Below are 55877 nucleotides of genomic sequence, written 5' to 3'. Positions count from 1 at the left end.
CCTATCGACACCAGCAAGCTCATCACACCTAATGAACCAGCCTTTTTGCCCATGACTGCCCAATGCTCTGGCCTCTGTGCCTGGCCGGCCTTTTGATCTTCCCATGAGTGACACCCAGTTCGACTACATCGTCATCGGCGGCGGCACAGCAGGTTCGCTGCTGTGCAACCGCCTCACCCGCAACAAGAATCACCGGGTTCTGCTGATCGAAGCAGGCGGCAAGGATGACTACCACTGGATCCATATCCCTGTGGGCTATCTCTATTGCATAGGCAACCCGCGCACCGACTGGCGCTACCAGACCGAACCCGACCCCGGGCTCAACGGCCGCAGCCTTCGCTACCCGCGCGGCAAGACACTGGGCGGCTGCTCCAGCATCAACGGAATGATCTATATGCGCGGCCAGTCCCGCGACTACGAGCAATGGGCCGAGCTGACCGGCGACGACACCTGGCGCTGGGAGCAGGTGCTGCCGGCCTTCCGGCAGCACGAGGACCATTGGCGTCTCGACGCCGGAGGCAGCGCCAGCGAGGAATTCAAGCGCCTGCATGGCAGCAAAAGCACAGGCGGCAGCGGCGAATGGCGGGTGGAGAAGCAGCGTCTGCACTGGGACATACTCGACGCCTTTGCCCAGGCCGCGCAGCAGGCCGGCATTCCGGCCACCGATGACTTCAACCGCGGCTGCAACGAGGGCGTGGGCTATTTTGAAGTCAATCAGAAGTCAGGTCTGCGCTGGAACACGGCCAAGGCATTTCTGCGTCCCACCTGCTACGGCCGCCCCAACTTCGAGATGTGGACCCGCGCCCAGGTGCGCCGGCTGCTTCTGGAAGATCTGCCGGACGGCAGCCAGCGCTGCACCGGCGCCGAAGTCTGGACCGGAGAGGAGATGGTGACCGTGCAGGCCGGGCGCGAAGTGCTGCTCTGCGCGGGTGCGGTCAACTCGCCGCATATCCTGCAGCTGTCGGGCATAGGCCCCGGCGAATTGCTGCACCGCCATGCCGTAGCCGTGCGCCGCGATCTGCCCGGCGTGGGCGCCAATCTGCAGGACCACCTGCAAATCCGCTCGGTCTACAAGGTGCAGAACGCCAAGACGCTCAACACCATGGCCGGCAGTCTCTGGGGCAAGGCGGCCATCGCCCTGGAATACGCACTCAAGCGCAGCGGCCCCATGAGCATGGCACCCTCTCAACTCGGGGCCTTTACACGCAGCAATCCGGCGTTGGCCCACCCCAACCTGGAGTATCACGTGCAACCGCTGTCGCTGGATGCCTTTGGCGAGCCGCTGCACGACTTTGCCGCCTTCACCGCCAGCGTCTGCAACCTCAACCCCAGCAGCCGCGGCACGGTGCAACTGCAAAGCGCGGATTTCCACCAGGCGCCTGCCATCGCACCCCATTACCTGTCTACGGCAGAAGACCGGCAGGTGGCGGCAGACAGCCTGCGCGTCACGCGGCGCATCGTCAGCCAGCCGGCACTTGCACGCTTCCAACCCGAAGAGTTCAAGCCCGGTGCTCAATACCAGAGCGACGAGGAGCTGGCGCGTCTGGCCGGCGATATCGCCACCACCATCTTCCACCCCGTGGGCACCACCAAGATGGGGCGAGCCGACGACCCGATGGCGGTCCTGGACAGCCGTTTCAAGGTGAGAGGCGTGCAAGGCCTGCGCGTGGTCGATGCCGGCGCCATGCCCACCATCACCAGCGGCAATACCAACAGCCCGACGCTGATGATGGCCGAGAAGGCGGCGCAGTGGATTCGTGACGCGACCTGAAAAACGGCCTCTCAAAAAGCCGAGCGATTCACTACGGCAAGCCCGTCAGCGCCTGAAATTCGCTCTGGAGCGCAAAGTCTGTACTAGCGGAAGAATCCCGAGCGGCGTCATGCCCTATGAATCAAAGCCCTCAGAGATCTTTTACTTATAAGCATATGACGCTATTGTTTTTGAAATATCGCAAAACTCATAAGGATGTCACGAAACTTTCTGATTCATTTGTCAGACGTTTTTGATATAACCCAAGGGAATTCCCCAATGCACCACACAGGTGCAGCCCTTACATTCTCGTCACTCTCGCTGCTCCACGAAGCAGCATGGAGGGCCGAGGAGACAACTCGACACAACCAGACCAATACATATAAAAGCATCAAAGATGCGTTCAAAAGCGCCCCTCAGGGGGCGCTTTTTTTATGCCTGCGCACAAGCTTGAGGCAGCAGTGCGACAATGCCGGCGCCATCTTCGGGCATGCACGCCCGCTCTCCCCTGGCTTCTTCATCCCGCCTCCGGCAGCGCCGCCCCAGCGGCAACGGGCGCTGCTCACGGCATGCACCAATTGCAGGCATTTACTCCATGGAATGGATTCTTGTTTCCCTCGCCTCGGCCCTGGCCGGGTTTGTTGACGCCATCGTGGGAGGCGGCGGACTGATTCTGGTGCCGGCCATGTTTGCCGCCTTCCCCACCACCACGCCCGCCACGCTGTTTGGCACCAACAAGAGCGCCGCCGTCTGGGGCACGGCCATTTCCGCCTGGCAGTACAGCAAGCGCGTGCATATCACCTGGGCCACGCTGGTGCCCGCCATCGGCACGACGCTGGTGGGCGCTTTTCTCGGAGCCTGGGCCGTCACGTTGATCTCGCCCGATTTTCTGCGCAAGCTGCTGCCCTTCATCCTGCTGGGCGTGCTGGGCTATACCCTGGCCAAAAAAGAGCTGGGCCGCGACCACGAGCCGCGCCTGGCGGGCCGCACCGAGATGTTGACCGCCAGCACCATCGGCCTGCTGATCGGCTTCTACGACGGCTTCTTCGGCCCGGGCACAGGCAGCTTCTTCGTGTTCCTGTTCGTGCGCCTGCTGGGCTATGACTTCCTCAACGCCTCGGCCAGCGCCAAGCTGCTGAATCTGGCCTCCAACGCCGCAGCACTGCTGCTGTTCACCCTCAAGGGCCATGTCTGGTGGCACTTTGCCATCCCGCTGGCCGTGGCCAACGTGCTGGGCAGCATGCTGGGCACCTGGATGGCCTTGCGCCACGGAACGGGCTTTGTACGCACGATTTTCATCGGCGTGGTCAGCCTGCTGATTCTGAAGACAGGTTACGACGCTTTTTTGCGTTAAGCCTTTGCGTTAAGCCCCTGCGTTAAAAGCGTCAGCCGCTATCAATTTATCAAGGTGCTGTTTCGTCGTCGGACAGCACCGAGATATCTTCCACACGGCGCGGTGTGCCGATCGGCGGGCCTGCCTTGCCCTGGCGCACGGCAGCAATATCCGCCTCACTGGGATAGTTGCCCACCAGCCAATAGTCCAGGATGCGGCGTGCGATAGGTGCGGCCGCCGCCGCACCGAAGCCGGCATTCTCCACAATCACGGCCACGGCAATCCTGGGCGCTTCGGCCGGACCGTAGGCGATATAGAGCGAATGGTCGCGCTGATACTCGGCCAGACGCGCAGCGTTGTACTTTTCCTTCTGGCCCACGCTCACGGCCTGGGCCGTGCCGGTCTTGCCACCGGACAGATAGCTGGCACTGCCAAATACGCCACGCCCAGTGCCACCGGTCACCACTCCGACCATGCCACGCTTGACGGCATCGACATTGCTCTGCTTGTAGCCCAGGTTGACGGGCGCTGGCTGAACAATGGCCGTGCGCGTGCCGGTGACGGAGTCGATCAGCTCCTTGCCCACATGGGGCGTGAAGCTCATGCCACTGTTGACCAGCGTGGCCAGCGCATGCGAGAGCTGGAGGATGGTGAAGTTGTTGTAGCCCTGGCCGATACCCAGAGAAATCGTCTCGCCTGCAAACCACTGCTGCTGGGCGGCGCGCTTGTAGGTCTTGCGCTTCCACTCCTTGCTGGGCAGCACGCCGCGCAGCTCGCCGGGCAGATCGATGCCGGTGATCTGGCCAAAGCCCAGCGGCTTCATGAAGTCGTGGATCGCATCCACGCCCATCTCGTTGGCCAGAGTGTAGAAATAGACGTTGCTGGAATGCTGGATGGCGCGCGCCAGATCCACCGGGCCCAGCGCATGGCCGGAGCGGAAGGTGTGGCCACCGAACGTCCAGGAGCCGCCATCCTGGATCACCGTGCCCGGCGTGCGCTTGCCGGTCTCCAGGCCCGCCAGGCCCATGAAGGGCTTGTAGGTCGAGCCCACCGGGTAGGTGCCGCGCATGGAGCGGTTGAGCAAAGGGCGGTCCAGCGATTCGTTGAGTGCCTTCCAGCTCTCCTGGTCGATACCGTCGACAAACAGATTCGGGTCGTAGGTCGGCTTGCTGACCATGGCCAGCACCTCGCCGTTGCGCGGGTCCATGGCGATGGCCACGCCGCGGCGATTGCCGTAGAGGTCTTCCACCATCTTCTGCAGCTTGATGTCCACCGACAACTGCAGGCTGTGTCCCGGCGTGGCAGGGCGACTGCCCAGGCGGCGCACCGCATGACCGCCTGCCGAGGTTTCCATTTCCTCCCAGCCGGTCTGGCCGTGCAGCTGCAGCTCATAGCTCTTTTCGGCCCCCAGCTTGCCCATGACCTCGGTGCCGCGGTAGTTGGCCGCATCGTCGGAGTCGTCGATCTCTTCCTTTTCCCTTTGATTGATACGACCGATGTACCCGATCAAATGGCTGCCGGTTTCCTTGAGCGGGTAGGTGCGGAACAGGCGGGCCTTGATGTCCACGCCCGGAAAGCGATAACGCTGAGCCGCGAACTTGGCCACTTCCTCATCGGTCAGACGCGAGCGGATCGGAATCGACTCAAAGCTCTTGGAGTCATCCATGAGCCGCTTGAACTTGCGGCGGTCGCGCGGCGTGATCTCTATGACCCCGGACAGCCCCTCGATGGTCTCGTCCAGATCCTCGACCTTGGAGCGTGTGATCTCCAGCGTATAGGCCGAGTAATTGGTCGCCAGCACCACGCCGTTGCGGTCCAGTATCTGGCCCCGGTTGGGCACGATGGGCACCACCGCCGTGCGATTGCTCTCAGCCCGCTCGGCAAATTCCTCATGGCGCTCGACCTGCAGCACCAGCAGACGCCAGACCAGCAGACAGAACGCCAGAAATACCACGCAGCACATGACGACTGCACGCATCCGGAAGCGCTGCAGCTCGACTTCGGTATTACGGATCTCCATCATGCGACGACACCAGCAAACAAAGCCGCCCCGCATGAGCTGCGCCACCGGCGTGCCTCACCCTTAAGACAGCGAGCCAAGGCCGCCCCGCAGCGAGGCTGCCGTCCTGCCCCGCAAAGCAAGAGGCAGGAAAGCACGAAGCGACTCAAGAGGGAATGCATCTCACAGAGGCCGGTTTTCATCGCTGTCCGGCGCGCGGCGCTGCGGCGCCAGCAGCAAAGCGCTAACCACAGGCCACAGCAAGGTCTCGATCACCGGAGCGATCAGAAACTCCAGTCCGGGGAAGATCCCCCCCGTCGCGACACGCAGCAGTACCTGAATGCCGTGCGCCGCAGCAAACACCGGCAACAGGTGCAGGGCCTGCACGGGGCTCGAGAACCAGAGCAGGCGGCGACTCATCCAGCCCGTCACGAAGACCAGCAAGGTGTAGGCGAGCGCATGCTGGCCCAGCAGCGAGGCTCGGTCCACATCCATGACCAGGCCCAGCGCAAAGGCGATGCCCAGACCCACGCGCTGCGGCTGGTTCAAACTCCAGAAGGCCAGCAGCAGCAGCAGCATGTCCGGCAGCCAGACGATGCGGCCCAGCGGAAGCATATTGACAGCCAGGCCGATCACCAGGGTGACGACGATGAACAGAGGATTGACCGGCAGCAACAGCTGCTGGCCGCGCGGCATGATCATGCGGGATCCTTTTCAGGCTTGGTCCCCGCCTTCTCGGCGGCGGCCTTCTCCTTTTCGGCAGCGGCCGCTTCCTTCTTGCCACGTGCCTTGGCAGCGCGGTCGGACTTCCCGGCATCGACCTGGGCCTGCATATTGGCAGCCTCGGGATGCTCGGTCCGGCCCTGGGGCTTGAGCACCATCACATGGCGCACGCCCTGCACGCGGCCCACGGGCTCGCAGTAGATGCGGGTGAAGGCAGAGTCGGCACGGCGGTCCACCGTCACCACCTTGGCCACAGGCAGACCCAAGGGATAAAGCCCGTCAATACCGCTGGTAGTGAGCAAATCGCCCACCTGTACATCTGCATTGCTGGGCATGAAGCGCAGCTCCAGCCCGCCGGCGCGGGTCGAGGATGCATCGCCATAGGCAACGCTGCGCGCACCGGTGCGCGGGTTGAAAACGGGAATGGCCTGATCGCGATCAATGAGCAGCGTGACCTCGGCGCGCGTCGGGTAGACACGTGTGACCTGACCGACCACGCCTTTTTCATCCAGTACGGGCGAGCCCGGCTCGACCCCGTCGGCCTGCCCCTTGTCGATCACCACGCGGCGCGTATAGGGGTCGGGACTGTCATAGACCACTTCAGCCACCTGGCCCGGCGTCAACGAGCGCTCACGCAACTCCAGCATGGAGCGCAGATGCTCGTTCTCCTTGATCAGCTCATCGGCCAGTTCGGCCCGCTGAGCCATGACGACCAGCTCCTTGCGCGCGGCATCCTCGCGGGCCACGGCCTGCTGCTGCACTTCGGCATAGCGGCTGGCGTTCTGATAGGCCAGCACCGGCTGGGCCACCACCCATTGCACGGGCGACAGCGCCACCGACAAGGCAGAGCGCACTGGCGTGGTGATCTTGAAACGCGCATCGGCCACCATCAAAAACAGCGCCAAGGCGCTGTAGAGGGCAAGCTGGGAAGTGCGCGATGCCTGTTGCTTGAACAGCGATGGGGCGCGGTGGTCCAGGGTGTCCAGGCTCATGCGTGTTCCCGCAGCATGGCAGCATGCGCACGGCCTCCTTGATCAGAAGGAATGCAAAAAGAGAGCGCGGTAAGCAGGCGTATCACGGACTCAGGCCCTGTTCATGGAAGTGGCTGCGGTACGCGCACTATGCCGCGTGCCGCAAAACACCACATTGCACAGCGATTAATCGCTGGTGAAGATGCTGCCCTGGCGATCCATGGTCTCCAGCGCCATGCCGCAGCCGCGCACCACACAGGTCAGCGGCTCTTCGGCCACCAGCACGGGCAGACCGGTTTCTTCGGCCAGCAGACGGTCCAGGTCGCGCAGCAGCGCGCCGCCACCAGTCAGCATCATGCCGCGTTCGGCAATGTCGGCACCCAGCTCGGGAGGCGTCTGCTCCAGCGCGTTCTTCACGGCGGAAACGATCTGGTTGAGCGGATCGGTCAGCGCTTCCAGCACTTCGTTGGAAGAGATGGTGAAGCTGCGCGGCACGCCCTCGGACAGGTTGCGACCCTTGACTTCCAGTTCCTTGACTTCGGAGCCGGGGAAAGCCGAGCCGATCTGCTTCTTGATCAGTTCTGCCGTGGGCTCGCCGATCAGCATGCCGTAGTTGCGGCGGATATAGCTGATGATGGACTCGTCGAACTTGTCGCCACCGACGCGCACCGAGCCCTTGTAGACCATGCCGCCCAGCGAGATCACGCCCACTTCGGTCGTGCCCCCGCCGATGTCCACCACCATGGAGCCCGAGGCTTCGGAGACGGGCAGGCCCGCGCCGATACCGGCAGCCATGGGCTCTTCAATCAGGTACACGGCCGTGGCGCCCGCAGCTTCGGCGGCGTCCTTGATGGCGCGGCGCTCGACCTGGGTGGAGCCGCAGGGCACGCAGATGATGATGCGGGGGCTGGGCGTGAGCACCGAGCGCGGATGCACCATCTTGATGAACTGCTTGATCATCTGCTCGGTGATCACAAAGTCGGCGATCACGCCATCCTTCATGGGACGGATGGCTTCGATGTTGCCGGGCACCTTGCCCAGCATGGCCTTGGCTTCGCGGCCGACAGCCTGGATAACCTTCTTGCCGTGGGGGCCGCCTTCGTGACGAATCGCAACCACCGAAGGCTCGTCCAGAACAATGCCCTTGTCTCGGGCGAAAATCAGGGTGTTAGCTGTGCCAAGGTCAATGGCAAGGTCGGTGGAGAAGTACCGACGGAAAGCTCCGAACATTCAAGGTCCTCTCAGGCACGGCGTGCGCATCGGCTGGCCGTCGCCGGGATGTAAGGTAATGGAGTCTGGGTAGTGGGCATTTTTTGCACAATGACCAGCCGAACGGAGGTATTGCGGCAAAGCCGAGATAATACCGTATCCCCTGTGAATAACTTCTACTGTCAGGGTTAGAAACACTGCTTTACACGCGGCGGCCCTGTTAAATAATTTCTATGGCATTGAACGATCAAGACATTGCGCGCATCGCCAACTTGGCCCGCCTTGAGCTGTCGCAAGACGAAAGTAAGCGCATGCTCGCGCAACTAAACAACTTTTTCGGCATCGTCGAAAAAATGCAGGCTGTGGATACTTCGGGCGTCAGCCCCCTGTCACATCCGGTGGCAGCCATTCAGGACGTCGCCTTACGGCTACGTGACGATTTGGTAAGTGAAGGCAATAACCGCGACGCCAACATGCAGAACGCCCCTGCAGCCGAGAAGGGTTACTTCCTCGTGCCCAAGGTCATCGAATAAACGCGCGGGACACACAAAAACATGAGCCAAACCGAACTCCACCAATTGAGCGTGGCCGAGCTGGCCGCGCAACTGCGCGCCAAGCAGGTCTCCGCCACCGAAGCCGCCCAGCATTTCCTGGCCCGCGCCAAGCAGCACCAGAACCTGGGCGCTTTTGTCGCCATCGATGAAGACGCCACCCTGGCCCAGGCCAAGGCGGCCGACGCCCTGATCGCCGAAGGCAAGGGCGGCAAGCTGGCCGGCGTGCCCATTGCGCACAAGGACATCTTCGTCACCAAGGACTTTCCCACCACCGCCGCCAGCAAGATGCTGGAGGGCTATCGCTCGCCGTTCGACGCCACCGTGGTGAAGAAGCTGGCCGATGCCGGCGTGGTCACCCTGGGCAAGCTCAACTGTGACGAATTCGCCATGGGCGGCGCCAACGAGAACTCGGCCGTGCCCCCTGTGGGCTTTGACGCGGCACAGCCCGTGCGCAACCCCTGGAACACCGAGCGCGTGCCCGGCGGCTCCTCGGGCGGCTCGGCCGCCGCCGTGGCCGCGCGTCTGGCCCCGGCCGTGACTGGCACCGACACCGGAGGCTCGATCCGCCAGCCCGCGTCGTTCTGCGGCATCACCGGCATCAAGCCCACCTACGGCCGCGCCAGCCGCTACGGCATGATCGCCTTTGCCTCCAGCCTGGACCAGGCCGGCCCCATGGGCCGCAGTGCCGAAGATTGCGCGCTGCTGCTGTCCGAAATGTGCGGCCCCGATCTGGACCGCGACTCCACCAGCCTGGACTACCCCGCCGAGGACTTCAGCTCCCGCCTGGGTGACTCGATCGAGGGCCTGCGCATCGGCGTGCCCGCCGAGTTCTTTGGCGAAGGCCTGTCCGACGATGTCCGCGCAGCCGTGGACGCCGCGCTCAAGGAATACGAAAAGCTGGGCGCCAAGCTGGTTCCCGTGAGCCTGCCGCGTACCGAGCTGTCCGTGCCCGTGTACTACATCCTGGCTCCGGCCGAGGCTTCGTCCAATCTGTCGCGCTTTGACGGCGTGAAGTTCGGCCATCGCGCCGCCAGGTACGAAGACCTCAACGATATGTATAAGAAGACCCGCGCCGAAGGATTCGGCGACGAGGTCAAGCGCCGCATCATGATCGGTGCCTATGTGCTGTCCGAAGGCTATTACGACGCCTACTACCTGCAGGCACAGAAGATCCGCCGCATGATTGCCGACGACTTCCAGGCCGCCTTCAAGGACTGCGACGTCATCGCCGGCGCGGCCGCGCCGACAACCGCCTGGGCGATTGGCGGCAAGGCCGACCCCGTGAGCAACTATCTGGCCGACATCTTCACCCTGCCCGCATCGCTGGCCGGCCTGCCCGGCCTCAGCCTGCCCGCAGGCTTTGGCGACGGCGGCATGCCCGTGGGCCTGCAGCTGATCGGCAACTACTTCGGCGAAGCCAAGCTGCTGAACGCGGCCCACCGCTTCCAGCAAGCGACCGACTTCCACCTGAAGAGCCCTGTTGGCATTTAAAAATTAATAGCTGCTTGCGCTTGCACTGACTGACTTTCAGCATCAAAACAACCTGAAACCCAATCAAACAAAGCGCAAGCAGCTTCTCTTTTAGCAGTTAGGACACACAGAACAATGACTGTGAAACTGATCAATGGCTACGAAGTCGTCATCGGCTTCGAGACCCACACCCAGCTGGCGACCAACAGCAAGATCTTCAGCCGTGCCAGCACCGCCTTCGGCGCCGAGCCCAACACCCAGGCCTGCGCCGTGGACCTGGCCCTGCCCGGCACGCTGCCGGTGATGAACAAAAAAGCCGTGGAATGCGCGATCAAGCTCGGCCTGTCGCTGGGCTCGACGATTGCGCCGCGCAGCATTTTTGCGCGCAAGAACTACTTCTACCCCGACCTGCCCAAGGGCTACCAGATCTCCCAGTTCGAGATCCCCGTGGTGCAAGGCGGTGAAGTCAGCTTCTATCTGGAAGAAGGCAAGAACAACGTCCTCAAGACCGTGCGCCTGGTGCGCGCCCACCTGGAGGAAGACGCCGGCAAGTCCGTGCACGACGAGTTCATCGGCCAGTCCGGCATCGATTTGAACCGCGCCGGCACGCCGCTGCTGGAAATCGTGACCGAGCCCGATATCCGCTCCACCGCCGAAGCCGTGGCCTACGCCAAGGAGCTGCACAAGATCGTCACCTGGATCGGCATCTGCGACGGCAACATGCAGGAAGGCAGCTTCCGCTGTGACGCCAACGTGTCCGTGCGCAAGCCCGGCCAGCCGCTGGGCACACGCCGCGAGATCAAGAACCTGAACTCGTTCAGGAACATGCAGATCGCCATCGACTACGAAATCCTCTGGCAGATCGAGCAGATCGAGGACGGCCACAAGATCCAGCAGGCCACCGTGCTGTTCAACCCCGACACGGGCGAGACCCGCGCCATGCGCACCAAGGAAGACGCGGCCGACTACCGCTACTTCCCCGACCCCGACCTGCCCCCGCTGGTCGTGGCGCCCGAATGGGTAAGCCAAGTCAAGGCCGAGATGCCCGAGCTGCCCCGCGCCATGGCCGCGCGCTTTGTCGCGCAATACGGCCTGCCCGAGTACGACGCCACCACGCTGACGCAAAGCCAGGCCATGGCCGCCTACTTTGAAGCCGCCGCCAAGGCCTGCGGCCAGCCCAAGCTGGCGTCCAACTGGATCATGGGCGAGATCTCGCGCCGCCTGAACATGGAAGAGATCGGCATGGACCAGGTCAAGGTCAGCGCCGAACAACTGGGCACCCTGATCGCCCGCATCCACGGCAATGTCATCAGCAACAACTCGGCCAAGCAGGTGTTTGAAGCCCTGTGGACCGGCGAAGGCTCCGATGTGGACGCCGTGATCGACGCCAAGGATCTCAAGCAGTCCAACGACACCGGCGCGCTGGAAGCCATCATCGACGAGGTCATCGCCGCCAACCCCGCCAACGTGGAGCAATACCGCGCCGGCAAGGACAAGGCCTTCAACGCCCTGGTCGGCCAGGTCATGAAGGCCTCCAAGGGCAAGGCCAACCCCGGCCAGGTCAACGAGCTGCTCAAGGCCAAGCTGGCCTAAGCCGCCAACTCCAGGCGCCAACCCACCGTTCAAGGCCGCAGGCAGCACATGCCTGCGGCCTTGTTGCTTGCCGGACATCCAGGTCCGCCGTCTCCATGCCCTGCGCCGCGCGGCTCAGGAAAATTTCAGTGATCTTCTCGAACGCTTCCCTCATCGAATCTGAAAAAGAACGCAACCTCTGCACCAAGTTCTTTGCCGGCTACTTTTTCAACGAATTCACGGCCGGCTATGCCAAGCGCATCGTCCAGTTCAACCGCTACATCCAGGAAGTCACGGGCCGCGAAGACCTGGGCATTCAAAGCCCGCATATCTCGTTTGACACCCACGCCTACCTGTGCCACGAGCGCCTGCGCAGCAAGCTGGCCGATGTGCTCATCTCAGACCCCGCACGCCAGGTCTTTCTGTTCATCGAGACCAAATACCTGAGCAACTGGACTTACGCCGCCGATGTGGCCAAAGGGCTGGAGCGCCTGGACAAGGTGTTCGACGCCGACAGGAAACCGCATCTGGCCGACGCCCGCCAGCATTACTTTGTGCTGACCTCGCGCCGCAAGGAAGAAGCCGCAGGCCGCCCGGTGCAGCACTACGCCCCGGTGAATGGCTCTGTCTATGTTCCCACCCCTGCGCGCGCCGCAGAAGTGCTCGAAGGCGATACCGCTGAGCCTGCCAAGCCGTCTTTCACCAGCCTGCTGTATTGGGAAGACCTGGCGCAGATGTGCGACCGCTCGGAAGTGCGGCAGTACATGGAGGCGCGACTGAAGCTGTGCGTGAGCAGTTCGCGGAATCAGCACAAGGCGGGGTACTTTTTGCCGGGGGCGTGATAGTTAGGTGTCTGCTCCCCTCGCAGGCGCAGCCGAAGGAACGGGGGCAGCAGGGGCTGCTCTTTGCCTACTTTCAGGAGGTCCGGCATACCGGCAGCAGAAAGTAGGTCGGCATGGCGGGCCGAGGCCCGCCCTCAGTCCACTCATCAAGCATGTCGCCGAAGCAGAGACTTCAAGCAAAATCTGCCCCCAGCCCAATCACCATAATCGCAAGCGGCTCTCAAATTTCCCTCGGCGTCGTCGTACACGACAGAGGCCGGGTCTCGCCCCGGCACGCGACCTTCTTTTCTTGCTCGTGCAAGCAAAGAAGGCAAAAGAACACGCCCCAACTGTCTGCGTCCCTTCGCTGCGCTGCGGGCAAACCTGCGTCACCCCATTCAGTCTACGGTGCGGCAAAACTCGCTTTGCGCTGCGCGCGCCGCTCAAACACGTTGCCGCAAGTCAGATGACGATGCAACGCTGTCCTGCGGCAGCGTTGCCCGCAGCCTGACCCGCGTGCCGCAGGCGCTAACACACGGGTGGAAGCGGGTACGGACGGCCTGCGAGAGTTATGACGAAATTGGCTTCTTTCGCTTATCTGTATTGCGGTAGCAGCTATTAATTTTCTAAAGAAGCTATCCCGTATCCGGTATTGCCCCTTGTGCCCACGCCTGCGACGGCAAGTTCTTGGGGTTGGCAATTGCACCGCAGAGTGCAACTGCATCGTCATCCAATCTGCGGCAACCTGTTTGAACGGAGCGTCGAAGACGCGAAGTGAGTTTTGCCGCACAGCCCCAAGAGCTTGACGGCGCAGGTTGCCCCATAGCGAAGTGAAACGCAGCGAAGGGGTCGTGGGCAGCAGGGGCCAGCTCTTTGCCTACTTTCTTGCACAAGAAAGTAGGTCGGCATGGCGGGCCGAGACCCGCCCTCTGCAAGCAAATCAAGCATGCAATCAGCCTCGACACGTCAGGCAAACAGCTAAAGCATCACCACAAGCCAAACAAGTCCCAAGTGAAGACATCACTTGCACCACCCGCTATCAATTTCAAAAACCACCACTTACATAAAGCCGAGGTAAAGCGCACACCAAACCCACACAAATCTGCGCACAATCCGGCGCAAACCCCATACTTTTGCGCTCCATGTTCTCAAAGCTGCTCAAGCCCCTGCTCTGGCTGCTGGCCCTGTGCCTAGCGGTCTATATCTGTATCTGCAGCTATATGTTTGCGCAGCAGCGCCAGATGATTTTTCCGGGCGACGGCACGCAGGTGGCGGCCGAGAGCACCGATTTCTCGCTGCAACGCGCCGATGTGCTGCTGCGAGGCTGGCAGTTGCACCCGGCCGACGGCAAGGCGCGCAATGCGGTGATCTACTTTGGAGGCAATGCCGAGAACATTGCCCACCGGCGCCAGCAGCTGTCGCGCAGCCTGCCGCACAGCGATATCTATATGCTGGCCTACCGCGGCTATGGCGCCAGTGAGGGCGAGCCCACGCAGGAGCTGATGGAGCTCGATGCCGCTGCCCTGTTCGACGAGGTCAAACGCCTGCACCCTCAGCTGCCCATCACCGTGATCGGCCGCAGCCTGGGCACGGGCGTGGCGGCTGCCGTGGCCGATCTGCGCCAGCCAGAGCAACTGGTGCTGGTCACGCCCTTCGACAGCATTCTGAACACGGTGCGCGGCATGTATGGCTGGCTGCCCGTGGAGCTGCTGCTGCGCGACCCCTTCGACTCTGCCGCGCATCTGCGCAACTACCAAGGGCCGATTCTGGTGCTGCGCGCCGGACGCGATCAGGTGGTGCTGCCCGAGCGCACCGATGCCCTGCTGCAAAGCCTCAGGGACAAGGCGGTGCAGGTGCAGGCATTCACCCAGGCGAACCATTCGACCATCTTCCGCGCCAACGGCTTCTGGAGCGCCATAGAGCAGTTTGTGGACGGGCATCAAAAAGAGGCCTGAAAGGCCTCTGACGCTCCCAGCAGGTGCTGTCCGGCAATGGGTTTCAAGTGCCAGTCAGATCCTTGACGACCGTCGTCGCACCGTTTTTCCTGACGGACTCAATGCCAGCATCGCGCGATGCCGCCGAGGCATAGAGCTGGCTTGTGCCGATAACCTGATGGTTGGCAGCCTTGAGGTTGAAATACTCCTTGCCGTTGCTGGCGGTCTTTTTCTCGTAGCGCTCGGCCAGCGGGCTGTTGGTCTGCACCGAGGCAATGCCGTTCTCCGCCGCCGCCCGGGTCTTGTACAGCTCGCTGGTGAGAATGATCTCTCCGTTGCTGGCCTTCAGCACAAACCGGAACTGCCCATCGCTGCTCTTGCTCAACTCGAAATGACCTGCCATTCGTTTCTCCTTCAGTTGCAAAAAGCGGCCTGCGCCGCCGGGGGTAGCCAGCACACTATAAAACCATCACGGCTGAAACCGGGCCTCTCATGGCTGGCTCCGGCGGTGATGAATTCAACCTTGTCAGCTTTTCATGGCGCTTTCATAAGACGGCTAATCCAGCCCCAGGCCCTCGGCCAGACCCTCTGCATAACCGAGCATCAGCGTGCGCCGCGCCAGCAGCACGGACGCCAGCTGTGCCCAGCCCGCATGCTCCCGCACCTCGTCCTGCCCTTGGCCGTAGAGCATGCGCAAATCCTCTATCAGCCGCTCGACCCGCATCGCATCGGGCAAGCTGGCGCGCACAAAGCCCATCCATGCAGCGCCCATGCCGAAGAAGCGATAGCCATATTGCGCTGCCAGATGGCGGATGACCGCGTGGTTCTGGAAACTGTCCCAGTCCGCGCTGAAATAGCCGTTGGGCTGGCCCGCAATCATCAGCTCGTCGCTGGGCACGGGCAGACGCTGGACATAGACCACCTCGTCGAGCAGGGCCTCGGGACTGCGGTTGGCCTGCAGCAAGGCATTCACGTCTTCCGGCGACAAGAGAAGCGTGCCGCAGACCTGCGCCCAGTTCTGCACCAGCCCGGGCCGCTGCAACTGCGCCACCCGGTGCCGCAGCGATGCCAGCGTCAGGGCCTGCTGCTGCGCCGGGTCGTCCCAATCCATGTCCTCGGGACTGTCCAGATACAGACGCTCATCCTGGCTCGCATGGCCGCTGGTGTAGCTGCACTGGCTCACATCGTCCAGCGTGCAGAGGTAGCGGTGCGCTGGGTCGGCGACGCGCAGCGCGTCCAGCCGCTCCAGCACCTCGTCCAGCGTCTTGAACCCTTGCAGCCATTCATGCGCGAAGCCGAAGTTGCCCTGGCGGTATTCGGCCTGCTCCCCGTCGAATTTTCCTGTCTTCATTTGCGCAGCACCCGGCGATAGAAGAACACACACAGGCCCACGAAATAGGTCAGGCCCAGCCACATGGCGGGCGCAAAGCCCTCACCCACCAGGGCCAGTGGCGCATCCTTGCCGCTGAAGCCAATCAGTGCCGCAATCAGCAGGCCCATCAGGCTCTCGCCCACGATCAGGCCCGAGGCCAGCAGCAGGCCGCGCTCCTCGGCCGCCGCCGTCCAGTCCTTGCCGCCGCGCTGCGCATAGGCCTTGATGGCTCTGGCAATGCACCAGCCCAGCACCGCGCCTGTGGTCAGCGTCAGGCCGATGGTGGGCGGCAGATAGATGCCCAGGCCCACGGCCAGCGGCGGCAGCGCGCCCTTGCCACTCTTGCGCAGAGCCAGATCGACCAGGATCACGGCAATGCCCACAGCCACGCCCAGCCCCAGCATGCTCCAGTCCAGCGAGCCCTTGAAGATGCCGCTGGCAATCTGCATCATCAGCGTGGCCTGCGGTGCGGCCAGGGCCTGATTCGGGTCCATGCCGGCACGCGGCATGCTGCCCGCAAAACCGTAGGCGTTGTAGAGCAGATCCAGCACGGGCGGTATGACCAGCGCGCCCACAAGGCAGCCGATGATGAGCACGATCTGCTGACGCCAGGGCGTGGCCCCCACCAGATAGCCGGTCTTGAGATCCTGCAGGTTGTCGTTGGAGATCGCAGCCATGGCCAGAACGGCCGAGACCATGAACAGCACCAGTGCAATGCCCATCTGCCCCGCCACGGCGCTGGCATAGGCCGGCACCAGAGCATGCAGCGCCAGCAGGCTCACTCCCATGAGCAAGGTGGCAATGATGCCGATGCCCGAGATGGGACTGGCCGAAGAGCCGACCAGACCGGCCATATAGCCACAGGCCGCCGCCACCAAAAAGCCGAACAGGGCCGCAAACAGCACGCACAGGGCTGCCAGGCCGTAGCGCGCGCCAGCGGCAAGATCGGGCATATGCCCGGCGATGAAGTCATTGACAACCAGGAACAGCACGCCCAGGGCGGCGGCTCCTATCATCAACATCCAGCTGCGCGGCATGTCCTTGTCGGTTTCGTCGCCACCGCCCCCCTCGGCGACGCTGCGTGCAGGCTGGTTGCGAATCGCCTGGACAATCGGCTTGGCCAGCGTGGCAACGGTCCACAGCGCCGAGATGCCGATGACGCCCGCACCCAGAAAGCGGGCCTTGCTGCCCCAAAGCTGGGTGGACAGCTCGGAGAGCGCCTGACCGGCAGCAGGAGAAGCCTGGGCCGTCAGCCAGGGCACGAGCACCCCCCAGCACAGCGCCAGCCCCACAAGCACGGCAATGCCTGCAGCGGCTCCCATCAGATAGCCGGCGGCCAGCAGGGCAGGCGAGAAGCCCGCCGCCACACGAAAGGCCACGCCGCCTGCGGGAATCCAGAAATTGAAGGCATCGCCGAGCAGGCGCAGACCGCCGCTGAGAAAGCCGAACAGCGCGGCCAGCCCCGTGCCCCAGCCCAGCTCGCGCAAGCCCGAACTGCGCGGTTTGCCCAGGCTCTGCGGGCCATGGGCGTGGCGCTGATCGTCGCCTACGCGCAAGACCTCGGCAGCGGCCACGCCCTCGGGATAGGGCAGCTCGGATTGCACCACCAGCACGCGACGCAGGGGCACGGTGTAGAGCACGCCCAGTGTGCCGCCAGCCGCACAGATCAATGCCGTCTGCCAGAACGGGAAACCCGTCCACAGCCCCAGCATGAGCAGTGCCGGCAGCACAAAGATCACCGAGGACAAGGTGCCGGCTGCGGAAGCCTGGGTCTGCACCAGATTGTTTTCAAGGATGTTGGAATCCTTGAAGCGATAGAGCAGCGCCATGGAGATCACGGCAGCGGGAATCGCCGAGGCAAAGGTCAACCCGACCTTGAGCCCCAGATAGACGTTGGCGGCGGTGAACGCCAGGGTGATGAGCGCGCCAAGCAGCACGCCACGGAAGGTGAACTCTCTCTTGGTTGGAGTATTCATTGTGCAAGCGGGAGGGTCTGTGACGGCACAAGCCTAGCATCAGCGGCGCACCACGCCATATCCGTCGTGCGCCCCTTCGCGCCAGCTCCTGGCGTTGCCAATGGCCGGTCCATGAAAAAAGGAGACCGAGGTCTCCTTTTGCGTTCAGCAGCCAAGGCTTCAGAACAGCACGCGGCAGCGAATGGTGCCCGCAATCTGCGCGAGCTTTTCCAGTGCCAGCGCCGAGGACTTGGCATCGATATCGATCACCACATAGCCCACTTTCTCATCGGTGCGCAGGTACTGGCCCGCGATATTGATGCCGTTGTCGGCAAACACCTGGTTGATGGCAGAGAGAATGCCGGGACGGTTCTCGTGCACATGCAGGATGCGGTTGTTGCCGGGGTGCTCGGGCAGTGCCACTTCGGGGAAGTTGACGGCCGAGGTGGTCGTGCCGTTGTCGCTGTACTTGACCAGCTTTTCCGCCACTTCCAGACCGATATTGGCCTGGGCTTCCATGGTGGAGCCGCCGATGTGAGGCGTGAGGATGACGTTGTCCATGCCGCGCAGCGGCGACAGGAATTCGTCCTTGTTGCTCTTGGGCTCCTTGGGGAAGACGTCGATGGCAGCGCCCAGCAGCTTGCCGCTCTTGAGCGACTCGGCCAGGGCTTCGATATCGACCACGGTGCCGCGCGACGCATTGATCAAAATGCTGCCGGGCTTCATGGCGGCAATCTGGGCAGCCCCCATCATGCCGTTCGTGGAGGCCAGCTCGGGCACATGCAGGGTGACGATGTCGGACTGGGCCAGCAGCTCGCCGAGACCGCTGCTCTGCTGGGCATTGCCCAGCGGCAGCTTGGTCACCACGTCGTGGAAGATGACCTTCATGCCAAGGCCTTCGGCCAGCACCGACAGCTGGGTGCCGATGGAGCCATAGCCGACAATGCCCAGCGTCTTGCCGCGAATCTCGAAGGAATTCTCCGCGCTCTTCTTCCAGCCGCCGCGGTGGGAGACGGCATTCTTTTCGGGGATGCCGCGCAGCAGCAAAATGGCTTCGCCCAGCACCAGCTCGGCCACGGAGCGGGTGTTGGAGTAAGGCGCATTGAAGACAACCACACCGCGCTCGCGCGCCGCGTTGAGGTCGACCTGGTTGGTGCCGATGCAAAAGCAGCCCACGGCCACCAGCTTCTGCGCGGCCGCGAACACATCGGCCGTGAGCTGGGTGCGCGAGCGAATGCCGACAAAGTGCACATCGGCAATCTTGCGCTTGAGTTCCTCGCCATCCAGCGCGCCGGTCAGAGCCTCCACATTGGTGTAGCCCGCGTCATGCAGCACCTTGAGCGCGGAGGGATGTATGCCCTCGAGCAGCAAAAACTTGATCTTCGATTTATCCAGCGACGTCTTACCCATGATCCAGCCTCGATCCATCAAAACTCCATTACAGCGGTTTCGTAATTCCGTTACAGGATCTGGGTGCATCGCCCCTTCATGAAGTGAAGAGGAGCAGCACCTGCGTGCCTGGCCCAAAATGAGCGCTGGGTAGAGCAAAGCAGAGCAGAAGCGTGCATGTGTCGCTTCACCTGTAACAAATTACGACTTTCTGATTCGCTTCCTACAATCGCGATCATTCACGCGCTTCCAATTTCATAGTTGAAAGTGCAGACCACTCAAGCTCTTTACAAGGATTTGCTGCCTATGCTGACCCTCTTGCGCCGCGCAGAAGATTTGCTGATTCAAGTTCTGCGTCTTGTCTTGCTCGCCTTTTCCATCTTTGTGCTGTTTGGCATGGGCCACTGGATCTGGGACCACTACAAGCCCAAGAAGCCCGATGCCGCCACTGCCGGTGCAACAGCGCTGAACTGGAAGGATGCGCCCTACGACCTCAAGTACATGGAAGAAGAGACCGGTCGCGATCTGAGCGGCCTCGGCAACGCCGTGCCCATGGAAAAGCGTCTGGCCGACCCCGCCCTGCGTCCGGATTTCCGCAAGGCCGACGGCCTGCTGCGTGGCTTCATCTACAGGGACACGGCTGCGCGCAAACGCGTAGAGACGGAAAACAGCAGCCAGGGCCTGGATCCCATCCACCCCCTGCTCAAGGGCGATGCCCTGCCCTCGGCCGACGATGTCAACCGCCAGATCAAAATGCGCGAGGCACGAGAAAACTCCTGCTGCGACAAGGAGGCGGCCGACGCGGCCGCTGCCGAAGTGGATGCCGCCTGGACAGCTCGCCGCATCTCGCTGACCCGCGAGGACCGCATGGCCCGTGCCGCCGCAGATGCGGCAGCCGATGCAGCGATTGCGGCAGCTGCCGAGGCTGCGGGCGAAGACACCATGCTGATGGATCCGGTGAACCTGGCCTCCGAAATCAACGACCGTGCCCAGGCCGCCGAGATGGAACATGGCGAGGGCTCGTACGCGGCCTACATCAAGGGACTGCCCGTGGCACTGGAGAAGGTGTTGGGTAACGAAAGCCTGGCCAAGAAGCTGCAGCAGCAGTCCGCCCCGCAGATCGTCAACACCTTGCTGACCAACTACACGCTGTCGTTCGACCGCACGGCCGCCAAGCTGCGCGGCGACAACCCCGATGAGGAAAAGTGGGAGTTTCTGGGCATGGACACGGCGTTTGCCACGCTGCTGATTTCCTGCCTGGTGATGGTGATGATGGCGCTGGTGATGTTCCGCATGGAGCGCCATTTGCGAGGCATCGGCGCGCAATCGGGTCAAAAGTCCTGATTTTCCGGCTCCGGCAAAAAGGCCGGAGCATGCGCTGTGGTTTCGGGCCCGCCTCTGCTCAGTAGGCGGGCCCTTTTCTTTTCAGTTCAGGGATATCACCATGAGCACCACCCGCAGCAGTACCGTTCCCGTCCACGCGCCATTCATCAAGCGCATGTCGCCTCGCGCCCTTGTACCTGAAGCACTGAGTGCGGCCCAGATGGAGCAGTTGGTGGAAGCCGCCCGCTGGGCGCCTTCGGCCAGCAAAAAGCAGCCCTGACACTTTGCCTACGCCCTGCGCGATGACGCGAACTGGCAGGCGTTCTCGCAGATTCCCAACGAAGCCAACCGCCGCTGGTGCCTGAATGGCGGCGCGCTGATCGTGCTGCTGTCGGACAAGCAGGCCTCGGCCGCCAAGCACAGCTTCGATGCGGGCTGCGCCTGGGGCTATCTGGCGCTGCAGGCCCATGCCATGGGCCTGGCCACGCACGCCATGGGCGGCTTCTCTGCCGCTGAGGCCCGCAAGGTGCTGAACCTGCCCGAGCATCTGGTGCCCGAATGCGTGATCGCCGTGGGCCGCCGCACCGATGCCTCCACTCTGCCCGACGATCTGCGCGAGCGCGAGCAGCCCTCGGGCCGCAAGCCGCTGGCCGAAATGCTGAGTGCCGGAGCCGTTCAAGCCGCCGCAACAGCCTGAAGCGGCCCCAATCCCGCCAAAGCTCCACCGCTCACCCTGTGGAGCTTTTTTTGACAGAATTGCCACACTAATATCAATACAACATTACGGGATCAGCTATCAATTTAGCGCCCGTAGCCTGAGCCTATGTCCGTCATGCAAACAATGTGGCAGCGCCTGGGGCCGGTGGCCTCGCGCCCTTCTTGGAAAGAGCTGATCCGCGCCAGCATCGGCGCAGGTCTGGGCCTGGCACTGGCCGGCATTCTGGTGGGGCTGGTCGAGCATTTCTTTCCCAACACCCTGTTCCTGTTCGCACCGCTGGGCGCCACCGCCGTGCTGGTGTTCGCCGTGCCCAGCAGCCCGCTGGCCCAGCCCTGGAACTGTGTCGTCGGCAACACCATGCCTGCGCTCTATACCTTGCTGCTGCTCTGGGCGTTTCCGGCGCTGTCCCAAACGTCGCTGGCCGCACTGGCCGTGGCAGGAGCCATTGCCCTGATGCTGCTGCTGCGTGCCCTGCACCCGCCGGGCGGCGCCGTGGCCTTGCTGACGGTACTGGCCTCCGCACAGATGGCTCCCCTTGGCTGGCATCTGCTGATTCCCATGGCCGTGCTCTCGGGCGTTCTTGCGGCAGTCGGCGTGCTCTACCATCGTGCCTGCGGCCGCCCCTACCTGCACCAGCCGCCTCAAGCGGCCAAGACCCAGCGCCCCACCACGCGCCTGGCGCTGAGCGAGCAGGACCTGGAACAACTGTTGCAGCGCTTCGAGCAAAGCTACAACCTGACACCCGAGGACCTGGGTGAGCTGCTGGCCGCCGCCGAGGAGGAGGCCATCAAGCGCCGGCTGTCCAGCGTGAACTGCGGCACCGTCATGTCCGCCAAGCTGCTGACCGTGAGCCCGCAGACTCCGCTTGAAGAGGTGGCCGAGCTGTTTCACCGCCATCTGATCAAAAGCCTTCCCGTGGTCGATGCGCAAGGTGAGCTCATTGGCCGCGTGCTGCGCGCAGACCTGTTCGACTGGCTCTGGCAGGACCACCGTGCGCGCCAGCAGCAAAACCTCTGGCAGCGCCTTCGCAGCCGACCATCCAAAGTGCAATCCGTAGCTCAGGAGTTGATGCGCGCACCAGAGATGAGCGTGCAGGAAGACACGCCCATGGGCGATCTGCTGCACGAGCTGGCATCGCACAGCGTGCAGTTCATTGCCGTGCTGCGCGGCAAAACCCTGGTCGGGGTCATCACGCGCTCGGACGTGATCCGCACTTTGCTCTCCATCAATCAATAGCCATGTGGGCAAAGGCCCTCTTGCCTGGCACGGGCTGCTGGATAAACTATGGGCAGTACTGGTTTGATTGCCGAAAAGGAGTTGCTGCCATGGACGCCGTGTTCACCCCCAACCTCGACAAGCTGCGCAACATCGTGCAAAGCTTTGGCGCCAACTCCTTTACCGCAACACAGGTGGCCACGGAGTATGAGGGCAGCACCGCCAGCAGCGAAGTCACCAAGACCTTCGAAGAGCTGCTCACCCACCACGCCACCGTGCTGGGCATACAGTCCGTGCCGGGCCATCACTTGGTCTGGCGCTCAAACTGAGCTGCTGACAGGCCCCTTCATGCATGCCCACCTCGGTGGGTATTTTCTTTTTCATCCAGTGATCAACTGGGCTAAAGTGCGGCGCCATGTCGCTGATTCCTCTCTCCCTCTGGTTGCCGCTGTCCGTCGCGGCCTGCGTGCTGCTGGTGCTGGCGGCCATGGGCTGGCTCTGGCGCTCGGCCCTGCGCGTTCCGGCAGGCAGCCGTGACGGCCGCAATATGCGCAGCATGGCCACCATCGCCAGCGCAGGCCTGCTGCTATGGCTGGCCTATGGCTTGTTCAAGGGTTATGGGGCGCTGTGGCAGGCCGATGCGCTGATGCTCATGGCTCAGGCACCGCTGCTGGTGCAGATGCCCTTGATCATCGCGGCAGTGGCCTGGATTGCGACCCTGCTGCTGGGTCGAGTCATGGCCATGCACAAAGACGGCCACGAAGACTGAAGGCGTAGCCGTCAGCGCGAGCGCGGCGCGGCAGGCGGCAGCTCTGTCCATAGCTTGCGCAGCTGCTGCAGCTCGGCATCGAAGCGCTGGTTGATGCGCTGCTTTTCCTCTTCCTGCTGCTTGATGAAGCGCTGCTGCTCGGCCTGGGATTCCGTGTTGTCGTCGAGCTGGCGGCGCAGATTGGCGGGAGCTTTCTTCGGATCGTTCTGATAGAACTCCAGCTCGGTGTTGAGCTTACGGCGGCGCTCCTTGAGATCGACCAGGCGCTTCTGAGCCACGCCGATCACATCGTTGACCTGGGCAATCGCCTCGGCTCTGGTGGCATCATGCACGCCCTGACTGGGGAAGCGCGCCAGCATGGCGCGCTCGCGCGAGCGCTCCTCGCGCAGGCGCTGCTGCTCGGCCTGATCCTGACGGCGCTTGGCCTCCTGTGCGCTGCGCTCCTGATCGGTCAGAGTCGGGCCCACGCGGCGCAACTCGACCCCCGAGTTGCCGAGCACACGCTGCTCGCGATCGACGCAGGAGGTAATCGGCCTGTCGGCCGTGATGCGCTGCCCATTGGCATCCGTGCAGGCGTAGATGCCGCCGCTATTGGCCTGGGTTGGAGCAGGCATGGCCCCTGCCCAGACGGTAGCTACCACATACAAACTCAGTTTTGCATGCAAGGCCTGCTTCATTTGCGTGTTTATTCCTTGTCTTCGACACCATAACGCTGACGATAGGCCAGCACGCGTTCATGATGCTCGGGGCCGGCCTCCCCGCCCTGCTGCTCGAGATAAAGCAACAGATCTGCCAGCTTGGCAATCGCACACACCTGCATGCCCAGTTGGTTGCGCACATATTGCACGGCGCTGTGTGCCACGTCCTGACCATTCTCTGTCGCCATTTCCTGGCGATCCAGAGCGATGGCCACGGCATGCGGCTGGGCACCGGCGGCCTTGATGATAGCAATCGACTCACGCGCTGCCGTTCCGGCCGACATCACGTCGTCAATGATGAGCACGCGGCCCTTGAGGGGAGCGCCCACCAGGGTGCCGCCTTCGCCATGATCCTTGGCTTCCTTGCGGTTATAGGCAAAGGGCACGTTCTTGCCCTGGCGCGCCAGCTCCACGGCCACCGTGGCAGCCAGAGGAATGCCCTTGTAGGCAGGGCCGAAGACCATATCGAACTCCATGCCGCTGGCCAGAATGGCTTTTGCATAGAATTCGGACAGACGGGCCATCTTGGCGCCATCGTCGAACAGGCCGGCATTGAAGAAGTACGGGCTCATGCGCCCGGCCTTGGTCTTGAACTCGCCGAAACGCAGCACACCCGCATCGACGGCAAACTGCACGAAATCCTGCGCCAGACGGTCTGCACCGCCCATTGGCTTCTCACTCACCACCATGGATTCATCCTTGTTCAAATTAACCAGCCTCAACCTCAACGGTATCCGCTCTGCCACGACCAAAGGCGCCGAAGCCTGGATCGAAGCCACTGCGCCGGATTGTATTTGCGTCCAGGAAATCAAGGCCCAGGCTTCGGATATGGCCGGGCGCTTCGAAGTGTTGGCCGGCATGAAAGGCTACTTCCACTTTGCCGAGAAGAAGGGCTATTCGGGCGTGGGCGTCTATACCCGCCACGAGCCCAGCGATGTGGTCGTGGGCTTCGACATCGACGAGTTCGACGCCGAAGGCCGCTACGTCGAAACCCGCTTCGACACGCCCGGCCGCAAGCTGTCCATCATCAGCGCCTACTTTCCCAGCGGCAGCTCGGGCGAGCTGCGCCAGGAAGCCAAGTTCCGCTTTCTGGCCAAGATGCACAGCCACTTGATGCATCTCAAGGCCGAGCGCGACTTCGTGCTCTGCGGCGACATCAATATCGCGCACCAGCAGGCCGACCTCAAGAACTGGCGCGGCAACCAGAAAAACAGCGGCTTCCTGCCCGAGGAGCGCGACTGGATGACCAAGCTGCTGCACAAGACCGAGATCAGCGGCGGTCTGGTGGACGTTTACCGTCTGCTCCAGCCCGACACCACGGACGCCTGCTACACATGGTGGAGCAATCGCGGCCAGGCCTATGCCAACAACGTGGGATGGCGGCTGGACTACCACCTGGCCACGCCGGCGATCGCGGCCCTGGCGCGCACCGAGTCCATCTACAAGGGCGAGAAGTTCTCGGACCACGCGCCCATCACCATTGGCTATGACCTGACGCTCTGAGGCGTGCAAGCAACGCCGGCAGCAAGCTGCAAGGCAGTGAACGCACGCATGCTCGGCGAATTGAGTTAGCGCAAGGTGCAACAGTACAACCCATGCGAGCATGAGTTGTACTGAGCCGGCTGGGCAGGTTTCCGAAAGAATGAACGACGGAACCTGGAGGGCAACAAGGCCACAGCGGTTCCCGTTTCGCTTTGAGGAAAAGGAATAGCCAATGAAGAAGATTCTGATGACCGTGGCCCTGTGTGCAGCCGGTGCCCTGAGCGCGCCCGCCATGGCGGCAGGCTGTGAAGCCGTCGTCGAGAGCAACGACGCCATGCAGTTCAATGTCAAAAGCATCGATGTGCCCAAGTCCTGCAAGAAGTTCAGCGTGACTCTCAAGCATGTGGGCAAGATGCCCAAGACCGCCATGGGCCACAACATCGTGGTCAGCACCGCAGCCGATATGCAGCCCGTGATCACCGACGGCATGGCCGCAGGTGCTGGCGCCGACTATGTGAAGGCCGGCGATGCACGCGTGCTGGCTCACTCCAAGCTCATCGGTGGCGGCGAGACCACCAAGTTCGACATCGATGCGAGCAAGCTCAAGGCGGGTACGGACTACGCCTTCTTCTGCTCCTTCCCCGGTCACGCGGCCCTCATGAAGGGCACGCTCAAGCTGGGCTCCTGATCCTGAATGCTCACTCTTTAGTAGCTATTAGCGCTTTTCCCACAAGGATTTCAGCTATATAAATACCTGAAATCCCTTACTAACAAGCGCCAAACGCTTCCAAATAGATAGCAAACCTTGCTGATCCCAAGCGCCTTTGACGGAAGTCACAGGCGCTTTTTTCATGGCTTATTCCATCGCCGACGTCAGCGGTCTGTTGATCACCACATGCTTCATGACCAGCGTGGAAGTCATGCGCAGCACGCCGGGCAGCCGGGTCAGGTGCTCGTCATAGAGACGCTGATAGGCCGGCAGATCACGCACCACGACCTGCAGCAGATAGTCAGGGTCGCCAAACAGGCGCTGGGCCTGCACCACGTTGGCGAGCTGGGCCACTGCGTCCTCGAACGCGGGCACGGACTTGCTGTCCTTGAGTGTGACAAAGACCAGGGACGAAAAATCCAGCCCCAGCGCTGCTGGGTCCAGCTCGGCGCGGTAGCCGCGAATCACGCCCGACTCCTCCAGCGCGCGCACACGCCGGTGGCAGGGCGACAGGCTCAGGCCCACCTGCTCGGCCAGCTCGGTCACCGTGAGGCGGCCATTGTTTTCGAGCGCAGCAAGAATTTTTCGATCCAGCGAATTCACGGGGCAGTTTCTTCCAATTTCAAACCGATCAGCGGCGAATATTGAGAGCACATTCTCTCTCCTCTTCCATATTCTCTCGGCATCAACGCTTTTCGAGGGAATTCCGTGTCTTACGCCGCCTTGACTGCCTTCTGGGCCGTCTCCTTTCTTCTGGTGCTCACGCCAGGTGCCGACTGGGCCTATGTGATCTCGGCCGGTCTGCGCGGCCGGCGGCTGGTGCTGCCCGCCACGCTGGGCCTGGCCTGCGGCGCGCTGCTGGCCACATTGGCCGTGGCAGCGGGCGTGGGCGCCCTGGTGGCACGCAACCCGGCCCTGCTGACCGCCTTGACGGCCACCGGCGCGCTGTACCTGGCCTGGATGGGAGTGGGTCTGTGGCGCAGCCCGGCCGCCATCAGCACCGCCGCAGATGCAGAGACCGGCACGCGCTGGCACTGGACGATCAAGGGAGCCAGCGTCAGCGGCCTCAATCCCAAGCAGCTGTTGCTGTTGCTGGCCTTCCTGCCGCAGTTTGTGCGGCCCGCCGACAGCTGGCCGGTGTTTGCGCAAATCATGGCGCTGGGCGCCGTCCATGCGGCCAGTTGTGCCGTGGTCTACTTCGGCGTGGGCTGGGGCTCGCAAAGCGTGCTGCGCTCGCGCCCCGCCGCCGCGCTTGCCGTCTCGCGCCTGTCGGGCACGCTGATGCTGCTGATTGCCGCCGTGCTGCTGGGCGAGATCGCCGTCCAGCATCTGTGAAAGACAAAATGCCTGCGGCCGAAAACCGCAGGCATTTCAAAAGCAGGCCCAGGCTGCAAGCCAGGGCACCGCGCAGGAGCCGCCTCGCGGCGGGGAAGCCCGGCGAAGGTGTCGCCCCTCCCGCATTGCAAAGCAGGACAGGGGCGCCCGGCCAGGGGTGCCCGGCCAGGGGAAAGGCGCAGAGCGCCTCACGGGAAATCACTCCACTTCATCCGCTCTTCAGTGCCCCCAGCACCTCGTCCAGCATCTTCTTGGCATCGCCGAACAGCATGCGGTTGTTGTCCTTGTAGAACAGCGGATTGTCCACGCCCGCATAGCCGGAGGCCATGGAGCGCTTCATCACGATGGAAGTCTTGGCCTTCCACACCTCCAGCACCGGCATGCCGGCGATGGGGCTTTCGGGGTCGTCCTGGGCTGCGGGATTGACGATGTCGTTCGCGCCGATGACGATGGCCACATCGGTCTCGGGGAAGTCATCGTTGATCTCGTCCATCTCCATCACGATGTCGTAGGGCACCTTGGCCTCGGCCAGCAGCACATTCATGTGGCCGGGCATGCGGCCCGCCACCGGGTGGATGGCAAAGCGCACATCCACACCCTGCTCGCGCAGGGTCCGGGTGATTTCATTGACCGTGTGCTGGGCCTGGGCCACGGCCATGCCGTAGCCGGGCACGATGATGGCGCTCTTGGCTTCGCGCAGCATCTCGGCGGTCTCTGCGGCACTGACGGGCGCCACTTCGCCCTGGGGCTCGGCAGCCGCAGATGCGCCGCCCTTCTTGGCCGGAGCCCCGGAGCCGAAGCCGCCGGCAATCACGCTGATGAAGTTGCGGTTCATGGCCTGGCACATGATGTAGCTCAGGATCGCGCCCGAAGAGCCCACCAGCGCGCCGGTGACGATCAACAGGTCATTGCCCAGCATGAAGCCGGTCGCCGCAGCAGCCCAGCCCGAGTAGCTGTTGAGCATGGACACCACCACAGGCATGTCGGCTCCACCAATGGCCATGACCATGTGCACGCCGAACAGCAGGGCGATGACGCTCATCACGGTCAGCGGCAGCATGCCGTCAGCCACGGTTTCGGCGCGCACAAACTCGCGGCCGAACCAGATCACCACCAGCAGCGCCACCAGATTGAGCCAGTGGCGTGCGGGCAGCAGCAGCGGCTTGCCGCCTATCCTGCCGTTGAGCTTGCCGAAGGCAATCAGCGAGCCCGAGAAGGTGACGGCACCGATCAGGATGCCCACGTAGATTTCCACCTCGTGAATGGCTTTGTCTGCGCCCGCCAGCTCGATGGAGGTATCGACATAGCTGGCAAAGCCCACCAGACAGGCCGCCAGACCGACCAGGCTGTGCATGAGGGCGACCAGCTCGGGCATCTGGGTCATCTTGACGACCTTGGCCGCATACAGGCCGATACCGCCACCGACCACCAGCGCGCCGACGATCCAGGCGATGCCGCCGGCATCGACGCGCGGGCCGAAGACGGTGGCCAGCACGGCCAGCGCCATGCCGATCATGCCGAACAGATTGCCGCGGCGCGAGGTTTCGGGGTTGGACAGGCCGCCGAGGCTGAGGATGAACAGAATGGCAGCCCCCAGATAGGCCACCGTTGCGAGACTTTGGGACATGGTGTTTCTCTCTTGTGCTCGTTCTTCTTATTTGCGGAACATGGCCAGCATGCGACGTGTCACGGCAAAGCCGCCAAACATATTGATGGCGGTCAGCACCAGCGCTGCAAAGGCCAGCCAACGAATCAAATCATCAGGGCGAGCTGTACCCGCCGTTCCAGGCGGTGCAATCTGCACCAGAGCGCCAATGGCGATGATGCTGGAGATGGCGTTGGTCACGCTCATCAGCGGCGTGTGCAGCGCAGGCGTCACATTCCACACCACCATGTAGCCGATGAAGCAAGCCAGCACGAACACCGTGAAGTGACCCAGGAAGGCCGCCGGCGCGTAGGCACCGATGAACCAGAAGGCCAGGGCGGCAATCGCAAAAACAATGGCCAAGGTCTTGGCAGGCAGCGGGCCGGCAGCGCCATGGCCATGACCGCTTTTCTTCTGCTCCACCACAGCTGCGGCCGGTTTGGGGGCTGGCTTGGGTGCCTGGGCAAGAGGCGGAGCAGGCCAGGTGATTTCGCCGTCCTTGACCACGGTCAGCCCGCGAATCGCATCGTCTTCCATATTCACCACGGCCACGCCATCCTTGGCCTTGCACAGCTCTTCGGCCAGGCGCAGCAGATTGGTCGCGTACAAGGTGGACGACTGCTTGGCCAGTCGTGACGCCAGATCGGTGTAGCCGATGATGGTCACGCCATGGCGCACCACGGCCTCATTGGGCACGGTCAACTCGCAGTTGCCGCCCTGCTCGGCCGCCATGTCCACGATCACGCTGCCGGGCTTCATGCTCTGCACCATCTCGGCCGTGATGAGCTTGGGCGCGGGTTTGCCGGGGATCAGCGCCGTGGTGATGATGATGTCGGCATCCCTGGCCTGCTGGGCATACATGGCACGCTGGGCAGCCTGGAAGCCCTCGCTCATGACCTTGGCATAGCCGCCGCCGCCAGCTCCGTCCTCTTCGTAGTCAACCTTGACGAACTCACCGCCCAGCGATGTGACCTGGTCGGCCACTTCGGCGCGCGTGTCGTTGGCGCGCACGATGGCGCCCAGATTGGCCGCCGTGCCGATGGCCGACAAACCAGCCACACCAGCGCCAGCAATGAAGACCTTGGCCGGAGGCACCTTGCCCGCCGCCGTGATCTGACCGTTGAAATAGCGGCCGAAGGCGTTGGCCGCCTCAATCACGGCGCGGTAACCCGAAACACCGGCCATGGAGGTCAGTGCATCCATCTTCTGTGCGCGGCTCAATGTCCGGGGCAGCGAGTCAATCGCCAGCACCGTCACCGTCCTGGCGGCCAGTTGCTGCATCAGATCGGGATTCTGGGCCGGCCAGATGAAGTCGATCAGGATCTGGCCTTCGCGCATCAGCGCGACTTCTTGCTGGGTGGGCGGGCGCACCTTGAAGATGATGTCGGCAGCGGCCCAGACCGCAGCAGCGTTGGGCAGCACCTCGGCTCCCACTGCGCGATACGCGTCATCGCTGAAGTTGGCGGCATCGCCAGCGCCCGATTCGATAGCGACCGAAAAGCCCAGCTTGATGAGCTTTTCGACCACATCGGGCACGGTGGCCACGCGCTTTTCCAACGGAAAGGTTTCCCGTGGGATGCCGATGCGTTGGGCGTCACTACGCTGGGCGTCAGTGCGCTGGACGTCGGTCGGCGGGTTGGAGGAGGTAGACATGAGGAGTCTCCTGGAGTTTAAAAACTGGTTCCATTCAGGCCGACCCGCTCCCAACCATTCCTACCGCAGGAGGAACTTGCTTGCATGGGCATTGGCACGGCCTGAACGATCTTGAAACTGTGTCGGGCCGCCTCCCATGAAGCGAATGCCCGCTGCCTTGCAGCACAAATACGTTTTAGCAGCCCGCACCAAAATGGGGCACTCGCATCCATGCTAGCTCAAATGAGGGATGACGTCGAAATCTGAGCGGGCATTTGTGATGCCTCGACCATGCCGTGTCATGCTTGCGGGGTTCGCAGCCCGCGAGACTACGCAAACGCCCGAAAAATACAAGTCACCCATGTTGCAATATCACACTGTCCCCGTCACCGCCTTTCAACAGAACTGCTCTCTCGTCTGGTGCGACCAGACCATGGACGCGGCCGTCATCGACCCTGGCGGAGATATCGAGCAGATCGAGTGGGAGGTGGAGCGCCTGGGCCTGAATCTCAAGGCCATCTGGATCACCCACGCCCATATCGACCACGCGGGCGGCACCAGCGAGCTGGCGGCCAAGTACGAGCTGCCCATCATTGGCCCGCATGAGGGCGACCAGTTCTGGATCGACGGTCTGCCCCAACAGGGCGCCATGTTCGGCTTTCCCCATTCCGAGCCTTTTGTGCCCTCACGCTGGCTGCATGACGGCGATACGGTGAGCATCGGCCAGGAAACGCTGAACGTGCGCCACTGCCCAGGTCACACGCCCGGACATGTGGTCTTCCACTCACCGCAGATCGACCGCGCCTTTGTCGGCGATGTGCTGTTTGCCGGCAGCATAGGCCGCACGGACTTCCCGCAGGGCAATCATCAGCAGCTGATCGACTCCATCGTTCAGCGCCTGTGGCCCATGGGTGACCAGACGATCTTCATCCCCGGACATGGCCCGGAAAGCAGCTTTGGCCGCGAGCGCAAGCTGAACCCCTATGTCAGCGGGACCTGAACCCTGACAGCCGAGGGCTTGCGGAATCAGGTCTTCCGTAGCAGCATGCGCCTGTCACGCCGTGTGACATCACATCACTGGAGGGAGTTCGTATGCGCAATTTATGGAAAATTTGCCTGGCTTCAGCCCTGGTCAGCAGCTCATGGGCGAGCCTTGCTCAGACACCGGCAGCGGCACCTGCCGCACCAGCCGCCAAAACAGCCCCCATGCCTGCCAAGCCGGCGGCAGAACCCGCAGCAAAGGCTGCAGCGGCCATGCAAACCTTTGTGTGCAAGGACGGCACCAGCGTCAGCGCGGCCAGCGCCAAGGGCACTTGCAAAGGCCATAACGGCATAGACAAGGACGCCACCGCCAAACTGACGACCAGCCCCATGCCTGCGGCAGCGGCGGCTCCTGCTGCGGCTGCCAAGCCTGCTGCAGCTGCTGCGCCTGGCGGCGGCCCCGGCCAGGTCTGGGTCAATGAAAACACCAAGGTCTATCACTGCCAGGGCGACCGCTACTACGGCAAGACCAAGAGCGGCAAGTACATGAGCGAAGCCGATGCCAAGGCCGCTGGAGCCCACGCCGCCAAGGGCAGCAAAGCCTGCTCATAAATCTGCCCGCTTCCCCCCTGCGCGCTTGCCTGCTTTTGCGACAAGCGCGTTGTTGTTTCTGGGGTAAAAACAAGGCCTAGCCTTGCCGTAGCAACCGCTGCCAGCTATCAATTCAATAGGAAGATCGAAAAAATGAGCGCAGTGGCAGTCGTGCTGATGTTGTTGATGGGACTGCTGATGCTCTGGGCGTTCTCGGCCGTGCTGATCTCCATGCTGGCGGGCTTGGCCACCAGTGGGCTGCTCTGGCTGCCGCTCAGCTTTTGGCGACGTAGGCAGCTGACCCAAGCGCAGGAGCAAGACTCCACCCCGGATGTACAGCAGGAGCTGTCGCAGCCTCCAGCCTCCTTCCATGTGCTGTCTGCCCTCATCGTCTGGCTGGGTTGCGCTGCCATGCTGACGACGCTGATCCATCTGCCTGAGCGCATGTTCTCTCCCGAGCAGCTCTCGCTGGGCGTCGGAATCGCATTCTGGGTGGCCCTGGGAACATTGATCCGGCTGATTGGCAATCTCGTCAGCATGGGCGAGTCGCCCCAAGAGGCCGCCAATATCAAAGCCATCTGGTCAATGGCTTCGTGGCTGGCGCCCATGTTCACCATCGTCGTGCTGATCTTCTTTGCACCCAATACCGCCGGCTGGATGGCCTGGCGCGAGCAATGGCGCGGCTATGACAGCACGCGGCTGCGCATCCCCCTGAAGCACAACGATGCCGAGCACCAGCAGGCCTTGTTGCAGTTGGTCCGCCCGATGCTGGACCAAGGCAGCCGCATCCTGAGTCACCGTGCCCGCTCGCGCAGCGGCAGCAGCTATACCCTGAGTGCCGCCCTGCCCGCACGCTATCGTTTTCATGAGGATGCGCTGGAGTTGCAACTGGCAGGTCTGATGCCGCAGGAGCAGCTCAACATGCATCTGCAGGCCCTGATTTCTGTGGTGGAAGGAGAGGCCAGCAGCCTGCCACTGGCCTATGCCCAATGCCAGCCGTCCCCCGATTGGTTGGGCAGACAGCGCTTTTTCGGGCGTGGCCAGCAAGCCATGCAATCGCTGCGCGAATGCGTGCGGACTCGCCAATCCGAGCTGACGACCGCGCTTCCATTGCTGCGGGGCAATCTGCAGGAGGTGCAGGTGGGCTGGAGTCACTTTCGCCCCTGGCCGGCTCTGCCACGCTGGCAGGCAGCGGCCTTGCCGGAAGATGAAGATGAGCTGCAGCGGCTCGATGCTTTGCGCTAAGAACCGCTGAGCGGCAACACATCCAGCCATTGGCCGGGCTCCAGCCCTTCAATCGAATAGGGCCCCACGGCCATGCGCACCAGCCGCAGCGTGGGGTGACCGACGGCGGCCGTCATGCGGCGCACCTGGCGGTTCCTGCCCTCGCGGATGACGAGCTCGATCCAGCAATCGGGAATGTTCTGGCGCACGCGGATCGGCGGGTTGCGCGGCCACATGCTGGGCTGGGGCTCTATCAGGCGGGCCCTGGCGGGAAGGGTCTTGCCGTCGCTCAGCTCCACGCCCTCGCGCAGGCGCTGCAGTGCGGCTTCGTCAGGCATGCCTTCGACCTGCACCCAGTAGGTCTTCTCCATCTTGTGGCGCGGGTCGGCAATGCGGGCCTGCAACTGGCCGTCATTGGTCAGCAGCAGCAGGCCTTCGCTGTCGGCATCGAGCCGGCCCGCCACATAGACATCGGGCACATCGATCCAGTCCTTGAGGCCCTGCCACTTGCCCTCGGGCGTGAACTGGCTGAGCACTCCATAGGGCTTGTGAAAGCACAGCAGACGCGTGACCTCGGGCCGGGGCGCGGGCTGGCGCACCGCAGTGCTGCGGCGCAGGTTGCTGGAGCGATTGGAAGAGAACGGACGGGGCATGGCGGCGAGCTTAGCAACAAAGGCCAGGGCTGACATCAAGCATCAGAATGTCTTGCATCGCTTACTGGACATAGGAAAACAGCTATCAGTTTTGAAAATCCGGGAACGCAGCACCGAGGAGCGGCTGCGGATACACCTCACGCACACAGTTGAGCCAGGCCTGGGCCGCACGCGACAGATAGCCGGGCCGCCACATCAGCGCCACATCCCAGGGGATCTCGGGCTCCACCAGCGGGCGGCTGGCCACGCGCTGCGGGTCATAGCGGGCGATGACATGCTCGAACATCACGGCCACGCCCACCTGGGCCGCGACCAGATGGCCTATGAAGTCCCAGTAGCGCGTCTGCAGCTTGACCTGTGGTGTGAAGCCCGCAGCCTCGCATTGCTGCAGCACATGCTCGTGCAGCGCAAAGTCCGAGGTGTAGAGCACAAACGGCAGGTCGCGCAGATCGCTCCAGCGCATGGGTTGGCCGGGGTCAGACACCTGCTGGGCAGGCAGCACCACGCGCGTCTTCTGGCGCGCCACGGTGTAGCGCTCCAGCGCCGGATCGGGAGCGGCGAACAGGCCCAGCGCCATATCCAGTTTGCCTTCCTGGATCAGCTGGTACTGGGCACGCGCGCCCTGCTCGTTGACCTGCAGGTTCACACCCGGATAGCGCTGCTGGAACAGCGCGATCACCGGCGCCATGTAATGGCCCGTGGTGGGCATGATGCCCAGGGACAGCTCGCCACGCGTGATGTGATCCACCTCGGCCACCTGCCGGCGCAGCAGCTGGGCCTGTTCAAGAATCTCCAGTCCGCGGTCATAGACCACCTGGCCGGCATCGGTGAGCTGCACGCCCCGCCCCTCGCGCAACAGCAAACGGCCACCGAATTCATCTTCCAGCGCCTTGACCATCTTGCTGATGGTGGGCTGGGTCACATGCAGGGTTTCGGCCGCACGGGTGAATCCGTTCTGGCGCACCACCTCAATGAAATAGCGCAGGGCGCGCAAGTCCATGACAATTCCTTTTACGCATGGAAAAAATGAAAATAAGTCATTTTATGAATATAGGTGAAAACCCTAGAATTCACCCATGTCACAGATTACGGAAGCTGTCGCCCCTCGCGCTCAGGGCGGCAGCCATTCTTTTGCCCGGACACTCTGGCAGCTGCTCAGGGCCGCGTTGCAAGTGTGCCTGCTCAGCGCCATCTGGATTGCCATGGATGTGCTGCGCCAGCATTTCGGCTGGAGCATGCCGGCCGGCCTGATCGGCTTCGGCCTGCTGGCCGTGGGCCTTTTTTCGGGCCTGGTCAAAGCACGCTGGCTGCAAAGCGGCACCAACTGGCTGCTGGCCGAGATGCTGCTGTTCTTCGTGCCGGCCATGCTGGTGGTCACCGAATACCCCGACCTGATTCGCCACCAGGGCTTGCGCATCCTGGCCGTCATCGTGGCCAGCACAGCCTGCGTGATGGCCGTGACCGCACTGGCTGTCGATCGTGTCTATCGCTTCGAGTTGTGGCTTGCACAGCGCAAGTCCAGCCGCGATGCCTCTGCCCTGGGTGAGGAGTGAGCCATGCTGTCAAATGAAGTCATCGGCCTGCTGTCGCTGCTGGCCACCGTGGCCTGTTACTGGGTCAACAAGCGCCTGTATCGCAAGCATCCCCACCCGTTGCTGATGCCCATAGTCGCCACCCCCATGGTGCTGATCGGTCTGTCGCTGCTGACCCATGTCAGCTACCCGCAGTACATCGCCCAGACCCACTGGCTGGTCTGGCTGCTGGGCCCCACGACGGTGGCATTTGCGCTGCCGCTGTACGAGAACCGCAAGCTGCTGCGCAAGCACTGGATGTCGATAGCCACCGGCGTGGTCGTGGCCAGCCTGGTCTCCATCTCCACCACCATTGCGTTTGCCGATATGTTCGGCCTGTCCGAGGCGCTGCAAAAAGGCCTGGCCGTGCGCAGCATCACGACACCGTTTGCAATCGAGGCCGAGAAAGTGCTGGGCGGCCCCACCGATCTGGCGGCTCTGTTCGTTCTGCTGACCGGCGTCAGTGCCATGCTGCTGGGCGAGACCGTGCTGCGTGTGCTGCCCCGCATCCGCAGCAAGCTGGCCACGGGCGCCAGCTGGGGTGGAGCTGCCCATGGCAGCGGCGTGGCCCGGGCGCGCCAGGCCGGCGAGGTGCAGGCCGTGATGGCATCGCTGGTGATGATGATTGCCGGTGCCGTGAACGTGCTGGCCGCGCCCTGGGTGCGGACACTGTTTTTCTGACCGGCCCTGCGCTACCTACGCTCAGGGACTGGCTCCGGCAAGCACTGCCTGAAGCGCGGCCCTCAGCGCGCCGGAATGACAATCGGGCGCAGCGGCGCGACGTCGCCACCGCGGATCTTGAGCGGCACCCCGATGAATCGGGCGAGAGAAAACCTTCATTGGGGCGATCTTAAAAATAAAAAAGCCACCTGCAACCCCGCGTCAGCCGCTAAAGCTGGGGGCCGGTGGCTTCTTTATCACGCCAGCGTATAGGCCGTCTTCACCGTGGTGTAGAACTCCTGGGCATAGCGGCCCTGCTCGCGCGGGCCGTAGCTCGATCCCTTGCGTCCGCCAAACGGCACGTGGTAGTCCACCCCCGCCGTGGGCAGGTTGACCATGACCATGCCGGCCTGGCTGTGGCGCTTGAAGTGCGTGGCGTACTTGAGGCTGGTGGTGGCAATGCCGGCCGACAGGCCAAACGGCGTGTCGTTGGACACGGCCAGGGCCTCTTCGTAGTCCTTGACGCGGATCACGCTGGCCACGGGGCCGAAGACTTCCTCGCTGTTGATGCGCATCCCCGCTTCGGTGTCCACAAACAGCGTGGGGGCCATGTAAAAGCCCTGCTTGCCGCTGCCCGTGTGGCAGGCGACGCGGGCACCGCCAGCCGCCAGGCGCGCGCCTTCGGCCTTGGCGATTTCCACGTAGCTCAGGTCCTGCTCCAGCTGGGCCTGGCTGACCACGGGGCCCATGTCGGTGCCCGCAGCGCGTGCATCGCCCACCTTGATGCGCGCCATGCGCGCCTGCAGGGCTTCGATGAAGGCCGGGTAGATCTTGTCAGTGACGATGAGGCGGCTCGATGCCGTGCAGCGCTGGCCCGTGGAGTAGAAGCCGCTTTGCGCCGACAGCTCTACGGCCTGCTCCAGGTCGGCGTCGTCCAGCACGATCTGGGGGTTCTTGCCGCCCATTTCCAGCTGCACCTTCTTGCCCGAAGCCACGCAGGCTGCCGCGATGCCGCGGCCCACGCCCACCGAGCCCGTGAAGCTGATGGCCGCCACATCGGCGTGGTTGACCAGGGCCTCGCCGATGATGCGGCCCGGGCCCATGACCAGGTTGAAGACGCCGGCGGGGAGGCCCGAGCGGTGGATGATGTCGGCCAGCGCCCAGGCGCTGCCGGGCACCAGATCGGCGGGTTTGAGCACCACGCAGTTGCCAAAGGCCAGGGCCGGTGCGATCTTCCAGGCCGGGATGGCGATGGGGAAGTTCCAGGGAGTGATCAGGCCGACCACGCCCATCGGCTCGCGCGTGATCTCCACACCGATGCCGGGGCGCACCGAGGGCACGGTCTCGCCCGTGAGGCGCAGGCATTCGCCGGCAAAGAACTTGAAGATCTGGCCCGCGCGGCCGACTTCGCCAATGGCTTCGGGCAGGGTCTTGCCTTCTTCGCGGGCCAGCAGCTCGCCGAGCTCGGCCTTGCGCGCCAGGATCTCCGTGCCTATCTTGTCCAGGGCGTCGGAGCGCGCCTGGATGCCCGAGGTGGACCAGGACGGGAACGCAGCAGCGGCGGCGGCCACGGCGGCCTGCACGTCGGATGCACCGCCCTGGGCGTACTCGCCGATCACATCGGACAGATCGCTGGGGTTGGTGTTGGTGCTGTAGGTGATGGCGGCCGTCCATTGGCCGTTGATGAGGTTGTCGTAGCGGGACATGGGGTACTCCGTAAGAAAAATAGGGGGATCGGCGGCAGTGTGAGAAGCGCAGTGGCGTGGCAGTCAGGGGATGGCGCTTGTCACCGGCGTGGCTCAGGCCAGGGACACCGAGGAAGGGCAGCCCCGCACCGAGGGTGTCGCCGGCTGCCCGTATGCCCCCCTCCCTCGCGCAGCGAGAGAGGGGGAAGGCGCGTAGCGCCTCAGGGGGAGCGTTACCTCACCATGCAAGGGCGCTTGTTGTCGAACTTCCAGCCGGGGATCAGGTGCTGCATGGCAATGGCGTCGTCACGCGCGCCCAGGCCGTGCTCCATGTACAGGGCGTTGGCGCGCTGCAGCGCGGCACGGTCCACGGTCACGCCCAGGCCGGGAGTCTTTGGCACTTCGACGAAGCCTCCCTTGATCTGCAGGGGTTGTTGCGTGAGGTACTGGCCGTCCTGCCAGATCCAGTGCGTGTCGATGGCCGTGACCTTGCCGGGCACGGCGGCAGCCACGTGGGTGAACATGGCCAGCGAGATGTCAAAGTGGTTGTTGGAGTGCGATCCCCAGGTCAGGCCCCAATCGCGGCAGGTCTGGCCCACGCGCACAGAGCCGGCCATGGTCCAGAAATGCGGGTCGGCCAGCGGGATGTCCACGGACTGCAGCGACAGGGCGTGCACCATCTGGCGCCAGTCGGTGGCAACCATGTTGGTGGCCGTGGGCAGGCCGGTGGCGCGGCGGAATTCAGCCATGACTTCGCGGCCCGAGAAGCCGCCTTCGGCACCGCATGGGTCTTCGGCATAGGCCAGCACACCACGCATGTCACGCATCAGGCGTATGGCGTCCTTGAGCAGCCAGCCGCCGTTGGGGTCCAGGGTGACGCGGGCGTCAGGGAAGCGCTTGGCAAGCGCAGTGACGGCCTCGACCTCCTGCTCGCCGGCCAGCACGCCCCCCTTGAGCTTGAAGTCGTTGAAACCGTAGCGCGCGTAGGCGGCTTCGGCCTGGCGCACGATGGTCTCGGGCGTCATGGCCGTCATGTGGCGCACCTGGGTCCAGTCGTCCGTGCCCAGCTTGTCCTCGCCGGCCTTGACGTAGTCCATGCCGGTCTGGTCACTGGGGCCCACGAAGAACAGGTAGCCCAGCATTTCCACGCGCTCGCGCTGCTGGCCTTCGCCCAGCAGGGCGGCCACGGGCACGCCCAGGTGCTGGCCCATCAGGTCCAGCAGGGCGGATTCGATAGCAGTCACGGCGTGCACGCCGATGCGCAGATCAAAGGTCTGCAGGCCACGGCCACCGGTGTCGCGGCCTTCGAGGGATTTCTGCACCTCTTGCAGCAGTTGCAGATGCTGGCCGATGGAGCGGCCGATCAACACCTGCTTGCTGTCCTCCAGCGCCTGGCGAATGCCTTCGCCGCCCGGCACCTCGCCCACCCCCGTGTGGCCCGCGCTGTCGTGCACCAGCACGATGTTGCGGGTGAAATAGGGCGCATGGGCACCACTGAGGTTCATGAGCATGCCGTCGCGGCCGGCGACGGGAATGACTTCGATGGCGGTGATGGTCGGGGTAGTGGACATAGGAAGGATCTTCAACAGACGCGGAGGAAAAAGGGGATCACAGGGTGATCACTGCGCAGCAGACCAAGGCACTTCAGCCGCAGGCCGGCCCGTGGCGATGAACTGCTGCAGGTTGTGCAGCACCAGGTCGGCCATGGCGCGGCGGGTTTCATGCGTGCCGCTGGCGATGTGGGGGGCCAGCACCACGTTGTCCAGGGCCAGCAGGGCCGGCAGGGGGCGGGGCTCGTCCTCGAACACGTCCAGGCCCGCACCGGCGATGCGCTTGCTCTCCAGGGCATCGGCCAGGGCGGCTTCGTCGACCACGCTGCCACGTGCCACATTGACCAAAAAGCCCTGAGAGCCCAGGGCAGCCAGCACCTCGGCATTCACCAGGTGACGTGTGCCGTCACCGCCGGCGGCAGTGACGACCAGGATGTCGGCCCAGCGTGCCAGCTCCAGCAGCGAGGGAAGGTACTGGTGGGGAGAGCCTTCGACGGGGCGGCGGTTGTAGTAGGCGACTTCCATATCGAAGCCAGAGGCCCGGCGCGCCACGGAGCTGCCGATGCGGCCCATGCCGAAGATGCCCAGGCGCTTGCCGCTGGCGCGCGTGCGGATGCCGAAGCGGCTCTGACTCCAGTCGCCACGGCGCACGAAGCGGTCGGATTCGCTGAGGCCACGCGTGGCGTCCAGCAGCAGGGCAAAAGCCAGGTCTGCCACACAATCGTCGAGCACGCCTGGCGTGTAGCCCACACGTGCGCCACGGCGCAGCAGGGCGTCCTTGTCGAGGGCGTCAAAACCCACGCCAAAGCTGCTCACGAACTTGAGGTTGGGCAAGGCGTCGACCACGCGCGCCGGCAGGCCCATGGCGGCCGAGGTGACCGCGTATTCGAACTGGCCGCCATGCTCGGCAAGAAAGCGCTCGGGATCGGGCTGCTCGGAGAGGATGCTCACCTCATAGGCCTGGGCCAGTTCGGCATCCAGCTGGGTCAGCGGCATCTTGCCGTATTGAAGAACGCGTGGTCGGGTGGTCGCCATGCCGGGAATTCCTTGCTTTGGTCAATGGTGGAGGCCGCAGCCCCCAGGGAGAAAACGGCCCGCTTGTGCGGGCCGCCAGGGCGGCTTAAAGCTTATTCGGCCTTGATCCCCTTTTCGGCGATGAGCTGGGCGTAGGTCGTGTAGTCGGACTCGATCAGCGCGGCGAACTGCCGGGGTGTGCTGGTCCTGGCGACGGCGCCCTGTTCGTTGAGCCGCTGGGCGATGTCGGGCTGAGCCACGGTATCGCGGATGGCCGCTGCCAGGCGGTCGATGGTGGCCTGAGGCGTCTTGGCCGGAGCCAACACGCCCACCCAGGAGATGGACTTGAAGCCGGGTACGGTCTCGGCCACCGTGGGCACATCGGGCAGAGCCGGCACGCGCTTGTCGCCGGTCACGGCCAGAGCGCGCAGCTTGCCAGCCTTGATGTGACCCAGGCTTTCGAGCACGGTGGCAAAGGTGATCTGCACATGGCCGGACAACAGGTCCACGATGGCCGGCCCGCCACCTCGGTAGGCCACATGCTGGATATCGGTCTGGGTGGCGCTCTTGAACATCTCGCCGGCCAGGTGCATGGAGCCGCCAGGTCCCGAGGTGCTGTAGCTGAACTTGCCGGGCTGGGCCTTGAGCAGGGCAATCAGGCCGGCCACATCCTTGGCCTGCACGCCGGGATGCACCAGCAGCACCTGGGGCAGCTCGGCAACCAGGCTGACGGGAGCGAAAGCCGTCTTGGCGTCGTAGGGCAGCTTCTTGTAGAGGATGGGGTTGATGGACTGGGTGCCGATATTGCCCAGCAAAATGGTATTGCCGTCGGCCGGCGCTCTGGCCACCTGGTCGGCACCGATCACCCCCGCAGCGCCGGGCTTGTTCTCGATGACCACGGTCTGCCCCAGGCGGCTGGCAAGGGCCTGGCTGAGCAGGCGGGCACTGGTGTCGCTGCCGCCACCGGGCGCGAAAGGAACGACCAGGGTCAGGGGTTTGCCGGACTGTTGTGCGCTGGCGGCGCAGGACAGTCCGGCCAGGACCAGTGTGAGCAGCAATCGGCGGGAAGGGTGTCGCATGCCTTGTCTCCGTTATCGGTTTTGTGGGTGCATGGGCCGCGGTTTGCGGCAGGAAAAGCCGGCAGGCACAGAGCGCCCGCCGGCGGCGGATCGACGTCAGTCGGCGGTGATCTTGCGGGTCTCGATCAGTCGCTTCCAGCGCTCGTTCTCCTGGGCCTGAAAGCGCGTGAATTCCTCGGGCGTGTTGCCCACGATTTCCAGCCCCTGCTCCACAAAGCGCTTGCGGACATCGGGCTGCTGCACGGCGGCAATGGCGGCCTTGGCCAGTCTGGCCTTGACATCGGCCGGCAGGCCCTTGGGAGCTGCCATGCCTTGCCACGAATAGACCTCGGCCCCTTTGACACCGGCCTCGGCCAGTGTGGGCACATCGGGCAGCACAGGTGAACGCTGGCTACCGGTCACAGCAATGGCACGCAGCTTGCCGCTGCGCAGATGGGACAGCACGGCGTTGACGTTCTGGAAGGAGAAATCCACCTGACCGCCCAGCAGATCGGTGATCGCCGGTGCTCCGCCCTTGTAAGGCACATGCACGGCTTCGGTACCCGTTTGCTGCCAGAACAGCTCGGCCGAAAGATGATCCGAGGAACCATTGCCGGAGCTGGCAAAACTGATCTTGCCGGGATTGGCCTTGAGCGCGGCAATCACCTCGCTCACGCTGCGGGCCTTTTGCGTCGGGCTGGCAACGAGCACATTGGGCGCCTGCACGGGAACAGTGATGTAGTCGAAATCCTTGCCGGCGTCATAGGGCACGTTCCTGACCATATGAGGGGTCACCACGAAAGGGCCCAGCGAGGCCACCAGCAAGGTATAGCCATCGGCCGCTGCACGCTTGACGGCTCCCGCTCCGATGGTGCCCGTAGCACCAGGGCGGTTTTCCACGACAAAGGGCTTGCCCAGTTGCTCGCCCATGCTCAGGGCCAGGGCACGCGCCACGGTGTCGGTGGAGCCACCGGCCGGGAACGGCACGATGATGTTGACGGGCTTGTCGGGAAAGTTGCCGGCCGCCTGGGCGGCCAGAGCCAGGGTGGCGCCCAGCGTGATCAGTATTTTCTTCATGCTTTGTCTCCTGAAGACGCGGGGCCCGGTTCTTGATCTGACCCCTGCATCGGGTCTTACTGGGGGCCGAGCTTGTCGATCAGGGCCTTGAGCTCCTCCATCTCGGCGGGCTTGAGGTCGGTCAGAGGCGCGCGCACGGGACCGGCATCGTGGCCGACCAGCTTGGCACCGGCCTTGATGATGCTCACGCCATAGCCTTCGACGCGGTTGCGGATCTTCAGATAGGGCATGAAGAATTCCTTGAGCAGCTTGTGCTGCGTGGCCTGGTCATCGATGCGCACGGCCTCGTAGAACTGCATCGCCGTCCTGGGGATGAAGTTGAAGACGGCAGAGGAGTACACGGGCGTTCCCAGAGCCTTGTAGGCGGCCGCATAGACCTCGGCCGTGGGCAGGCCACCCAGGTAGGCAAAACGGTCACCCATCTTCATGAAGATGGAGGACATGGTCTCGATATTGCCCAGGCCGTCCTTGAAGCCCACCAGATTGGGGCAACGCTCGGCCAGGATGGCCAGGGATTCGGGCGTGAAGCGTGAGCGGTCGCGGTTGTAGACGATGACGCCGAACTTCACGCTCTTGCAGACCTGCTCCACATGGGCGATCAGTCCTTCCTGACCGGCTTCGGTCAGGTAATGAGGCATCAGCAAAATGCCGTGGGCGCCCAGTCGTTCGGCCTCTTGCGCATGGGCAATGGCGGTGCGGGTGGGGCCGCCGGCGCCGGCGATGATGGGCACCTTGCCGCGGCAGGTATCCACGGCGGTCTTGATGATCTGGCCGTACTCCTCGCCATACAGCGAGAAGTATTCGCCCGTTCCACCGGCGGCGAACAGGGCGCTGGCGCCATAGGGAGCCAGCCATTCAAGGCGCGCGGCATAACCCTTGGCATTGAAATTGCCCTGGGCGTCGAAGTCCGTCACGGGGAAGGACAACAGGCCGGAGCTCATCACGTCTTTAAGGTATTGGGGTGTCATTGGTAATCCTTGAATAGAGGGAGCAAAAAAGATCTGGCAGCTCAATCCAGCTGCAGTTGGGCGGCTTGCACCACGGCGCGCCAGCGCGCGCGCTCGGCATTGAAGAATTTGTCGGTTTCGGCGGGCGTCATCGTGACGACCTCGGCCCCCTGGCCGGTCAGGCGAGACCGGACCTCGGTGGAGCGGATGGCAGCGAGCAGCACCTGGTTCACGCGCTGCACCACGGCTTCAGGCGTCTTGGAGGGCAGCACCACGCCCTGCCAGGTGCCCGAGGCGAAACCCTGTGCGCCCTGCTCTGCCAACGTCGGCACATCGGCAATCAATGGCATGCGGGTGTTCTTGGAAATGCCAAGCAGCTTGAGCTTGCCGCTTTGCACATGCGGATAGGTGGCCAGCATGCCGTTCATCAGCACCTGGGTCTGGCCTGCCACCGTGTCCTGCACCGACTGCACGCCGCCCTTGTAGGGCACGTACACCCATTTGGCGCCGGTGATGCGGGCCAGCTCCACGCCAGCCAGATGGGGGGCACTGCCCGATGCGGTGACGGCAAAGTTCAGGTCCTGCTTCTTGGACAGCTCCACCAGCTCCTTGAGATTGCTGGCCTGAACGGAGGGATGTACCACCAGCATATGAGGCGAATAAGCCAGCATGGCCGCACCGCGCAGCGCCTTGGAAGGGTCGAAGCTGAGCTTGGTATAGATCGAGGGAGAGATGGCCAGTGCACCGAGATCGCACAGCAGCCAGGTATAGCCATCGGCCGGTGCACGTGCGACGAATTCAGCGCCCAGATTGCCATTGGCACCGGGCTTGTTGTCGATCACCACGGTCTGCTTGAGCTCCTGTGAGATCAACTGCCCGATGGAGCGCGCAATGATGTCGGAGCTGCCGCCGGGAGGATAGGGAACCACCAGACGAATGGGCTTGCTCGGCCAGGCATCGGCAGCCAGCAATGTGGACGACAGCAAACCGCCGGCCGCCAGGGCCAGCAGAGAGCGCAGAAAGTGCGAGCGTCGGACCATGGTGAAATGTCTCCTTGTTGTGGTCAGTCATCATACAACTAGGTATTTTTGAACGCCAAGACATTTCTTCTAAGGGTAAGCACGGGTCGCGGCCGCCCCCAGGCTTTGGCTTGCGCCTATTCAATCTATGAAATTGGCTTCAAAACCAATGCCAAAGCTCTCTTCAAGCTATCACTTTTAAGCTTTTCCAAGTGTTCGGCGCAGCGAAGACACAGTGGCCGCCGCATGCCGCAGGCAGCCAGCCGCTGCGGTCAGCCTCTTCCATCAAGCGCCCGCCCGGACCAGGGTCTCGGGGTCTCGGGGTCTCGGGGTTTCAGGGTCAGGACTCTGCGCTCAGGCTCAGGCGCTGGGCCAGGCGCAGACGCTCGCGCGAGTTGGTCAGATGGATGCGCATGGCGGCGCGGGCCGAATCGGCATCCTGGCGCGCAATGGCGGCATAGATCTCCTCGTGCTCACGGTTCACACGACGCAGATAGTCGGGGTCGCGTGCCGGCGTATGCATGGAGGAGATGCGATTGCGCGGAATCAGCAGCGTGCCGAAGTGCTGCAGGATGTCCTGGAAATACCGGTTGCCCGTGGCCTGCGCGATGCTCAGATGAAAGGCCAGATCGTGCTCGACAGTGTCGTGCCCCAGGGCGAAATGATGTTCGAACTCCTGCAGGGCCTCGCTCATGACCTGCAGATGGGCTTCGCTGCGGCGCTGGGCGGCCAGACCTGCAGCCTCGGTTTCCAGGCTGATGCGCAGCTCCAGCACGGCCAGCACGTCGACGGACTCGCTGAGCTCGCGCGCGCTGAGCATGGGGCTTGCGCTCTGGCGCGCCGGCAGCACGAAAGTGCCTATGCCGTGGCGAGTCTCGACCAGCCCGGCAGCCTGCAATTTGGACAGCGCCTCGCGCACCACGGTGCGGCTGACGTCGTAGCTGCGCACGAGTTCGGACTCGGTGGGCAGCTTGTCGCCCTCATGCAGCAGGCCCTGGCGGATCTTGTGCTCGAACTCCTCGGACAACAGATTCGCCAGACTGCGGCTGCCCTTGCTGGTTTTGCTGCGCAGGGCGTACCCCTCCGTCAGCGGCAAAGACGGGGTTGATTGGGGTAATTCCGATGTCTGGGTACTCATAAGCCTGATGATAATGGCTTTCAGTTGTACGACAACATACCACACAAGCTCCCTCTTTCAACTTCGGGCCGCAGCTCTTGCGCCGCATCAGTCATCTCAAGATGAGCACCTCTCACCAGATCCGCCACATCCGCATCACGCCGATTGCCTTCCGTGATCCGCCGCTGCTCAACGCCGCCGGCATTCACGAACCCTGGGCGCTGCGCTCCATCATCGAGATCGAGACCGCTTCCGGCCTGGTCGGCATCAACGAGAGCTATGGCGACCAGCCCATGCTGGATGCGATGGCCAAGGCCGCACCGGCCTTGGTCGGGCTCTCGCCCTGGGCGCTCAATGAAATGGAAGCCCGCGTCGCCGCCCTGGTCACTCCGCCCCAGCTCACGGCCTCGGAATTTCTGGGTCAGCAGGTCTCGCTGGCACCTGGCACCCATGTCTCCAAGACCGTGGCCAAGGTGGTCAGCGCCTTCGAAGTCGCCATGCTGGACTTGCAGGGCCAGATGGCCGGGGCACCCATCGTCGATCTGCTGGGCGGACCCGCACGCGACCGCGTGCCCTACTCCGCCTACCTGTTCTACAAGTACGCCGAACATGTGGGTCAGCCCTATGCACCCGACGCCTGGGGCGAGGCCCTGACGCCGACGCAGCTTGTGGCCCAGGCCCGGCGCATGATCGACCAGTACGGCTTCCAGAGCATCAAGCTCAAGGCCGGCACGCTGCCGCCCGAGCAGGAGGCTGCCGGCATCCTGGCGCTGGCCGAGGCTTTCCCCGGCACACCACTGCGCATTGACCCGAATGGCAACTGGACCGTGGAGACCAGCCTGAAGATCGTGCAGCAGTTGCGCGGCGTGCTCGAGTACTACGAGGACCCGGCACCAGGCCTGGACGGCATGGCCGCCGTGGCTCGCGAGTGCGATGTGCCCCTGGCCACGAATATGGTGGTGACGGACTTTGCCGAGTTCCGCCGCAACGCCGACATGGACTGCCCCGTGAAGATCGTGCTCAGCGACCACCATTACTGGGGCGGCCTGCGCGCCACACAGCGCCTGTCCACGCTGTGCCGCACCTTCGACCTGGGCCTGTCCATGCACAGCAACTCCCATCTGGGCGTGAGCCTGGTGGCCATGACGCATCTGTGCGCCAGCGTGCCCCTGCTGACCTATGCCTGCGACACCCACTATCCGTGGCAGGACGAGGAAGTCGTCGAGGGCGGGCGCCTGCAGTTCGAGCAGGGCAGCCTGCGCGTGCCCACCACGCCCGGCCTGGGCGTGACCCTGGACCGCGCAGCCCTGGCCCGTCTGCACGACAACTATCTGCATTGCGGCATCCGCAACCGCGACGACCTTGGACAGATGCGCAAATACGACCCGGAATTCACCGGCAAGCAACCGCGCTTCTGAACTCCAGCCCCTGCACAGGAAGACCGAACAGAGCCCACATCCAGCCCAAGCCGAGCTGGTTCGATCGCACCCCTTTGCACAGCGCAAAAAGACGCTTTTCAACCGGAGACAACCATCATGCAACGCCGCACCCTGCTTCAATCCACCCTTGCCGCCAGCTCCCTGCTGCTGGGCGCATCCCTTGTCGCCGCACCCGCACTGGCACAAGGCAACTGGCCCACGGGCAAGCCCATCACCTATCTGGTGCCGTTCCCCCCCGGCGGCAATACCGACACCCTGGCACGCGTGATTGCACAGCCGCTGAGCAAGGCCCTGGGCACGCCCGTGGTCATCGAGAACAAGGGCGGCGCCGGCGGCAGCGTGGGCTCGGCGCTGGCGGCACGCGCCCCGGCCGACGGCTACACCATTCTGGGCGGCACCATCAGCTCGCACGCCATCAATGTCAGCCTGTACTCCAAGCTGGACTACGACCCGATCAAGTCCTTCACGCCCGTCGCCATGCTCGGCTCCGGCCCTCTGGTGCTGGTGGTGCCCGCCTCCAGCCCCTACAAGACTCTGGCCGACGTGCTGGCCGGCAGCAAGGCCAAGGCCTCGTCGGGCGGTCTGACCTCGGCCTCCCCAGGCAACGGCACCTCCAACCACATGGCGCTGGAACTGCTGGCCTACCAGAGCGGCGTGAAGTTCACCCATGTGCCCTACAAGGGCAGCGGCCCCGCCGTGCAGGATGTCATGGGAGGACAGGTGGACATGATGTTCGACACGGCCCTGGTTGTCGGCCCGCACATCCAGTCCGGCAAGCTGCGCCCCATCGCCGTGAGCAGCTCCAAGCGCCTGGAATCGCTGCCCGATGTACCCACGATTGCCGAAGCCGGCGAGAAGGGTTTCGACATGGGCTCCTGGCAGGCCGTTTTCGCCCCTGCGGGCACGCCCAAGCCCATCGTGGACCGCCTGCATGCCGAAATCCTGAAGATCGTCGCCACCCCCGAAGTCCAGGCCCGTCTCAAGAACTTCGGCATGCTGCCGTCGAACATGAGCACCGTCGAACTGGCCGATTATCAGAAGGCCGAGGTGAGCAAGTGGGCCAAGGTGATCAAGTCTGCTGGAATAAAGGCTGAGTAAATAAAGCACCCCCTGAGCGGCTTGCGCCGCTTCCCCCTCGTTGCACGGCGCCTCTCTACTTGCTTCGCAAGGGAGGGGGACGACACCCTCGGTACGGGGCGGCCCTTCCTCGGTGTCCATCGCCTTGGGCTGCGCCTGTTGCGTGGGCTGTGCCGCTTGCTTGGGCGGGCTGTGCCCAGCGGACAGCGATAAGAAACTGAAAAGACATTGCCATGAGTACCCCACTTCCGCTTTCCATCAGCATGCATCCGGCCGACAACGTAGCCATCGTGGCCAATGACGGGGGGTTGCCTGCGGGCACGGTGATGCCCGGGGGGATGGTGCTGGTCGACAAGGTACCGCAGGCGCACAAAGTGGCGCTGGTGGACATTCCCGAGGGCGGTGCGGTGCGCCGCTACAACGTGATCATCGGCTATGCGCTCAAGCCCATTGCCGCCGGCAGTTGGGTGCACGAGCGCTTGCTGCAGATGCCCGAGGCTCGCTCGCTTGAGGGCCTGCCCATCGCCACCGTCAAGCCGCCCGCGCTGGAGCCGCTGGCAGGCTATACCTTCGAGGGCTACCGCAATGCGGACGGCACCGTGGGCACGCGCAACATCCTGGCCATCACCACCACGGTGCAATGCGTGGCCGGGGTGCTCGACTTTGCCGTGCGCCGCATCAAGTCCGAGCTGCTGCCCCGCTACCCTCATGTGGACGACGTGGTGGGTCTGGAGCACAGCTACGGCTGCGGCGTGGCCATCGATGCCGTGGGAGCCGAGATACCGCAGCGCACGCTGCGCAATATCAGTCGCAACCCGAACTTCGGCGGCGAGGTCATGGTGGTCAGCCTGGGCTGTGAAAAGCTGCAACCCGAGCGCCTGCTGCCGCCGGGCAGCTTTCCCATCGTCGACGAGCGTGAACCCGAACTGGACGTGGTCTGTCTGCAGGACGAGGCCCATGTGGGCTTTATGTCCATGATCGACTCCATCATGCGCCAGGCCGAGCAGCATCTGCGCCGCCTCGACGCCCGCCGCCGCGAGACCGTGCCTGCCAGCGCCCTGGTGGTGGGCGTGCAATGCGGGGGCAGTGACGCCTTCAGCGGCGTCACTGCCAACCCGGCCGTGGGCTTTTGCACCGACCTGCTGGTACGCGCGGGCGCCACCGTGATGTTCAGCGAGGTGACCGAGGTGCGCGACGGCATCGACCAGCTCACCTCGCGCGCCGCAAGCCCCGAAGTGGCCGAAGCCATGATCGAGGAAATGGCCTGGTACGACGCCTACCTGGACAAGGGCAAGGTGGACCGCAGCGCCAACACCACGCCCGGCAATAAAAAAGGCGGATTGTCGAACATTGTCGAAAAGGCCATGGGCTCCATCATCAAGAGCGGCACAGCCCCCATCACCGGCGTGCTGTCGCCGGGTCAGCGGCTGGCCGATCGCGACATCAGCCAGGGCCTGGTCTATGCGGCCACGCCGGCCAGCGACTTCATCTGCGGCACACTGCAGCTGGCAGCGGGCATGAACCTGCATGTCTTCACCACGGGCCGCGGCACGCCTTACGGTCTGGCTCAGGTGCCGGTGATCAAGGTGGCCACGCGCAGCGACCTCGCGCGCCGCTGGCACGATCTGATGGATATCAACGCCGGGCGCATTGCCGACGGCGAGGCCACGATCGAGGACATCGGCTGGGAAATGTTCAGGCTGATGCTCGATGTCGCCAGCGGCCGCAAAAAGACCTGGGCCGAGCATTGGCAGTTGCACAACGCGCTGGTGCTGTTCAACCCGGCTCCGGTGACCTGAATCCGTACGGCACCCTCACTTCGAGAACGCTCTCGAATCCAGAGTGCTTGGAAAAGCCAACATCAGGGCACAGACAGAATCACCAGAAACGCTTCCATATGGCAGCGTTTCTGGTTGGCGCATGCGCCCTCAGGCCTGCATGGAGCCCGTCTTCAGATAGCGCTGATGCCAGGCATAAGCCTGATCGAGCAAATGTGGCGTGTGCTTGCCCGGTGCATCGCGCAGCGCGCGCTCCAGATAGTCGCTCATCGCCGCCTTGTAGTCGAGGTGCACGCATTTCTCGATGATCAGACGTGCGCGCTGCACCGGCGCCAGGCCGCGCAGATCGGCCAGACCCTGCTCGGTCACGATGACCTGCACATCATGCTCGGTGTGATCGACATGGGAGACCATGGGCACGATGCAGCTGATCTTGCCGCCCTTGGCCGTGGAAGGTGTCATGAAGATCGACAGATAGGCATTGCGCGCAAAGTCACCGCTGCCGCCAATGCCGTTCATGATGGACGAGCCCATGACATGCGTGCTGTTGACGTTGCCGTACATATCGGCCTCGATCAGCGCGTTCATCGAAATCAAACCCATGCGACGGATCAGCTCGGGGTGGTTCGATATCTCCTGCGGGCGCAGCATGATGCGCTGGCGGTAATAGTCGATATTGGCCAGAAAGCGCTCCATGGCCGCCGGGCTCAGCGCCAGCGAGGTGGTCGATGCGGTATCGAGCTTGCCCGACTCCAGCATGTCCAGCATGCCGTCCTGCAGCACCTCGGTATAGGCGTTCAGGTGGTCGAACGGGCCGTTGTTCAGCCCCGCCAGCACGGCGTTGGCGATATTGCCAACGCCCGACTGCAGCGGTAGCAACTCGGGCGGCAGGCGGCCCACTTTTACCTCGTGCTGCAAAAAATCGATGATGTTCTCGGCAATGCGCATGGAGCCCTCATCGGGTGCCGTGAACGCTGCTAGCCTGTCACGCTGGGCCGTTGGCACCACGGCAATCACCTTGCTCAGATCGCAATGCAGATAGGGCTCGCCAATGCGGTCGAACGGATGCTCCATGGGTATGGGCTTGCGCTTTGGGGGCACGGCCGCACCGTAGTAAATGTCGTGCATGCCCTCGAGCTCGGCAGGCTGGGCGCTGTTGACTTCGAGAATGACTTTGTCGGCCTGTTCCAGCCAGGTCTTGTTGTTGCCCACCGAGGTCGACGGAATCAGGCGACCATCGGGCAAAACACCCGCCACCTCGATCACCGCCACGTCAAGATGACCGAGGAAGCCGAACCACACATGCTGCGCCACATGGGACAGATGGATGTCCACATACTGCATGCGCCCCTCGTTGATCTCCTTGCGCACCGTGGGGTCCGACTGGTAGGGCAGACGGCGTTCGATGCCATGCACCTTGGCCAGTGCGCCATCGAGTTCGGGTGAGGTCGAAGCTCCCGTCCATAGACTGATGCGGAAGTTTCCGCCATTGGCGTTCTGCGCTTCGATCCGGCGTGCCAATGCCTGAGGCACGGCCTTGGGTGCGCCTGCGGGTGTGAAGCCGCTCATGCCCAGTGTCATGCCGGATTGAATCAGGTCGGCGGCCTGGTCAGCCGTCATGATGCGTTCGCGCAAGACAGGGCAAAGCACGCGATCTGCAGGAGATGCGGTGGAAAAGGAAGTCTGCATGTAATGTGTCTCGTCCTGCCAGCCTTCTTGAAGAGGGATGGTATTTTTTTGTAGTTGAAGAGTTGCACTTTGACTGGTGCAAACCCGGATTGAACTACGACACACAGAGAGTCGCCAAGCGTAGTTGACTAGAGAAAACCCCGATGCGCTTTCTTGAAAGAAGCCAACGAAATTGAATTCATAGCTCAAAAAAGTGAGCATCTATTGCTCACCGGATAAAGGATGAAAACTTGAAACAGCTGAAATCAACCACCATGGCAGAGTTGCCAGAATGCAGGCGGAAATTACAAAATATTTGCCTGTACTCACTGCCAGCAGACATAGGCTGACAAAACCACCATGGTTCAGCAACCAGAATTCGACACATGGCTTTTGATACCTCCGGCTGGCAGCACAAGCTGCGACGCCTCGCCCACCCCCTGCAACCGCTGATCGACTCCGTACAACTCTGGCTGCAGGCCGACGGTCTGCGCATGAGTGCCGCCATGTCGTTTTACGGCATGCTGAGCCTGGCTCCGCTGTTGCTGGCCGTCGTGGGGCTGCTGGGCTGGTGGCTGGATCGCAGCTATGTGGAAAGCACCTTGATCAGCCAGATACAGAGCGTGGTCGGGGAACGCGCGGCACAGGTCGTCAAGAGCGCTCTGGCCAGCGCCCAGAATGCCAATCAGGGCTCGCTCGCGTCCGTGCTCGGTCTGGTGATGATGCTCTCGGGCGCCACGGGCGTGTTTGTGGAGCTGCAGGCTTCGCTGGACAAGCTCTGGTCCATGGGCGAAGAGTCTCGCCCGCAGGAAAACAAGCCCTGGTGGAGCATGGCCATCTCCCGTCTCTGGGGTTTGAGCTATGTCGTGGGCCTGGGCTTTTTGCTGCTGGTGTCCATGGTGCTTTCAACCGCCATCCAGATGATCACCAAATGGGCCAATGACGAGCTGCAGCTTGTGCCGCTGGGCCCGCTGATGGGGCTGATCAACGAGGGCCTGTCCTTTGGCATTGCGGTGCTGCTGTTCTGGGGTCTGATGCGCATGGGTAGCGGCATCAAACCCGTCACCAAATACCTGCTGCTGGGCTCGCTGACGGGAGCAGCCCTGTTCACCATCGGAAAACAGGCCCTGGCCTGGTACCTGTCCACCGCCGCCGTGGTCTCGGCCTATGGCGCAGCCGGCTCGCTGGTGGTGGTGCTGATGTGGTTTTATTTCACCTCGGCCATCCTGCTGTTCTCGGCCGCCACGGCCAAGGCCTGCAGCAAGTCCAAGGTCCAGCTGGGCATCCCGTTTGTCTCGCGCAAGCCGTCGAACGCCACACCTATGGATGTGCAGTGTCTTCCCGAAAATGCAGGGGAGAACATATGAAGCGGCCGAGATCGACTGCCATACCTGCGCTCGCAACCATCTGCGTCATGTCGACAATGTAAAAAGGCCTGCTGATGCAGGCCTTTTGCTCGGGGCAAGGTGGAATTACTTTTCCACAAATGCGCGTTCGATGACGAAGTCGCCTGGCGTGGTGGTATTGCCTTCCTTGAAACCGCGCTTTTCCAGCAGTTCCTTGAGTTCGGACAGCATGGCGGGGCTGCCGCACAGCATGACGCGATCAGTCTCGGGATTCAGATCGGGCAGACCCAGATTCTGCGGGAAGGTGCCGTTGTTGATCTGTGCCGAGATACGGCCCTGATTGCGGAAGGGCTCGCGCGTCACCGTGGGGTAGTAATGCAGCTTGCCCTTGACGATATCGCCGAGGAATTCATGCTCGGGCAATTCCTTCTCGAACAGCTCCTGATAGGCCAGCTCCTGCACCTGACGCACGCCATGCACCACGACCACGTTGTCGAAACGCTCATAGGTCTCGGGGTCGCGCGCCACGGCCAGCCAGGGAGCCAGGCCGGTGCCCGTGCCGATCAGATACAGATTCTTGCCGGGCAGCAGATAGTCGATCAGCAGCGTGCCTGTGGGCTTCTTGCCCACGATGATGGTGTCACCCACCTGGATGTTCTGCAGCTTGGAGGTCAGAGGGCCTTCGGGTACCTTGATGGACAGGAACTCCAGATGCTCTTCGTAGTTGGGGCTGGCGATGGAGTAGGCGCGCAGCAGGTTCTTGCCATCCACCTTCAGGCCGATCATGGTGAAGTGGCCGTTGGAAAAGCGCAGCGATGTGTCGCGGGTGGTGGTGAAGGAGAAAAGACGGTCGGTCCAGTGGTGGACGGACAGCACGCGTTCTTCAAGAAAAGCACTCATGATTCGTCTGAAATAAAAACTCGAAGCAGAAAACCTGCGCGGCAAATGCTGGGCGGTGGCGGGGCACTGCAGGTCAGGGCTGCTAGCGCGTTGGCTGCCGGTTGCCAAGCGGGACAAGACCTATATTGTCCGGCAATTGCACAGAAACGGGTGAATCACACACGAATGTCTTGAGATCGAATAGTGATAAGCAGAATGAAGCGCTCAGATACCGCCCGATCGCCGAAAAACTGTCTCACCCATCTTGACGCAGGGAAAACGCTGCTCTAGGATCATTTCCCACGCGCTTTGAACAAGCGCTTTATTTGTCTATATAAATGCTCAAATTGAGCATTAGTGGTTGTGGCGACCCAGTACCTCAGACCATGGTCGCCCACCTAGCACCGAGGAGAATGACAATGCAGCTGCGCTGGTCCCTGCCCCTGCTGACACTGGCCGCCTTGCCCGCCTGGGCACAGGGCGTGATCAAGATTGGCGAAATCAACAGCTACAAGGCTCAACCCGCGTTTCTGGAGCCCTACAAGAAGGGCATGGAACTGGCGGTGGAGCAGGTCAATGCCGCAGGCGGCATTGCCGGCAAGAAGCTGCAGCTCATCGTGCGCGACGACAACGCCACGCCGGGCGATGCCGTGCGTGCCGCCGAAGAGCTCTACACGCGCGAAAAAATCGATGTGCTCACGGGCAGTTTTCTCTCGCATGTGGGCCTGGCACTGACCGATTACGCCAAGCAGAAAAAGCGCTTTTTCCTCGCCTCCGAACCCCTGACCGACAAGATCGTCTGGGCCGACGGCAATCACTACACCTACCGTCTGCGCGGCTCCACCTATATGCAGACCGCCATGCTGGTGGAGGAAGCGCTCAAGCTCAAGAAGAAGCGATGGGCCATCGTCTACCCCAACTACGAATACGGTCAGTCTGCGATTGCCACCTTCAAGACGCTGATGAAGGCCAGACAGCCCGATATCGAGTTTGTGGCCGAGCAGGCACCTGCGCTGGGCAAGATCGATGCCGGCTCCGTCGTGCAGGCGCTCGCTGACGCCAAGCCCGATGCCATCTTCAACGTGCTGTTCGCCACCGACCTGGGCAAGTTCGTGCGCGAAGGCAATACACGCGGCCTGTTCAAGGGCCGCGAAGTCGTGGGCCTGCTGACGGCCGAGCCCGAATACCTGGACCCGCTCAAGAAGGAAGCGCCTATCGGCTGGACCGTGACCGGCTACCCCTGGTATTCCATCACCACCCCCGAACATGCAGCCTTCCTCAAGGCCTATCAGGCCAGGTTCAAGGACTACCCACGCCTGGGCACCATCGTGGGCTACAACGCCATCCAGTCGATTGCTGCGGGCCTGCGCAAGACCAAGGGCGACCCCGACACCGAGAAACTGATTGCGGCCTTCAAGGACCTGGAAGTCGCTACGCCTTTCGGCCCCATCACCTACCGCGCCCAGGACAACCAGTCCACCATGGGGGCCTATATCGGCAAGACCGCCTATGACGAGAAGCTGGGGCGCGGTGTGCTGGTCAACTACCACTACGCCGACGGCAAGAACTATCAGCCCACGGACGAGGAAGTGAAGAAGCTGCGCCCAGCGACAGCGAACTGATTTCGCTTCAGCGAAAATACCAGGCCACCTGCACTGCCGCAGGTGGCTTTTTCATCTCCGCAAACACTATGTCGAGCTTCAGGAGCTACGCAGCATGAGTGCATCCGGCCTGCTGGCCCAGTTGCTCAACGGTCTGGCCAGCGCATCGTCGTTATTCCTGGTCTCCGTCGGGCTGTCGCTGATCTTTGGCGTCACGCGCACCATCAACTTTGCCCATGGCTCGTTCTATATGCTGGGCGCCTTCATGGCGTACAGCAGCGTGGATCTGCTTTCGCCCCATATCGGCTTCTGGCCTGCCTTGCTGCTCGCGCCGCTGGCCTGCGGCCTGCTGGGTGCGCTGACG

The 55877-nt window shown here is 63.2% G+C and carries 50 protein-coding genes and 1 pseudogene (1 of these 51 running past the window's edge); 26 read left to right on the top strand and 25 right to left on the bottom strand.

Features of this window, described 5'->3' with window-relative positions; genetic code table 11:
* Positions 1–103 precede the first annotated feature (103 nt).
* Together AC1RTQ_RS19980 and AC1RTQ_RS19975 are read left to right on the top strand one after the other, a co-directional pair.
* A complete protein-coding gene (locus tag AC1RTQ_RS19980) occupies positions 104–1771 on the top strand; it encodes a GMC family oxidoreductase (RefSeq protein WP_492878289.1) in 1668 nt (555 codons plus the stop codon).
* 574 nt (positions 1772–2345) lie between these two features.
* Entirely contained in the window at positions 2346–3104 is a 759-nt protein-coding gene (locus tag AC1RTQ_RS19975) for a sulfite exporter TauE/SafE family protein (RefSeq protein WP_302092910.1), read from the top strand.
* A gap of 49 nt (positions 3105–3153) precedes the next feature.
* On the opposite strand, the gene mrdA is transcribed toward AC1RTQ_RS19975, so the two are convergent.
* The 4 genes from mrdA to AC1RTQ_RS19955 form a co-directional block, all read right to left on the bottom strand.
* Complete coding sequence (gene mrdA / locus AC1RTQ_RS19970; RefSeq protein ID WP_492878286.1) at positions 3154–5106, bottom strand: penicillin-binding protein 2; 1953 nt, start codon at positions 5104–5106, stop codon at positions 3154–3156.
* 159 nt (positions 5107–5265) lie between these two features.
* Positions 5266–5784: a rod shape-determining protein MreD gene (gene mreD / locus AC1RTQ_RS19965; RefSeq protein WP_034357886.1), complete on the bottom strand. Its 519-nt coding sequence runs from the start codon at positions 5782–5784 to the stop codon at positions 5266–5268.
* Positions 5781–6797, bottom strand: coding sequence for a rod shape-determining protein MreC (gene mreC, locus AC1RTQ_RS19960; RefSeq protein ID WP_302092907.1), 1017 nt, complete (start codon positions 6795–6797; stop codon positions 5781–5783). Before mreC ends, mreD begins: the two co-directional genes overlap by 4 nt.
* Positions 6798–6962: 165 nt before the next feature.
* Positions 6963–8006: a rod shape-determining protein gene (locus AC1RTQ_RS19955; RefSeq protein ID WP_003059473.1), complete on the bottom strand. Its 1044-nt coding sequence runs from the start codon at positions 8004–8006 to the stop codon at positions 6963–6965.
* A 212-nt stretch (positions 8007–8218) separates the two neighbouring features.
* Here AC1RTQ_RS19955 and gatC point away from each other — a divergent pair, with 212 nt between their 5' ends.
* From gatC to AC1RTQ_RS19930, 5 genes are all read left to right on the top strand, one after another.
* Positions 8219–8518 carry an Asp-tRNA(Asn)/Glu-tRNA(Gln) amidotransferase subunit GatC gene (gene gatC, locus AC1RTQ_RS19950; RefSeq protein WP_003070403.1) on the top strand — a complete coding sequence of 100 codons (300 nt, stop codon included), beginning with the start codon at positions 8219–8221 and terminating at the stop codon, positions 8516–8518.
* Between the two features lie 21 nt (positions 8519–8539).
* On the top strand, positions 8540–10030 hold the full coding sequence (gene gatA / locus AC1RTQ_RS19945; RefSeq protein WP_492878283.1) for an Asp-tRNA(Asn)/Glu-tRNA(Gln) amidotransferase subunit GatA: 1491 nt from the start codon (positions 8540–8542) through the stop codon (positions 10028–10030).
* Positions 10031–10144: 114 nt separating this feature from the next.
* A complete protein-coding gene (gene gatB / locus AC1RTQ_RS19940; RefSeq protein ID WP_302092905.1) occupies positions 10145–11602 on the top strand; it encodes an Asp-tRNA(Asn)/Glu-tRNA(Gln) amidotransferase subunit GatB in 1458 nt (485 codons plus the stop codon).
* A gap of 128 nt (positions 11603–11730) precedes the next feature.
* Positions 11731–12423, top strand: coding sequence for an excinuclease ABC subunit A (locus AC1RTQ_RS19935; protein ID WP_492878281.1), 693 nt, complete (start codon positions 11731–11733; stop codon positions 12421–12423).
* Positions 12424–13544: 1121 nt separating this feature from the next.
* A complete protein-coding gene (locus tag AC1RTQ_RS19930) occupies positions 13545–14357 on the top strand; it encodes an alpha/beta hydrolase (protein WP_492878279.1) in 813 nt (270 codons plus the stop codon).
* Between the two features lie 43 nt (positions 14358–14400).
* Here the strand turns inward: AC1RTQ_RS19930 and AC1RTQ_RS19925 are convergent, their stop codons facing one another.
* From AC1RTQ_RS19925 to serA, 4 genes are all read right to left on the bottom strand, one after another.
* On the bottom strand, positions 14401–14739 hold the full coding sequence (locus tag AC1RTQ_RS19925; RefSeq protein WP_492878277.1) for a YegP family protein: 339 nt from the start codon (positions 14737–14739) through the stop codon (positions 14401–14403).
* A gap of 153 nt (positions 14740–14892) precedes the next feature.
* Positions 14893–15687, bottom strand: coding sequence for a hypothetical protein (locus AC1RTQ_RS19920; RefSeq protein ID WP_492878275.1), 795 nt, complete (start codon positions 15685–15687; stop codon positions 14893–14895).
* Positions 15684–17684 carry an OPT family oligopeptide transporter gene (locus AC1RTQ_RS19915; RefSeq protein ID WP_492878273.1) on the bottom strand — a complete coding sequence of 667 codons (2001 nt, stop codon included), beginning with the start codon at positions 17682–17684 and terminating at the stop codon, positions 15684–15686. The genes AC1RTQ_RS19920 and AC1RTQ_RS19915 overlap by 4 nt, the downstream gene beginning before the upstream one ends.
* Before the next feature lie 159 nt (positions 17685–17843).
* Positions 17844–19073 (bottom strand): phosphoglycerate dehydrogenase, encoded by a 1230-nt coding sequence (gene serA / locus AC1RTQ_RS19910; protein WP_302092900.1) that lies wholly within the window; start codon positions 19071–19073, stop codon positions 17844–17846.
* 285 nt (positions 19074–19358) lie between these two features.
* Here serA and AC1RTQ_RS19905 point away from each other — a divergent pair, with 285 nt between their 5' ends.
* From AC1RTQ_RS19905 to AC1RTQ_RS19885, 5 genes and pseudogenes are all read left to right on the top strand, one after another.
* Positions 19359–20396: a hypothetical protein gene (locus AC1RTQ_RS19905; RefSeq protein ID WP_492878271.1), complete on the top strand. Its 1038-nt coding sequence runs from the start codon at positions 19359–19361 to the stop codon at positions 20394–20396.
* A gap of 100 nt (positions 20397–20496) precedes the next feature.
* Positions 20497–21072, top strand: a pseudogene (locus tag AC1RTQ_RS19900) (nitroreductase family protein).
* 135 nt (positions 21073–21207) lie between these two features.
* Positions 21208–22329 (top strand): HPP family protein, encoded by a 1122-nt coding sequence (locus tag AC1RTQ_RS19895; RefSeq protein WP_492878269.1) that lies wholly within the window; start codon positions 21208–21210, stop codon positions 22327–22329.
* 89 nt (positions 22330–22418) lie between these two features.
* Positions 22419–22637, top strand: a complete 219-nt coding sequence (locus AC1RTQ_RS19890) for a hypothetical protein (protein ID WP_492878267.1) — start codon at positions 22419–22421, stop codon at positions 22635–22637.
* An 86-nt stretch (positions 22638–22723) separates the two neighbouring features.
* Positions 22724–23077 (top strand): hypothetical protein, encoded by a 354-nt coding sequence (locus tag AC1RTQ_RS19885; RefSeq protein ID WP_034372296.1) that lies wholly within the window; start codon positions 22724–22726, stop codon positions 23075–23077.
* 11 nt (positions 23078–23088) lie between these two features.
* Here the strand turns inward: AC1RTQ_RS19885 and AC1RTQ_RS19880 are convergent, their stop codons facing one another.
* Together AC1RTQ_RS19880 and pyrE are read right to left on the bottom strand one after the other, a co-directional pair.
* Positions 23089–23754 (bottom strand): DUF4124 domain-containing protein, encoded by a 666-nt coding sequence (locus tag AC1RTQ_RS19880; RefSeq protein WP_492878265.1) that lies wholly within the window; start codon positions 23752–23754, stop codon positions 23089–23091.
* Between the two features lie 8 nt (positions 23755–23762).
* Entirely contained in the window at positions 23763–24464 is a 702-nt protein-coding gene (gene pyrE / locus AC1RTQ_RS19875; RefSeq protein ID WP_492878263.1) for an orotate phosphoribosyltransferase, read from the bottom strand.
* A 10-nt stretch (positions 24465–24474) separates the two neighbouring features.
* Here pyrE and AC1RTQ_RS19870 point away from each other — a divergent pair, with 10 nt between their 5' ends.
* Together AC1RTQ_RS19870 and azu are read left to right on the top strand one after the other, a co-directional pair.
* Positions 24475–25278: an exodeoxyribonuclease III gene (locus tag AC1RTQ_RS19870; RefSeq protein WP_492878261.1), complete on the top strand. Its 804-nt coding sequence runs from the start codon at positions 24475–24477 to the stop codon at positions 25276–25278.
* A 211-nt stretch (positions 25279–25489) separates the two neighbouring features.
* Positions 25490–25945 carry an azurin gene (gene azu, locus AC1RTQ_RS19865; protein ID WP_492878259.1) on the top strand — a complete coding sequence of 152 codons (456 nt, stop codon included), beginning with the start codon at positions 25490–25492 and terminating at the stop codon, positions 25943–25945.
* Between the two features lie 168 nt (positions 25946–26113).
* On the opposite strand, the gene AC1RTQ_RS19860 is transcribed toward azu, so the two are convergent.
* On the bottom strand, positions 26114–26569 hold the full coding sequence (locus tag AC1RTQ_RS19860) for an Lrp/AsnC family transcriptional regulator (RefSeq protein WP_302092890.1): 456 nt from the start codon (positions 26567–26569) through the stop codon (positions 26114–26116).
* 105 nt (positions 26570–26674) lie between these two features.
* Here AC1RTQ_RS19860 and AC1RTQ_RS19855 point away from each other — a divergent pair, with 105 nt between their 5' ends.
* Positions 26675–27301 carry a LysE family translocator gene (locus AC1RTQ_RS19855; RefSeq protein WP_492878257.1) on the top strand — a complete coding sequence of 209 codons (627 nt, stop codon included), beginning with the start codon at positions 26675–26677 and terminating at the stop codon, positions 27299–27301.
* A 208-nt stretch (positions 27302–27509) separates the two neighbouring features.
* On the opposite strand, the gene pntB is transcribed toward AC1RTQ_RS19855, so the two are convergent.
* Together pntB and AC1RTQ_RS19845 are read right to left on the bottom strand one after the other, a co-directional pair.
* Positions 27510–28928, bottom strand: coding sequence for a Re/Si-specific NAD(P)(+) transhydrogenase subunit beta (pntB, locus tag AC1RTQ_RS19850; RefSeq protein WP_492878255.1), 1419 nt, complete (start codon positions 28926–28928; stop codon positions 27510–27512).
* Positions 28929–28955: 27 nt separating this feature from the next.
* Entirely contained in the window at positions 28956–30599 is a 1644-nt protein-coding gene (locus AC1RTQ_RS19845; RefSeq protein WP_492878253.1) for a Re/Si-specific NAD(P)(+) transhydrogenase subunit alpha, read from the bottom strand.
* A gap of 340 nt (positions 30600–30939) precedes the next feature.
* Here AC1RTQ_RS19845 and AC1RTQ_RS19840 point away from each other — a divergent pair, with 340 nt between their 5' ends.
* The 3 genes from AC1RTQ_RS19840 (at position 30940) to AC1RTQ_RS19830 (ending at position 33395) form a co-directional block, all read left to right on the top strand.
* Complete coding sequence (locus AC1RTQ_RS19840; protein ID WP_034375307.1) at positions 30940–31578, top strand: MBL fold metallo-hydrolase; 639 nt, start codon at positions 30940–30942, stop codon at positions 31576–31578.
* A 206-nt stretch (positions 31579–31784) separates the two neighbouring features.
* Entirely contained in the window at positions 31785–32171 is a 387-nt protein-coding gene (locus AC1RTQ_RS19835) for a DUF3761 domain-containing protein (protein WP_492878251.1), read from the top strand.
* A gap of 132 nt (positions 32172–32303) precedes the next feature.
* A complete protein-coding gene (locus AC1RTQ_RS19830) occupies positions 32304–33395 on the top strand; it encodes a hypothetical protein (protein ID WP_492878249.1) in 1092 nt (363 codons plus the stop codon).
* Here AC1RTQ_RS19830 and AC1RTQ_RS19825 read toward each other — a convergent pair.
* Together AC1RTQ_RS19825 and AC1RTQ_RS19820 are read right to left on the bottom strand one after the other, a co-directional pair.
* Entirely contained in the window at positions 33392–34063 is a 672-nt protein-coding gene (locus tag AC1RTQ_RS19825; protein ID WP_492878247.1) for a pseudouridine synthase, read from the bottom strand. The genes AC1RTQ_RS19830 and AC1RTQ_RS19825 overlap by 4 nt on opposite strands.
* A gap of 49 nt (positions 34064–34112) precedes the next feature.
* The gene (locus tag AC1RTQ_RS19820; protein WP_492878245.1) at positions 34113–35027 is read right to left on the bottom strand and encodes a LysR family transcriptional regulator; all 915 of its coding nucleotides are present in this window, start codon (positions 35025–35027) and stop codon (positions 34113–34115) included.
* Between the two features lie 76 nt (positions 35028–35103).
* Here AC1RTQ_RS19820 and AC1RTQ_RS19815 point away from each other — a divergent pair, with 76 nt between their 5' ends.
* On the top strand, positions 35104–35580 hold the full coding sequence (locus tag AC1RTQ_RS19815) for a CidA/LrgA family protein (RefSeq protein ID WP_492878243.1): 477 nt from the start codon (positions 35104–35106) through the stop codon (positions 35578–35580).
* Positions 35581–35583: 3 nt separating this feature from the next.
* Positions 35584–36279 (top strand): LrgB family protein, encoded by a 696-nt coding sequence (locus AC1RTQ_RS19810; protein ID WP_003059524.1) that lies wholly within the window; start codon positions 35584–35586, stop codon positions 36277–36279.
* 236 nt (positions 36280–36515) lie between these two features.
* On the opposite strand, the gene AC1RTQ_RS19805 is transcribed toward AC1RTQ_RS19810, so the two are convergent.
* The 8 genes from AC1RTQ_RS19805 to AC1RTQ_RS19770 all read right to left on the bottom strand — a co-directional run bounded on the left by AC1RTQ_RS19805 (position 36516) and on the right by AC1RTQ_RS19770 (position 45704).
* Positions 36516–37964, bottom strand: coding sequence for an aldehyde dehydrogenase family protein (locus AC1RTQ_RS19805; RefSeq protein ID WP_492878240.1), 1449 nt, complete (start codon positions 37962–37964; stop codon positions 36516–36518).
* A 212-nt stretch (positions 37965–38176) separates the two neighbouring features.
* Entirely contained in the window at positions 38177–39514 is a 1338-nt protein-coding gene (locus AC1RTQ_RS19800; protein ID WP_492878238.1) for an enolase C-terminal domain-like protein, read from the bottom strand.
* Positions 39515–39562: 48 nt separating this feature from the next.
* Positions 39563–40528 carry a 2-hydroxyacid dehydrogenase gene (locus tag AC1RTQ_RS19795; RefSeq protein WP_492878236.1) on the bottom strand — a complete coding sequence of 322 codons (966 nt, stop codon included), beginning with the start codon at positions 40526–40528 and terminating at the stop codon, positions 39563–39565.
* A 92-nt stretch (positions 40529–40620) separates the two neighbouring features.
* Positions 40621–41586: a Bug family tripartite tricarboxylate transporter substrate binding protein gene (locus AC1RTQ_RS19790; RefSeq protein WP_050872955.1), complete on the bottom strand. Its 966-nt coding sequence runs from the start codon at positions 41584–41586 to the stop codon at positions 40621–40623.
* A 96-nt stretch (positions 41587–41682) separates the two neighbouring features.
* The gene (locus AC1RTQ_RS19785) at positions 41683–42642 is read right to left on the bottom strand and encodes a Bug family tripartite tricarboxylate transporter substrate binding protein (protein ID WP_492878233.1); all 960 of its coding nucleotides are present in this window, start codon (positions 42640–42642) and stop codon (positions 41683–41685) included.
* Positions 42643–42698: 56 nt separating this feature from the next.
* A complete protein-coding gene (gene kdgD / locus AC1RTQ_RS19780) occupies positions 42699–43610 on the bottom strand; it encodes a 5-dehydro-4-deoxyglucarate dehydratase (protein WP_492878231.1) in 912 nt (303 codons plus the stop codon).
* Between the two features lie 41 nt (positions 43611–43651).
* Positions 43652–44629 carry a Bug family tripartite tricarboxylate transporter substrate binding protein gene (locus AC1RTQ_RS19775; protein ID WP_492878229.1) on the bottom strand — a complete coding sequence of 326 codons (978 nt, stop codon included), beginning with the start codon at positions 44627–44629 and terminating at the stop codon, positions 43652–43654.
* 319 nt (positions 44630–44948) lie between these two features.
* Complete coding sequence (locus AC1RTQ_RS19770) at positions 44949–45704, bottom strand: FadR/GntR family transcriptional regulator (RefSeq protein WP_302093162.1); 756 nt, start codon at positions 45702–45704, stop codon at positions 44949–44951.
* A gap of 143 nt (positions 45705–45847) precedes the next feature.
* On the opposite strand from AC1RTQ_RS19770, the gene AC1RTQ_RS19765 reads away from it, so the two are divergent.
* From AC1RTQ_RS19765 to garD, 3 genes are all read left to right on the top strand, one after another.
* Positions 45848–47143 carry a glucarate dehydratase family protein gene (locus AC1RTQ_RS19765; protein WP_492878227.1) on the top strand — a complete coding sequence of 432 codons (1296 nt, stop codon included), beginning with the start codon at positions 45848–45850 and terminating at the stop codon, positions 47141–47143.
* A 117-nt stretch (positions 47144–47260) separates the two neighbouring features.
* Positions 47261–48262: a Bug family tripartite tricarboxylate transporter substrate binding protein gene (locus AC1RTQ_RS19760; protein WP_492878225.1), complete on the top strand. Its 1002-nt coding sequence runs from the start codon at positions 47261–47263 to the stop codon at positions 48260–48262.
* Between the two features lie 212 nt (positions 48263–48474).
* Entirely contained in the window at positions 48475–50040 is a 1566-nt protein-coding gene (gene garD / locus AC1RTQ_RS19755) for a galactarate dehydratase (protein ID WP_492878223.1), read from the top strand.
* A 129-nt stretch (positions 50041–50169) separates the two neighbouring features.
* Here garD and scpC read toward each other — a convergent pair whose 3' ends face one another.
* The gene (gene scpC, locus AC1RTQ_RS19750; RefSeq protein ID WP_492878221.1) at positions 50170–51708 is read right to left on the bottom strand and encodes a succinyl-CoA:acetate CoA-transferase ScpC; all 1539 of its coding nucleotides are present in this window, start codon (positions 51706–51708) and stop codon (positions 50170–50172) included.
* Between the two features lie 365 nt (positions 51709–52073).
* Between scpC and AC1RTQ_RS19745 the strand changes: the two genes are divergently transcribed.
* Positions 52074–53054, top strand: coding sequence for a YihY/virulence factor BrkB family protein (locus tag AC1RTQ_RS19745; protein WP_492878219.1), 981 nt, complete (start codon positions 52074–52076; stop codon positions 53052–53054).
* A gap of 105 nt (positions 53055–53159) precedes the next feature.
* Here the strand turns inward: AC1RTQ_RS19745 and AC1RTQ_RS19740 are convergent, their stop codons facing one another.
* The gene (locus AC1RTQ_RS19740) at positions 53160–53933 is read right to left on the bottom strand and encodes a ferredoxin--NADP reductase (RefSeq protein ID WP_003059561.1); all 774 of its coding nucleotides are present in this window, start codon (positions 53931–53933) and stop codon (positions 53160–53162) included.
* 398 nt (positions 53934–54331) lie between these two features.
* Here AC1RTQ_RS19740 and AC1RTQ_RS19735 point away from each other — a divergent pair, with 398 nt between their 5' ends.
* A complete protein-coding gene (locus tag AC1RTQ_RS19735) occupies positions 54332–55534 on the top strand; it encodes an ABC transporter substrate-binding protein (RefSeq protein WP_492878216.1) in 1203 nt (400 codons plus the stop codon).
* A 94-nt stretch (positions 55535–55628) separates the two neighbouring features.
* On the top strand, positions 55629–55877 hold the start of the coding sequence (locus AC1RTQ_RS19730; protein ID WP_492878214.1) for an ABC transporter permease. The gene runs 1659 nt beyond the window's last position; 249 of the gene's 1908 nt are visible here — the first part of the coding sequence; the start codon lies at positions 55629–55631; the stop codon falls past the right edge of the window.

The sequence above is a fragment of the Comamonas sp. GW821-FHT11H03 genome, from assembly GCF_058807955.1.
This window is presented reverse-complemented; position numbering and strand designations above follow the sequence as displayed.

What these genes read in the sequence shown, in the direction of transcription:
- AC1RTQ_RS19980 (WP_492878289.1), top strand. Translation starts at nt 104, where the DNA reads ATGAGTGACACCCAGTTCGACTACATCGTCATCGGCGGCGGCACAGCA.
- AC1RTQ_RS19975 (WP_302092910.1), top strand. Translation starts at nt 2,346, where the DNA reads ATGGAATGGATTCTTGTTTCCCTCGCCTCGGCCCTGGCCGGGTTTGTT.
- mrdA (WP_492878286.1), bottom strand. Translation starts at nt 5,106, where the DNA reads ATGATGGAGATCCGTAATACCGAAGTCGAGCTGCAGCGCTTCCGGATG.
- mreD (WP_034357886.1), bottom strand. Translation starts at nt 5,784, where the DNA reads ATGATCATGCCGCGCGGCCAGCAGCTGTTGCTGCCGGTCAATCCTCTG.
- mreC (WP_302092907.1), bottom strand. Translation starts at nt 6,797, where the DNA reads ATGAGCCTGGACACCCTGGACCACCGCGCCCCATCGCTGTTCAAGCAA.
- AC1RTQ_RS19955 (WP_003059473.1), bottom strand. Translation starts at nt 8,006, where the DNA reads ATGTTCGGAGCTTTCCGTCGGTACTTCTCCACCGACCTTGCCATTGAC.
- gatC (WP_003070403.1), top strand. Translation starts at nt 8,219, where the DNA reads ATGGCATTGAACGATCAAGACATTGCGCGCATCGCCAACTTGGCCCGC.
- gatA (WP_492878283.1), top strand. Translation starts at nt 8,540, where the DNA reads ATGAGCCAAACCGAACTCCACCAATTGAGCGTGGCCGAGCTGGCCGCG.
- gatB (WP_302092905.1), top strand. Translation starts at nt 10,145, where the DNA reads ATGACTGTGAAACTGATCAATGGCTACGAAGTCGTCATCGGCTTCGAG.
- AC1RTQ_RS19930 (WP_492878279.1), top strand. Translation starts at nt 13,545, where the DNA reads ATGTTCTCAAAGCTGCTCAAGCCCCTGCTCTGGCTGCTGGCCCTGTGC.
- AC1RTQ_RS19925 (WP_492878277.1), bottom strand. Translation starts at nt 14,739, where the DNA reads ATGGCAGGTCATTTCGAGTTGAGCAAGAGCAGCGATGGGCAGTTCCGG.
- AC1RTQ_RS19920 (WP_492878275.1), bottom strand. Translation starts at nt 15,687, where the DNA reads ATGAAGACAGGAAAATTCGACGGGGAGCAGGCCGAATACCGCCAGGGC.
- AC1RTQ_RS19915 (WP_492878273.1), bottom strand. Translation starts at nt 17,684, where the DNA reads ATGAATACTCCAACCAAGAGAGAGTTCACCTTCCGTGGCGTGCTGCTT.
- serA (WP_302092900.1), bottom strand. Translation starts at nt 19,073, where the DNA reads ATGGGTAAGACGTCGCTGGATAAATCGAAGATCAAGTTTTTGCTGCTC.
- AC1RTQ_RS19905 (WP_492878271.1), top strand. Translation starts at nt 19,359, where the DNA reads ATGCTGACCCTCTTGCGCCGCGCAGAAGATTTGCTGATTCAAGTTCTG.
- AC1RTQ_RS19895 (WP_492878269.1), top strand. Translation starts at nt 21,208, where the DNA reads ATGCAAACAATGTGGCAGCGCCTGGGGCCGGTGGCCTCGCGCCCTTCT.
- AC1RTQ_RS19890 (WP_492878267.1), top strand. Translation starts at nt 22,419, where the DNA reads ATGGACGCCGTGTTCACCCCCAACCTCGACAAGCTGCGCAACATCGTG.
- AC1RTQ_RS19885 (WP_034372296.1), top strand. Translation starts at nt 22,724, where the DNA reads ATGTCGCTGATTCCTCTCTCCCTCTGGTTGCCGCTGTCCGTCGCGGCC.
- AC1RTQ_RS19880 (WP_492878265.1), bottom strand. Translation starts at nt 23,754, where the DNA reads ATGAAGCAGGCCTTGCATGCAAAACTGAGTTTGTATGTGGTAGCTACC.
- pyrE (WP_492878263.1), bottom strand. Translation starts at nt 24,464, where the DNA reads ATGGTGGTGAGTGAGAAGCCAATGGGCGGTGCAGACCGTCTGGCGCAG.
- azu (WP_492878259.1), top strand. Translation starts at nt 25,490, where the DNA reads ATGAAGAAGATTCTGATGACCGTGGCCCTGTGTGCAGCCGGTGCCCTG.
- pntB (WP_492878255.1), bottom strand. Translation starts at nt 28,928, where the DNA reads ATGTCCCAAAGTCTCGCAACGGTGGCCTATCTGGGGGCTGCCATTCTG.
- AC1RTQ_RS19845 (WP_492878253.1), bottom strand. Translation starts at nt 30,599, where the DNA reads ATGTCTACCTCCTCCAACCCGCCGACCGACGTCCAGCGCACTGACGCC.
- AC1RTQ_RS19840 (WP_034375307.1), top strand. Translation starts at nt 30,940, where the DNA reads ATGTTGCAATATCACACTGTCCCCGTCACCGCCTTTCAACAGAACTGC.
- AC1RTQ_RS19835 (WP_492878251.1), top strand. Translation starts at nt 31,785, where the DNA reads ATGCCTGCCAAGCCGGCGGCAGAACCCGCAGCAAAGGCTGCAGCGGCC.
- AC1RTQ_RS19830 (WP_492878249.1), top strand. Translation starts at nt 32,304, where the DNA reads ATGAGCGCAGTGGCAGTCGTGCTGATGTTGTTGATGGGACTGCTGATG.
- AC1RTQ_RS19825 (WP_492878247.1), bottom strand. Translation starts at nt 34,063, where the DNA reads ATGTCAGCCCTGGCCTTTGTTGCTAAGCTCGCCGCCATGCCCCGTCCG.
- AC1RTQ_RS19820 (WP_492878245.1), bottom strand. Translation starts at nt 35,027, where the DNA reads ATGGACTTGCGCGCCCTGCGCTATTTCATTGAGGTGGTGCGCCAGAAC.
- AC1RTQ_RS19815 (WP_492878243.1), top strand. Translation starts at nt 35,104, where the DNA reads ATGTCACAGATTACGGAAGCTGTCGCCCCTCGCGCTCAGGGCGGCAGC.
- AC1RTQ_RS19810 (WP_003059524.1), top strand. Translation starts at nt 35,584, where the DNA reads ATGCTGTCAAATGAAGTCATCGGCCTGCTGTCGCTGCTGGCCACCGTG.
- AC1RTQ_RS19805 (WP_492878240.1), bottom strand. Translation starts at nt 37,964, where the DNA reads ATGTCCCGCTACGACAACCTCATCAACGGCCAATGGACGGCCGCCATC.
- AC1RTQ_RS19800 (WP_492878238.1), bottom strand. Translation starts at nt 39,514, where the DNA reads ATGTCCACTACCCCGACCATCACCGCCATCGAAGTCATTCCCGTCGCC.
- AC1RTQ_RS19795 (WP_492878236.1), bottom strand. Translation starts at nt 40,528, where the DNA reads ATGGCGACCACCCGACCACGCGTTCTTCAATACGGCAAGATGCCGCTG.
- AC1RTQ_RS19790 (WP_050872955.1), bottom strand. Translation starts at nt 41,586, where the DNA reads ATGCGACACCCTTCCCGCCGATTGCTGCTCACACTGGTCCTGGCCGGA.
- AC1RTQ_RS19785 (WP_492878233.1), bottom strand. Translation starts at nt 42,642, where the DNA reads ATGAAGAAAATACTGATCACGCTGGGCGCCACCCTGGCTCTGGCCGCC.
- kdgD (WP_492878231.1), bottom strand. Translation starts at nt 43,610, where the DNA reads ATGACACCCCAATACCTTAAAGACGTGATGAGCTCCGGCCTGTTGTCC.
- AC1RTQ_RS19775 (WP_492878229.1), bottom strand. Translation starts at nt 44,629, where the DNA reads ATGGTCCGACGCTCGCACTTTCTGCGCTCTCTGCTGGCCCTGGCGGCC.
- AC1RTQ_RS19765 (WP_492878227.1), top strand. Translation starts at nt 45,848, where the DNA reads ATGAGCACCTCTCACCAGATCCGCCACATCCGCATCACGCCGATTGCC.
- AC1RTQ_RS19760 (WP_492878225.1), top strand. Translation starts at nt 47,261, where the DNA reads ATGCAACGCCGCACCCTGCTTCAATCCACCCTTGCCGCCAGCTCCCTG.
- garD (WP_492878223.1), top strand. Translation starts at nt 48,475, where the DNA reads ATGAGTACCCCACTTCCGCTTTCCATCAGCATGCATCCGGCCGACAAC.
- scpC (WP_492878221.1), bottom strand. Translation starts at nt 51,708, where the DNA reads ATGCAGACTTCCTTTTCCACCGCATCTCCTGCAGATCGCGTGCTTTGC.
- AC1RTQ_RS19745 (WP_492878219.1), top strand. Translation starts at nt 52,074, where the DNA reads ATGGCTTTTGATACCTCCGGCTGGCAGCACAAGCTGCGACGCCTCGCC.
- AC1RTQ_RS19740 (WP_003059561.1), bottom strand. Translation starts at nt 53,933, where the DNA reads ATGAGTGCTTTTCTTGAAGAACGCGTGCTGTCCGTCCACCACTGGACC.
- AC1RTQ_RS19735 (WP_492878216.1), top strand. Translation starts at nt 54,332, where the DNA reads ATGCAGCTGCGCTGGTCCCTGCCCCTGCTGACACTGGCCGCCTTGCCC.